This window comes from Pseudomonas sp. 9.1(2019) (assembly GCF_009910445.1).
GTDB classification, from domain to species: domain Bacteria; phylum Pseudomonadota; class Gammaproteobacteria; order Pseudomonadales; family Pseudomonadaceae; genus Aquipseudomonas; species Aquipseudomonas paraversuta.
In genome coordinates, this window is record NZ_VBWF01000001.1 from 115,343 (window position 1) to 173,013 (window position 57,671).

Here is a 57,671-nt window from a genome sequence, read left to right on the forward strand (position 1 = left end):
CGGGTCGAGACCTTGACCACCGGTGCCATGGCCAGACCATAAGGGGTGCCGCGCCCCGTGGTGAACACGTGCAGGTTCATCCCCGCGGCCAGTTGCAAGGTGCCGCAGACAAAATCGCTGGCCGGCGTTGCACAGAAAATCAGCCCTTTGCCCGTGAAACGCTCACCAGGGCCGAGCACAGCATTGATCGCGCTGCTGCCGGACTTGACGATGGAACCCAGGGATTTTTCGACGATGTTCGACAGCCCGCCTTTCTTGTTGCCCGGTGTGGTATTGGCGCTGCGATCCGCTTCGCCTTTGGCCAGATAGCGGTCGTACCAGTCCATTTCCCGCACCAGTTCCTGGGCGACGCTGCGGCTTTCGGCACGGGAGGTCAGCAGGTAGATGGCATCGCGCACTTCAGTGACTTCAGAAAACATCACCGTCGCTCCGGCCCTGAGCAGCAAGTCCGAGGCATAGCCCAGCGCCGGGTTGGCGGTGATCCCGGAAAACGCATCGCTGCCACCACACTGCATGCCCAGAATCAGCTCGGACGCGGGCACGGTTTCACGGCGGCGCAGATCGAGTTTCTTCAGACGGGTCTCTGCCAGCGCCATGATCTGTTCGACCATTTCGCCGAAGCCGTGGCTGGAATCCTGCAAGCGGTACAACCACGGTTCGCTGAGGTCCACCGAACTGTCGTTGTCGTGCATCACCTGGCCGGCCTGAAGTTTTTCACAGCCCAGACTGATGACCAGCGCTTCGCCGCCCAGGTTGGGGTTGCGTGCCAGATTACGCACCGTGCGGATCGGGATGTAGGCATCGGTGGCGCTGATGGCCACGCCGCAGCCGTAGCTGTGGGTTAACGCGACCACATCATCGACATGGGGGTATCGGGGCAACAGTTCATCACGGATACGCTTGACCGCGTGGTTCAACACCCCGGTCACGCACTGCACAGTGGTGGTAATCCCCAGAATGTTACGCGTGCCGACGGTGCCGTCGGCATTGCGATAACCCTCGAAGGTGAAGCCTTCAAGAGGCGCCTGGGCCACCGGCACCTCGGTGGCCAGCGGCAGGCTGTCCAGGGGTGGAGCAGTGGGCATGCGCAGTTGGTCTTCATTGACCCAGCTGCCGCGGGCGATGGCCTGCAAGGCGTAGCCGATGGTCTGGCCGTATCGAATGACTGCGCCGCCCCGGGCAATGTCCACCAGCGTGACCTTGTGGCTCTGCGGCACAAAATCCAGGGTCACCAGGCCATCGGCAAGCTCGGTCCCGGCCGGTACGCCCTGGTCGTTGACCACCACCGCGACGTTGTCCAGTGCATGCAGACGGATAGTGCGCGGCGAGTCGGAGTGTTCAATCAAAGTCATGGCGCCGCCCTTCAAGGATGTGCTGAAACAAGTTTGGTCAGTTGTGGCCCGCTTACCGGTGGCTCTTTGAGCACCACCCGTTTGATCGGGCCAACGATAACCAGATAGCTGAACACCGCCACCAGCGCATTGCAGCCGACAAACACCAGTGCCCACTTGAACGAGCCAGTGGTGCTGATGATGTAGCCGATGACGATCGGCGTGGTGATCGAGGCAATGTTGCCGAACATGTTGAACAGACCGCCACTCAGACCGGCGATTTGTTTCGGCGAGGTGTCAGACACCACCGCCCAACCCAGAGCGCCAACGCCTTTGCCGAAGAAGGCCAGAGCCATGAAGCCCACCACCATCCATTCAATATCGACATAGTTGCAGGCCACGATGCTGGTGGACAGCAACAGGCCGCCAATGATCGGGGCCTTGCGGGCGAAGGTCAGGGAGTGGCCTTTACGCAGCAGGTAATCGGAAATCACACCGCCCAGCACACCCCCGATAAAGCCGCAGATCGCCGGAAGCGAGGCAATGAAGCCGGCTTTGAGAATGGTCATGCCGCGCTCCTGGACCAGATACACCGGGAACCAGGTCAGGAAGAAATAGGTAATGCCGTTGATGCAGTACTGGCCCAGGTACACGCCGAGCATCATGCGGTTGGTCAACAACTGGCGGATGTAATCCCACTTCGGACCGTCGACTTTTTTACCTGTGCCCTTGTCCTGATCCATGTCCACCAGCCCGCCGTTGTCGGCGATATGCCTGAACTCGGCCTCGTTGATCATTGGATGCTGGCGCGGGCTGTGGATAACTTTGAGCCAGATCAGCGAGAACACAATGCCGATGCCGCCCATCACGATAAACACGTGCTGCCAGCCGAAGGTGTAAACGATCCAGCCCATCAGCGGAGCAAAAATCACCGTGGCGAAGTACTGCGCCGAATTGAAGATCGCAGACGCGGTGCCGCGTTCGGCGGTGGGAAACCACGCGGCGACAATACGGGCATTACCGGGAAAGGAAGGCGCTTCCGCCAGGCCCACCAGAAAACGCAGCATAAACAGCGCCACCACGGCGGTGGAGATGCCGAATTCCCCGACATAGCCTTGCAGCACGGTGAACAGCGACCAGGTGAAGATGCTCAGGGCATAGACTTTTTTCGAGCCGAAACGGTCGAGCAGCCAGCCGCCGGGGATTTGTCCGGCCACGTAGGCCCAGCCAAAGGCAGAAAAAATGAAACCCAGGGTAACGGCGTCGATACCGAGGTCTTTTTGCAGGCTTGAACCTGCGATAGCGATGGTGGCGCGGTCGGCATAATTGATCGTGGTCACCACAAACAGCATGAGCAGAATCAAATAACGGACATGCGTCGGCTTGGTCGCTGGCATGTAGATGTACTCCCACTGATTATTTTTATGCGCGGGTAACTATTTTTCATCCTGCAGGCGCGAGCTTTTAAACCCGGACAGCTCGCTCCTACAGGGTGGATCGGTGTGTCTACAACGCAAAAGGCCGCTGATTTCTCAGCGGCCTTGATTATGGGTTACTGCGGACCTTGCTTGTCGATCAAGGCGGCCAGTGCTTCGTATTCTTCCGGCAACAAATCGGTCAGTGGCGTACGCACCGGACCTGCGGTGTAACCGGAAATGGTGGCGCCGGCCTTGACGATGCTCACTGCGTAACCGGCCTTGCGGTTACGGATATCCAGGTACGGCAAGAAGAAGTCATCAATGATCTTGCCCACGGTGGTGTGATCTTCACGGGCGATGGCGTGGTAGAAATCCATCGCGGTCTTGGGAATGAAGTTGAACACTGCCGAGGAGTAAACCGGCACGCCCAGCGCCTTGTAGGCGGCGGCATAGACTTCTGCGGTTGGCAGGCCACCGAGGTAGCTGAAGCGATCGCCCAGACGGCGGCGGATCGAAACCATCAACTCGATATCACCCAGGCCATCTTTGTAACCGATCAGGTTCGGGCAGCGCTCGGCCAGACGCTCCAGCAGCGGCGCGGTCAGGCGGCAGACGTTACGGTTATAAACGATCACCCCGATCTTGACCGACTTGCACACGGCTTCAACGTGGGCGGCAACCCCGTCCTGGCTGGCTTCAGTCAGGTAGTGCGGCAGCAGCAGCAAACCTTTGGCCCCCAGACGTTCAGCTTCTTGTGCGTATTCGATGGCCTGACGGGTCGAGCCGCCGACACCGGCGAGAATCGGCACGCTGTTGGCACAGGTATCGACTGCGGTTTTGATCACTTGCGAATATTCGCTGGCCGCCAGGGAGAAGAACTCACCGGTGCCGCCTGCGGCGAACAAAGCAGAAGCGCCATACGGGGCCAGCCATTCCAGACGCTTGATGTAGCCCTCACGGTGGAAATCACCCTGGGCATTGAAATCGGTAATCGGGAAAGACAGCAGACCGGAAGAGAGGATGGACTTCAGTTCTTGTGGATTCATTATTCGAACACCCTGGGAGCTTGTAGTAATGATAAAAACGGCAGCGCTTTCGCCGTGTCGTACGTCATCGTACAACTATAAATATAATCGTCAATCCAAATTCTTCAAATTGCCTGCACAGGGGTTCCGTTGCCGAGCCACAAACCAGAGCAAAGGCCCGTGGCACAAGGGTTTCTGAAGGTTGGCGGATGGATGAAAATTAATTCAAGGACGGATGCAGGTTGTACGAGAAGACGCCACAACCGCAACCGTAGTCGCTGACGAGGCACCAGGCTGCGAGCTTTTCGAGGGAAGCCCTGCTTCCAGGCTACGACTGCTTCGCAGCCGATCGCAGCCCCGAGCCTCGTCAGCGACTAGGGGTTCGCGGGGGTTCGATCAACCCCTTGCTTCGGCTTCTTCGTGGGCATGGCGCAGTCGTTCGCGACTGTTGGTCAGGTGCAGGCGCATGGCGGCTCGGGCGGCGTCCGAGTCCTGGCGGGCAATGGCGGTGTAGATTTCTTCGTGCTCCCGGCTCAGGCGATGCATGTACTGCTGCTGGTCATCATGGGCCAGGTGCGCAGAGTTGAGCCGGGTACGGGGAATGATGCTGGTACCCAGGTGGGTCATGATATCGGTGAAGTAGCGGTTGCCCGTCGACAACGCAATCTGTAGATGAAACTGGAAATCCGAAGCCACCGCATCACCGTCACGGGCGGTATTTTCGTTCAACGCATCCAGTGCCGCCCGCATCGCGGCCAGTTGCTCGTCGCTGCGCCGCTGGGCGGCCAGCCCGGCAGACTCGACTTCGAGGCTGATACGCAGTTCAAGAATCGCCAACACATCACGCAAAGTGACCACGGTGGCCGGGTCGATGCGAAAACCGCTCGGGCTCGGTGTGTCCAGCACAAAAGTGCCGATGCCATGCCGGGTCTCGACCTGGCCTGCTGCCTGCAAACGAGAAATCGCCTCACGTACCACCGTGCGGCTGACCCCGTGCACTTCCATGATCGCGGACTCGGTGGGTAGTTTGTCACCTCGTTTGAGCAAGCCGTCACGAATCTGTTCGGACAGCACCGTCACCAACTCCTGCGCGAGGCTGCGGCGTTTGCGCGGAAGGCGGGGGACGTCGTTTGGGTTTTCCATGGTGAAAATCTTTCTCGGATTCAAGGGCATCGGGGCAAAACATCCACGCATGATAGCTCAAGCGGGTTGTACGATCACATGCTGAGCTTGCCGACACCCTTGCAACCCCGGTTTAGAAGGTTTTGCTGGCGCTGGCCAGCAGGGTCGCACCACACACATCGTCATAACCGGTGTAGCTCTGGCACTCGGCTTTCGACAGGCTGGTGTCGATGTAACTCAAGCCCCAGCTGACGCCGACAAAGTCGCGAGTAAGCTTGATTTCCCAATCGGTGTAGTCCGCCCGCCCCTTGCCGCTGTCGCTGAAAAAAACCTTGTCCTTGTAGTCCACATATTCATAACGCAGCTCTAAACCGAACTCTGCAGGCAACAGCGTGCGGTAGCCGACAAAAAACGTCGACAAGTCCTCGTCTTTTTTACCTTCATGAAATTCGCCGTTCTCGTCCTCGTATTCCGGCCCCTGCATGTTGGTGACATATTTGCCCCCCAGTAATACACCGTACACATCCAGCACGGTCTGCACGTCGCTCTGGTTGTAGCCGCTTTCACGGGGATATTCATAACGGGTGTAGAAAGTATCCAGGCTGATGTTGTCGTTGATTTGCCAGGCATATCCGGCGTAGTACTCGATTTCCTGGCGCGCTTTTGAGCCATAGCCGAAATTGACATTGGAGGTCCAGATACCGGCGTACAAACCACTGGCGTGGCTGAGTGTGACGGCCAGTTGCGCGGCAGGATCGCCCTTGGTTTGTGAAAGCCCGTTGGCCCGGTAATCACTGACCAGCGTGGGGGTGATCAGCAGGGAAAACTGGTCATTGAGTTCCACCGCCTGGGCGCTGAGCAATGGCGACAGGGCGAGACCGGCAAGCATGAAGACTGAGGCTGCGTTCATAGGGTTTCTCTTGTTTTTATAGAGCTGCATGGAAACTCACCCACGGCTGCGCCGGACGCCACGGGGTCGTGGCGCCAGAGGCAGGGTTTTTCAATCAGGCTTCGGGGGCGTTTACCGGCTTACCGGCGAAGTAGGTTTTCAGCACTTTGGTATCGTACAACTCGTGGTCGCCGACGTTGAACACATCACGATCGAGGATGATCAGGTCAGCCTGCTTGCCCGGTGCCAGGGAACCGATCTGTTCAGCCAGCCCCAGGGTTTTGGCTGCGTTGATGGTGTAGGCGTAAAACATGGTCTGGCGATCGACTCGTTCTTTGGCATTGAGCACGCCCATGGGGCCATCGCGAGTAACGGCCTGGCCGATGGCGTTCCACGGGTTAGGGCTCGATACCGGCCAGTCACTGGCACCCGAAATCATCGCACCCGCGTCCTGCAGGGATTTGGCCGGGTACTGATAGCCATAAGCGAAGGCACTGATATAAGGCTTGACCAGGTCAATGGTGTAGCTCTCCTCGATGGCCCACAGCAGTTGCATCGAGGCAATCACACCGAGCTGGGCAAAGCGTGGAAACTCTTTGGGATTGACCAGTTGCAGGTGGCTGATGCTATGGGCCACCGGGGTCGGATTGAGCTTGCGCGCATACTCAAAGCCGTTGAGTGACTCACGTACCGCGCGGTCACCGACTGCGTGCATGTGCACGATCCAGCCGCGCTTTTCTGCCGCGACCACCAGCTCACCGAAGTGCGCCGGGTCGATCAACAGCTCGCCATTTTTGTTGCTGTTTTTATACGGCACGATCACCGCTGCGGTTTGCCCCGGGTACTCCAGAATGCCGTCGGCAAACACCTTGATCCCGGGGAATGTGAGGTTGGGCACGCCTTCGAACTGCTTCATGACCCGGGCCAGCACTTCAAGATCGGCAGGCTTGCTTTGGGAGTTGGTGAGCATCAGCGCCGCGACGTGGGCGGTGAGCTCGCCATTTTCTGCAAGCTGGCGATAAAGCGGCAGCACCCCCAGGGTTTGCTCGGTAGCCGTGAAATCAAACAGCGCGTCATCGGGGCCAGCGTTGGAGGCCGCGTCCATCCAGGCCGTCACCCCGTATTGATTATTGACCTTTACCGCTTCGCGGGCAGCTTTGAGCATGACCTCAGGACTTGCCGGAGGAATCTGGCCCCGGACCTGGTCCCAGCGCGACTCGGCAAAAAAACCGGTTGGAGTGAAGTCTGCTTCGTGGCCCACATAGCCCTGCTCGTTGGCTGGCAGGCTTTTGACCAGGGCGGCATCAATTTTCGCACGCTTGAGCATCGCGTTATTGGCCCAGCCGGTGTGCCCGTCGATGCCGCTCAATACCAGCGGCTGATCGGCCCAACGGCCCTGATTGAAAATTTTCCCCAGCTCCCGCGCCTGCTCCCAATAAGCAGAACTGACCCCGGCAATATTGATCACGTCGCCCGACCGCGCGGTGCCCGCCTTGTCCTGCTCGATGATCCATTGCTCAAGTTCGGGCAGCGGTTTTTCTTCGTCGAGCAAATTCGCCCCCAGACTGTTCAGACCGGCGCTCACCGGATGACTGTGGGTATCAATCATCCCGGGCATCAGCACCTTGCCTGCCAGGTCGACACGCTGGGTGCCGCTGTCGGCCAGTGCCTGGATTTCGGCATCACTGCCCACCTTGCTGATTTTGCCGTTTTCCACCGCCACGGCGCTGACCAAGGGCTGACCCGGCACGCCGGTGAATACCTTGCCATTGATGAACACCAGGTCGGCAGCGGCCAGAGCTGGCAAAGACGGCAACGCGAACAGCGCGGCCAGCACACAGGGGGTAAATCGCTTCATGTGAAGGTCCTTTGAGGATTTTCTTGTTGTTGTCAGACACACCCTTCGGGAGCTGGCAACCAGCTCCCGAAGGGTGATTAATGCCCTGCTATTTCCTTGAGCCGGTACCACAACATGCCCAGCGCCAGCAGCGGTGAACGCAGGTGCTTGCCCCCCGGGAATGTCATGTGTGGCACGCGACTGAACAGTTCGAAACCATTGCTCTGTTCAAGGCTGATCGCTTGCGCGACCAGGCGCGCCGCCATATGCGTGGTGTTGATCCCGTGCCCGGCATACGCCTGGGCATAAAACACGTTGGGATGGGCCTGCAACCGGCCGATCTGCGGCAGCCGGTTGGCACCGATGCCGATCATGCCGCTCCACTGGAAGTCGATGCGCTTGCCCGCCAGCTGCGGGAAGACCTCCAGCATTTTCGGGCGCATGTAACCGGCGATGTCCTGCAAGGTGCGCCCCGAGTAATGGCACGCGCCCCCGAACAACAGTCGTCGGTCAGCCGACAACCGATAGTAATCAAGCCCTACCCGCTGATCGCACAAAGCGCGATTGTCCGGAATCAGCGCACTGGCCAGCTCCTCGCTCAAGGGTTCGGTGGCGATGACATAGCTGGCGGCGGCCAGCACCTTGCCACTTAGTGCCGGCTCCAGCTCGCCCAGATGGGCATTGCCGGCGAGTACCAGGGTTTTGGCCCTGACCACGCCGCTGGCGGTATGGACCCGGATCTGCGGGCCATATTCGATACGGGTGGCGGCACTGTTCTGGTACAACCTGACGCCCAGTTGCTGAGCTACCCGGGCTTCGCCCAGTGCCAGATTGAGCGGATGCAAGTGCCCCGAGCCTTCATCAGTCAGCCCGCCGAGGTAGCGATCGGAACCCACCACCCGGTGCATGTCAGCGCGCCCGATCAGCTCGACCTTGTGCCTGTAGCCCAGCCTGTGCAGCGACTCTTGCTCGGCGATCAGGTTTTCAACATGGCGCGGGGTATTGGCCAGCTCGCAGAACCCCCAGCGCAAGTCGCAGTCGATGGCATGTTTTTCGATGCGCTGACGCACCAGATCCACTGCGTCCAGGCCCAAATGTTCCAGCACTCTGACGCCTTCACGGCCGATGGTTTTTTCGTGCGCATCCAGATCGTGACCCACCCCGCGAATCAACTGCCCGCCGTTACGGCCACTGGCACCCCAGGCGACTTGATGCGCCTCGAGCACGATCACCGAATGGCCGCGCTCCGCCAGTTCAATCGCGGTATTCAACCCGGTAAAACCCGCGCCGATGATGCACACGTCCGCCTGGGCCTGCCCCTCAAGTACCGGGCAAGTGAGCTGCTGATTGCGGGTGGCGCTGTAATAGGTATGCGGTAAAGACAGCATGGACGTCATAAAGAATTTGCCTGCTCAGTGACCGGGCACCCCTGGGTGCCCGGCACAGGATTAACGACCGGACTTGAACTTGTTCCACGAGCGCGTCATCCAGCGCATAAGGTCAGGTGGCAGCTCCGATGACACATAGAGCTTGGCCTGCACCGACTCGGGCGGGTAGATCGACGGGTTGTGGGTAATTTCATCACTCATCAGGGCCGTGGCCTGGGTGTTGGCATTGGCATACCCCACGTACTCGCTGATTTTGGCAATCACCTCGGGTTGCAGCAGGTAATTGATAAACGCGTGGGCCTGCTTGGGGTTCTTGGCATCGGCCGGGATGGTCAGCATGTCGAACCACAGGTTGCCCCCCTCTTTGGGCACCACGTAGGCAATGTTCACCCCGTTGCCCGCCTCTTGCGCACGATGGATGGCCTGGTACACGTCGCCGGAATAACCGAAGGCGATACAAATGTCACCGTTGGCCAGGTCGGTCACGTATTTGGAGGAATGGAAGTAGCTGATGTAAGGCCGCAGTGGCTGCAGTTTTTTCTCGGCGACCTTGTAGTCCTCAGGCTTCAGGCTGCGGGCGTCGAGCCCCAGATAGTTGAGCATCGACGGCATCACTTCGTCGGCGGAGTCCATAAAGGCAACACCGCAGCTTTTGAGTTTCTTCAGGTTTTCAGGCTCGAACAGCACGCTCCAGGAGTCTATTTTGTCGATGCCAAGCACCTGCTTGACCTTGTCGACGTTGTAGCCAATGCCATTGGTGCCCCACAGATAAGGCACCGCGTACTCATTGCCCGGGTCGTTGGCTTCCAGGCGCGCCAGCAACACCGGGTCAAGATTCTTCCAGTTGGGAATCTGGGACTTGTCGAGTTTCTGGAACACCCCGGCCTTGATCTGACGCCCCAGGAAGTGGTTGCTCGGCACGACCACGTCGTAGCCGGTGCGCCCGGCCAGCAACTTGCCTTCCAGGGTTTCGTTGGAGTCAAACACGTCATAAACCGGCTTGATCCCGGTCTGATGCTCAAAGTTCACCAACGTGTCTTCGGCAATGTAGTCCGTCCAGTTATAGATATTGACCACGTCTTGCGCCGACGCCTGGCCAGCAAGGCCGCAAAGTGCCGCGAGCGTCAGTTTCAGGGCGATACGTTTCATCCACATGTCCTTTCTCTGAGTACATTTTGCAATGCTTTGGCCGCAGGTACGGCCTACACGCTGAACAGCAGGAACTCGCGTTCCCAGGAACTGATGACCTGTTTGTAGTTCTCGTGCTCGACGCGCTTGACCGCGACAAAGCCCTTGGTGAAACGCTCACCCAGATATTTTTTCGCCATGTCCGACTGCTCCATGCATTCCAGCGCAGCTTCCAGGGTCAGCGGCAGGCGCAGGTTGCGCCGTTCATAGCCGCGGCCGACCACTGGCGCGCTCGGTTCGATACCCTCGACCATACCGGCATAACCGCAGAGCAGACTGGCGGCCAGGGCCAGATAGGGGTTGGCATCGGCACCGGCCAGGCGGTTTTCCACCCGGCGGTTCTGCGGATCGGAGTCCGGCACGCGCAGGCCGACGGTACGGTTTTCTTCGCCCCATTCCACGTTCACCGGGGCCGAGGTATCGGGCAGGAAGCGGCGGAACGAGTTCACGTTGGGGGCGAACAGCGGCAGGGTTTCAGGGATGTATTTTTGCAGGCCGCCAATGTGATGCATGAACAGCTCGCTCATGCTGCCATCGGGATTGGAGAACACCGAAACTCCGGTCTCCAGATCGACCACGCTCTGGTGGACATGCATGGCGCTGCCCGGTTCACCGGTCATCGGCTTGGCCATGAAGGTGGCGCTGACGTCATGTTTGAGCGCCGCTTCGCGCATGGTTCTTTTGAAAATAATGATCTGGTCGGCCAGGGACAGCGCGCCACCGTGACGGAAGTTGATTTCCATCTGGGCAGTGCCTTCCTCGTGAATCAGGGTGTCCAGATCCAGCCCCTGGGCTTCGCTCCAGTCATACATGTCTTCAAACAGCGGATCGAATTCGTTGGTGGCCTCGATTGAATATGACTGGCGCCCGGTCTCCTGGCGCCCCGAACGGCCGACCGGGGGTTTCAACGGATAGTCCGGGTCAGGGCTGCGCTGGGTCAGGTAGAACTCCATTTCCGGCGCCACGATCGGCTTCCAGCCACGGGCGGTATAGAGGCTCAGGACTTTTTTCAGCAGGTTGCGCGGCGACAGCTCGATGGCGTTGCCCTGCTTGTCATAGGTGTCGTGAATCACCTGGGCGGTGGGCTCGGAGGCCCAAGGCACGATAAACACGGCGTCCTGATCCGGACGGCAATGCATGTCGATATCTGCGGCATCCAGCAACTCGTAGTAAATATCGTCTTCGACGTAATCCCCGGTAACGGTCTGCAACAGAACGCTCTCCGGCAGGCGCATGCCCTGCTCGTTGAGGAACTTGTTGGTCGGCGATATTTTGCCCCGTGCGATGCCGCTTAAATCAGAGATGAGGCACTCAACTTCGGTGATTTTGTTTTCTTTTAGCCAATGGCTGAGTCGATCCAGATTGCCTTTCATAACGCCTCTTACAGGAATTTGACTGGGCGCCACATGACGACCCGGTTCCATGCTGCAAGGCGATAGTGCAATCGTGGGCAGGAGGGCTTCTATCCGATTTGCGCTTTTATTAACGCCCCATTTTGGGGCGTCAGAGGAACTCAGGCGGCGTCAGCGAGGGCGCAGCAAGGTCTGGCTGGGCAGTTCGCCAAACAGGCTGCGGTAGGTCTGGGAGAAACGCCCCAGGTGCCAGAATGACCAGCGCATGGCGATTTCCGCCACCCGGGTATCGCCGGGGGTGCAGCGCAGCAAATCCCGGCGGGCGAAATTCAACCGCCGCAAGCGCTGCCACTGGCTCGGCGAAACCCCGGCGAAAGAAGTGAAGCTGTGCTGCAACTGGCGAACGGAAACGCCGACCCCCTTGGCCAGGTGCAATACATCCAGGTGTTCCTGGGGGCTGGCCATGACCAGATCAAATACCCGCTGTATCAGCCGCCGGTCATGGGCAAGGTGTTTCTGGCTGGTGCGGTCCGGCGCCTGGCTGGGGCAGTCGAGGATATACAGGCAATCGTCGACCAGTTGCTGCGCCAGGCTTTCCTCGATCAGGGGCGAGTGCTGGGTGGCCAGCTGCTGCAATGTACGGCTCAACCAGCGGCCAAAAACCTGGCTTTGCTGAGACACCAACTGCGTCAGGAACAGGCCGTCCATGTGGCTCAGGTTATCGAGCCGGCTTAAATAGCGGGGGCCGATCACGACTCCGACTTCCTGATAGTTCTCGGGGGTGATCCAGGTGTTTTGCGTGTCTTCATTGAGCAGATACAGGGAGCCGTTACGCGTATCGAAACTGAAGACCAGTGAGTCTGCCGGCGCTTGAAAATGCTGCTCGATGCGCGTGTTCATGCGTTCTTCATAGGCTTCAATGCCATTGAGCTGCATGTGCACCACTGCACCGTGGAAACAGCCCGCGGACATTTGCTGGTAATGCTCATGCCAGCCCGCGATGACTAATTGCTGATCCACATCCGCCGTGTCATGGGATTGAATCTGCATACGGCTGCCCTTCCTTGTGCCCGGGTCCAAGCCAACGGGACACTGCCAGTAATAATTATTATTGGCGCACCTTAGCCTAATGCCCACCAGTAAAGAAACACCCAAAAGGGTCATGGGCGGGTCTGGCTTGCCCGGGATTGCCTGTACGGGGCCAAGAGTAAAACCGCGTCGCCTGCATCGCTGGCAAGCCAGCTCCCACAGAGGGGCTTGTGAAGCTGAAAGCTTTTTGTGGGAGCTGGCTTGCCAGCGATTAGCTGTGTGGGCATGCCTTCTCCCACTGGGACTTGTGAAACTGAAAGCTTCCTGTGGGAGCTGGCTTGCCAGCGATTGGCTGTGTGGGCAAGCCTTCTCCCACTGAGACTTGTGAAACTGAAAGCTTCTTGTGGGAGCTGGCTTGCCAGCGATTGGCTGTGTGGGCATGCCTTCTCCCACAGGGGACTTGTGAAGCTGAAAGCTTTTTGTAGGAGCTGGCTTGCCAGGGATTGGCTGTGTGGGCATGCCTTCTCCCACAGGGGGCTTGTGAGGCTGAAAGCATCTTGTGGGAGCTGGCTTGCCAGCGATTGGCTGTGTGGGCATGCCTTCTCCCACAGGGGACTTGTGAAGCTGAAAGCTTCTTGTGGGAGCTGGCTTGCCAGGGATTGGCTGTGTGGGCATGCCTTCTCCCACAGGGACTTGTGAAGCTGAAAGCTTCTTGTGGGAGCTGGCTTGCCAGCGATTGGCTGTGTGGGCATGCCTTCTCCCACAGGGGACTTGTGAAGCTGAAAGCTTCTTGTGGGAGCTGGCTTGCCAGGGATTGGCTGTGTGGACATGCCTTCTCCCACAGGGACTTGTGAAACTGAAAGCTTCTTGTGGGAGCTGGCTTGCCAGCGATTGGCTGTGTGGGCATGCCTTCTCCCACAGGGACTTGTGAAACTGAAAGCTTCTTGTGGGAGCTGGCTTGCCAGCGATTGGCTGTGCGGGCAAGCCTTCTCCCACAGGGGGCTTGTGAAGCTGAAAGCTTTTTGTGGGAGCTGGCTTGCCAGGGATTGGCTGTGTGGGCATGCCTTCTCCCACAGGGGGCTTGTGAAGCTGAAAGCTTTTTGTGGGAGCTGGCTTGCCAGCGATTGGCTCGCCGGCATTGCGGTCACGCTTTTGGGCCTTTGACCGGCCAGGCCATGAACGGCTTGATTTCCTTGAGTACAAACATGCTCTGCATCTCTTTGATCCCTGTCAGGCGCCGGATCACCGACATGGCAAAGTCGGCAAAGGTGTCCAGGTCCCGCGAGACCACTTGCAACAGAAAGTCCGCGTCGCCACCAATGCTGTAGCAAGCCACCACGTCTTCGAGGGCCATGACTTCCTGCTCGAACTTGCGGGCTTCGACTTCGCTGTGACGATCAATGGTGACCCGCACAAACACCAGCACCCCCAGCCCGATCTTGCGGCGGTCCAGTACCGCGCGATAACCCTGAATCACTTTGTGCTCTTCAAGCTGGCGCACCCGGCGCCAGCAAGGCGAGGCCGACATGCCAATGCCATCGGCCAGGGTCTGGTTGGTCGTGCGCCCATCCTGCTGCAAGGCCGCGAGAATTCTGGCGTCGATTGCGCTTAAAGCCTGCTCGGTCATAAATACCTTCCCATGGTTTGTTCAGGGTAAATCTGACCCAAAATCCAGCAGCCGACAACTTGAATAGACCAATTTATCCTGGGTCCGGGAGATATGCTTATTTGCACAAACTCTCTCCCAAGGATGCCTTCGAATCATGCTGGAATTTTCTCAGGTACTCACGTACACCGCCGCCCTCGCTGTTGCCGCCGCTATCCCCGGGCCCGGTATGGCGGCACTGGTGGCCCGCAGCGTGAGCGGCGGTGCCTTGCCCGGCTTCAGTTTGCTGCTTGGCTTGATTCTGGGGGATTTGATTTATTTATCGTTCGCAGTATTTGGCCTGAGCCTGGTCGCCCAACACTTCGATACCTTGTTTGTACTGGTACGAATATGTGCTGCGCTGTATCTGGCCTATCTGGCCTGGCAGTTCTGGAGGGCGCAACCCCAGCCCGTCAACGTGGGCAAGCCGCTGAACAGACAAGAGCTGTTCAGCGCCTGGCTCTCAGGCCTGACCATCACCCTGGGCAACCCGAAAACCATTGCCTTCTATCTGGCGCTACTGCCGCTGGTGATCAACCTGGAGTCGGTGTCCCTGCAAGTCTGGGGCGTCATGCTGGTGCCGCTGACCATTGCTGTTTTATTTATGGTCGGCGGCCTGTTTGTGCTGGGCGCGGTGCGCATCCGCCATGTGCTCGCCAGCCCCCGGGCCCAACGGGGGCTGTTCAGGGGGGCGGCGATCATCATGCTCGGCGCCGCAGCGGCCATGCTGGTTCAGGCCGCCTGACGCCGGGCGCGCACCGCTTCGCTCAGGCCATCTGCGGGGCAGACAAGTCCGGTTGGGGATCACTGGTTGCCGGGCCATCCGGCACCCAGAACAGGAACGGATCTTTGGCCGGACGATGGTCGTAAGGGCGCACTGCACCCTCCCCGCCGGCGCGCTTGAATCCATACACCTGACGCCGCTCGACATGAATGCTCGGGGCCGCACCTTCACCACTGCACGGTTCGATATTCATGGCCTTCAAGGTGCTTAGCAGGTCGTCAATAATCAGCTGCCGATTGAGGGTGAAGGCCGATGCAAAACAGCGCCAGAAACGCCACCCGGCACGTTCCAGAATGCGCTGGCGGCGCATGTCGCTGTCCCAGCGGTCGGGGCCGTGGAAGCGGTCGCCGTCACACTCGATTGCCAGGCGACTGTCGTTGTCGCCTTCGACCACCATGTCTATGCGGTAAGCGCCCACGCCGACCTGCGGAATCACCCGGTAGCCGCGCCGGGTCAGTTCATCGTACATGTCACGTTCAAAACCGGACTCGCACAACTCGCGCAAATCGCTGACCTGTTCGGCATCCTGAGTAAAGGGGGTTTCGAAGTGCTCAATCAGACCACGGCGCAAAGTATCGACCGCGCTGAGGTCGGTGAGCTCGACACTGCGCACCAGGTACATGCGGTCCCGCGCCCGGGACGCCGCCACGTTGAAGCGCTGGGCAATCGAGTCGCGGCTGTTGGCAAAGCAGTCGCCGGGGGAAGCGACCAGCGAAAGGAACATCACGTCGCGCTCCTTGCCCTGGAAAGTACGTGCATCGCCACAGCTGATCTGGAACCGGGTGATGACTTCTTCGCCCAGTTCCCGGGTCAGGATTTGCATGATGGTTTGCGCTTGCTCGGCCCCCAGTAGCGAGACCACGCCGATGCTGCGCCCGGCGATCTGCGGCAGTGCGATCAAACGGCGGATCTCCTCGACAATCACATTGGCTTCACCGAGGTTCAACTTGCCCTTTTTCACCCCGTCCATGACCAGCAGATCAATGAGCGGCGGGTCCAGACGCTCGGTCATCAGCGGCAGGCGCAGAGGTTTGAGTTCGTGGTTATAGAACTCGCGCTTGGAGTACTCGATGATCGGCGCCACGCAGCGAAAGTGCTCGCGCAACATGGTGCCGCTCTTGGCAAACACCACTTTGAACAGGTCGTACAATGAGCGCTCGGGTGACATCAACGGTCGGTAGAGCCCGACTTGATTGCCCAGAAAGCGCGTCATCATGTTCTGCACCCGCTCCTCTTCCATGCCGATACCGTCAGGGGAAACCTGCTTGTCGTCGCCCACCACCAGCACTTTCCTGGCCCGCAACAAGGCCGGTAGCGCGCTCAGGTCGGATTGCGAAGCTTCGTCGATAATCACCAGGTCGAACGCGCCGTACTGCGCTGGCAGGCTCTCGCAGATCCGGTAGTGCGGCATGATCCAGCAAGGAATCGCCGAAATGGCCACATCGGCAGCCAGTCGCGCATCCTGTCGATAACGTCCGGCCCGGACGCCGGTGCCCTTGCCAATTTTGCGAATTGCCGTGCGGTACAGCTCCAGCGCGGCCCGGACACTCGGGGTAGCGTTTTCTGACAGTCGCAGCCAGGTCCGCTTGACCACCGCATCCTGATACAGGCGCGACAGGCTCAGCTCCAGCTCTGCGCGCAATTTAAACAGCCGCTTGAGATCTTCGCGCCCGTCGATGCTGTCCAGGTAACTGGCCAGCCGGCTCAGGCGCCATATCTCCAGGCAGTTGTCCGGGAGCAAGGCATCCACCGGCCCGGTGCACGGCTCTTCTCGTAACCGGGCCGCCCAGATCAGGCCACCGCTTTGGGCAATAACCGTGGTCACCTGCTGCACCGTATCGAGGGCGTCCGTGAGCGCCAGGACGCCGCGCAACTGATCCATCAATTCCGACCACTGCACCTGTATCTCAGCCACCTGTACGTCCGGCTGGCCAAGGCTCAGGTCCAGGAACCCTTGCAAGCGTTCGCTCACGGCACCGCCACAACCGGCCAGTGCCTTGTTAAAGGTTTCCTTGATTACCCAGGTGGCTGCCAGCCGCTGGCGCATCAGGTGATGACGCAAAATGCTTTCACCCTGGCCCAGTACCGCCTCGTCAGTGCGCAGGTTGTTCACCTGTGGCCACTCCGGGAGCAGCTGGCGCAGTTCGGTCTGAGCACGGGTCTCCCAACGTTCGGCGCGCACAATATCGTCAAACTGCTCAATCGCCCGGGCAGCCGCCGGCAGTTGCTCGGCATCGGCCTCGAACAGCGGAAGCGGCATTTCGGCGGCCAGCGCATTCCAGCGCAGCAGCAAGGTGCGACTGTGCTGCTGAAAGTGCACGAACCCTTGCACATGGGCCCAGTCCTGATCGCTTTGCGGCTTGCTGCCGAGCACCACAATGGTGTCCAGCAACTGCCTTTGGCTGCCCTTGCCGATCAGGCCGGACAACCCGAACGGACGGCGCCCCTGGGCCAGCTTATCGATGGCGGCCAGTACCTCGGGCTGCGTGTGCAGCTCGAACGGCAGGCTCACCGGCCGTGCCACAAATGCTTTGCGCCCCGCGAGGGTGTCCTCGATTTCGACCTTCAGGTTGTCGAAAAGCGCCAGCACATCATTGTTGGCGTTGCGCATCAACCAGGCCTGCATGGTTGGCACCCAGCCCTGTTGCGCAGCCGTGATAGTGATGCGCAAGGCCTGCAAGTGGCAGATGTGTTCGAGCAAGGCCTGCGCCTGCTCCAGGGTCGGCCCACTGCTGTCCAGCAGTCGCGGCACTTCGCCGATGCTTTCCTTGTGTTGCAGCTGGCTTTCCTGCGCCAGATCCTGATGGACCTGAATCAATGTCTGCGCATCCGGGAAATCGGCCAGTTGCGGCACCTTGTGCCCCAGATAAGACAGCCCGTCCTTGAGCTCAAGCCGCGCCTCGCGCACGGCGATGATGTCTTGCAGGGTGAACAGCGCACGATGTTCTGCGCCAATGCCGAGCCGGTCAGCAAAGCTGTTTATTTGGTCCTGGGCAGCGGCCACCTGTAACGCGGCGTGGGTGGGGCTCAGCCGTTCACCGTCGATTTCCAGCTCTGAAAGATTACACTCGGCCCACTGGGTGATCTCACGATCAACGGCGGATATCTGACCGTGGAGCGTGTTGATTTCATCATCAATCTGGCCGATTTCGCGCTTGTACAGCGCGCGGTCAATTCGTTGCACCTCAGCCGAAATCTTCTGGATCGCGAACTCGAACTGCTTCATGCCGTCCGCTTCGCTGCTCAGCAAGCTGATCGCCAGCGGGCGAATGTCTTCGGGGAGTTTCTCCTGCAACACCGCCAGCGCCGGATCCTTCATGGACGTCACCAGTACCCGCTTGCCATTGGCCAGGTAATGACTGATGACGTTGGCGATGGTGTGGGTCTTGCCGGTGCCGGGCGGCCCTTGCACCACAACCCCGTCGTGCACCTCCAGCAACTGGATGATTTGCACTTGCTCGTCGTTGTAAGGCTTGGGGAAGTACAGCTCGTGCACTTTTGACGCGCCAGCGTCCGCACCCTGGGTGCCGCTGACATAGGACAAGCCGCGAAACGGCGGCAGAACCACATCCTCAAGCACGTTTGAAGGCTCGGTCAAAATCGCCTGCAATGCCGGCGGCAAATGCTCCAGGTCCTCGATCCCGGCGTCAAAGCGGCCCAGGTCCTCAATAAACATATTGCTGTCGCGGGCGCGGGCAAACAGGGTCCAGGTATCAGTGACGCACAAGTGCTCGGCAGCCTTGGGCACAGAGCGGTCCCCGGCGGCAATCGTCACCGGCAGGAACTGCCCCTGGGCATCGAGCAATGACGATGCCGAACGGATCACCGGGTCGTAGCTGGAAGGATTGAACGGGCTGATTCCCGCCTGATCCTTCTTGAAGAAATCCTTGGCCAGCTTGTCCAGGGCACCGACACCGGCGATATCCGCGGCCACATAGGCGTCCACTTCCAGACGCGGCTCGGCGACCCGCGGGCGCACTTCGAGGGCCATGCTGTCCGGGTTGATATCGATCTCGACCAGTTGACTGATCAGCGGATAGTGGATGACGCCGATCTCGGGATGCTCCCACGTCGAAACGCCCATACCCCACACCAGTTCCAGCTGTGCGTCTCCCAGGTTGCCCTGCATCTGTTGCACCAGCAAAAACAGCTCGGCGTAGAGCTCGATACTTTTGCGCCGCTGCTTTTCCTCTTGCGCCCACAGTCGCCAGGCAGTCTGGCTGTAGGACTTGAGCTGAGCCTTGATTTCACCGGCATCCAGGCAGTCTTCCAGATTGACCCATTCATCCTCGGCGGACTCTTCACTGCCGGGGGGGGCGGTGAGCGATGCCGGTTCATTCAGGACGCCACTGGCGCGCAACGCCTCGCGTGCTACCCGCTGCTTGAGCCCGGGCTCGATTTGCGGCGTGCCCTTGAGCTCGATCCACAGCCCCAGCAACGGGCTGAGCGGCACAGGTGGCCGGGTCTCGTGCAAACGCTCGAGCCGAAGCCAGATTTCATCTTCATCGCCCACGTGAACATCCAGGCTGACACCCGGTACTGAGCGCAGTTTTTCTTCGCTGGCACTGAATGTGTTGTGCTGGCTGACGGTTAATGCGGGGCGCTTTTGCATGAGCGCGGTCTGTTTGACGAACTCAATCAGACTGGCGAGACGTGCACGTACTGTATCCATGTCGGGGCTGAACCACTTCGATAAGAGGGCGCGGTAGTGACTGAAAAAACCTGAAGGCGCCGAAAAAGGTGAAAAACTTACAAGTGCCAACACGATACAGAGGTTCAGGTTGTATTCAGATACATCATTTTGTAAAAACCGGCAGGAGCGAGCTTTGTTAACCCGCTCGCTCCTGCAGGATCAGGCAGGCATAAAAAAGGCCCTCCCCGTTACCGGGGAGGGCCTTTTGTGTAACGCCGGGCTTAGCCCAGGTTAACCCCAAAGTTCGATGCCAACGGTGCCAGACCGCCTGCAAAGCCCTGGCCGATTGCCTTGAACTTCCACTCTTCGCCATTGCGATACAGCTCGCCGAAGACCATGGCGGTCTCGGTGGATGCGTCTTCGCTCAGGTCAAAACGTGCCAGCTCTTTGTTATCCGCTTTGTTCAGTACGCGGATGTAAGCGTTCGACACCTGGCCGAAGTTCTGCTTGCGGCCATCAGCGTCGTGGATGGTCACGGCGAAAGCCAGTTTCTTGGCTTCTTGTGCCAGACCAGCCAGGTTGACGTTGATTTGCTCATCGTCGCCTTCGCCAGCGCCCGAACGGTTGTCGCCCTGGTGCACGACGTTGCCGTCCGGTGAGGTTTTATTGTTGTAGAACACAAAGCTGCCGTCGTTCAGCACTTTGCCGCTCTCGCCAACAATAAATACCGAGGCGTCCAGGTCGAACTCGGTGCCGTCGGTGACACGTGGATCCCAACCCAGGCCAACAATTACTTCTGTCAGGCCAGGTGCTTCTTTGGTCAGGGAGACGTTGCCGCCCTTGCTCAGACTTACTGCCATGTTCGTGAACCCTTATATAGAAAGATGGATGGGTCGATTAAAACTTCAGACCGAAGCTTTCAGCCAATGGCTTGAGGCCACCGTTGAAGCCCTGGCCTACAGCGCGGAATTTCCATTCGGCGCCATTGCGATACAGCTCGGCAAAGATCATTGCGGTTTCGGTGCTGGCATCTTCCGCGAGGTCATAGCGAACAACTTCGTTGTTGTTGTCCTGGTTGACCAGACGGATGAAGGCATTGCGCACCTGACCGAAGTTCTGCTTGCGGGCGTCAGCTTCGTGGATGGTCACAGTGATCGCGATCTTGTCGATCTCGGCAGGGACTTTGGACAGGTCGATCTTGATCGCCTCGTCGTCGCCGTCGCCTTCACCGGTACGGTTATCGCCGGTGTGCTCAACCGAGCCGTCGGTGCTTTTGAGCTGGTTGTAAAAAATGAAATCGGAGTCAGCGCGTACTTTGCCGTCAGCCTTGAGCAAGAAAGCGCTCGCATCCAGGTCGAAGTCTTGACCATCGGTGGAACGAGCGTCCCAGCCCAGGCCCACGAGGACTTTAGTCATCCCCGGAGCTTCTTTGGACAGGGACAGGTTGCCGCCTTTGGAAAGGGAAAGTGCCATGTGTAATTCTCCTTAGTAATGTGCGATCAAGCGTTCGTGTCGTTTTTAACGTCGGACTGCTCTTCTTTACCGGGAAACATGATGCTGGCCACAACACCGATGGCCAGTACCACCAACACCACGATCAGGCTGGTGTTTGGATCAATTTCATAACCATGGCCAAACAGGTGATCGGTTGCGTTCAAGGCCAGCTTGCCGGCGATAAAGAACAACAGCGCGATAACCGATTTCTCCAGGTGAACCAGGTAGCGCTTCAGCGCTTCGAGGACAAAGTACATGGTCCGCAGGCCAAGAATGGCGAACATCATGGCCGAGTACACGATCAACGGTTCACGGCTCACTGCGATCACTGCAGGTACGGAGTCGAAGGCGAACAAAATGTCCGAAACCTCGACCACTACCACACACAGAAACAGCGGTGTCGCGAACAAGGTGCCTTTGGCAGCCAAGGTCATTCCCTTGTTCTGCGGCTTCGTGATCTCTTTTTCAAGCTCTTTGCGCGAAACAAAGAAATTATGTCCGTGCAGCTTCGGCCAGACCGGGAACAGTTTTTGCGCAAAGCGGTAGGCCATGTGCTTGGAGTAATCCTCCTCCTCATCCTCTTCCTTGCTGCGCAGCATCATGATTGCGGTCCAGGCCACAACCACCGCGAACAGCACTTCGACCCAGGGACCGAACGCCAGCAGGCCGGTACCGATTGCCACAAAGATCAGGCGGAAGACGATGGCACCGATGATGCCCCAGTACAGAACGCGGTGACGCAGCGCGTCAGGCACCTTGAACCAGGCAAAGATGGCCATGAACACGAACAGGTTGTCGACGCTGAGCACTTTTTCCAGCGCATAACCGGTAACGAACAGACTGGCCACGCTCGGACCGTGGGCGTAGTACAGGTAACCCGCGAACGCGAGCGAGATCAGCACCCAGAACACCGACCAGACGGCGGCGTTGGTCAGCGTGACCGGTTTATCGCTTTTGTGGGTAAACAGGTCGACTGCCAGAGCAATGACCGCTAGCGCCACAAATACAGCGATGGTAGTTGGCGGAAAGCCAATTGCCGTGTTTTCCATGATGTCCTCAGAGATCAAAATCGCCAGGGTTCAACCCCAGCTCATTGCAGATAGTGCGGCAAGCAGCCCGCTCACTTTCATCGAAGTTGCCGTCGGCGCTACCGATTGCGCAGCAAACACGCACCAGCAGACGGGCAGCATCTTCTTTTTTTCGTAACTGACCGATCGACTTCAGGGCTTCTGCGCGACCGATCTGCTGATCGAATTCAAACTTGTCGCAGACCTCGTTGAAGGACTTGATCACGTCTTTAACGTCAAAGGCCTTCAATTCGTTTGAGTTCTGGATGAACCCGACCATCTTCTGCTTTTCGTCGCTGCTGATGTTGCCATCAGCTGCCGCCACCAGTGCGCATCCGGAAACCACGGCTTCCATGAACTCACGGTTTTTAAATTTGCTGACTTCCGCCGAAAGCTTGTCACGGGCGGCGGTTGCGTTGGTTTTCAGCCATTCAAGCATTGGGGTCACCTTGTCAGAAATTGAGTGAATGCCGCCAGCCTCGGCTGGCGGCCAATTACATAACGCTCATTTGGAGCCGGCAGCCCAGCGCATGCCCCAGCCAAATGCTTTGTCCATGTCCGAGTGCCCTTTGAAGAACTCGACCCTGCGGTTGACCTTGACGCTGCCACCGACGTTTTCGAGCAAGGCAATGGCGCACATGCCTTTGGTGCCGCCCTCTTCACTCAGACGCACTTCAATTGGGGGCTCGCCCGGAATATACAAGGTAATCACGCCATCGGTGGCCTGCCAGTTCGGGGCGCCTTCGTAGATGAATGCGTACACCAGTACGCGACGCATCTTGCGCCACTCCTTGCCGTTGATGCGCAGCCACTCGCCGTCGCTCACGGAGCCGGTGCGGTCGTCACCCATCAATTGAATGAACGGCTCGTCACGGAAATCGCCAAACGCGTTGCCCAGGGCCTGAACGGCACCCTTGCGGCCGTTTTCCATTTCGTACAGGCAGCCGACATCAAGGTCGATACCGCCCGACTTGCCGCGCAGCGAGGCAAAGAAACCACCGCCGCCGCTCGGCGTGGCGCGGTTCCAGTTGAGGTTGATTTTGATCTCGCCAAAATCACCGTCCTTTTTGTCCAGGCTGATCGAGGGACGCTGCTTGTCGAGGGTGATTTTCGACAGGTTGACCTTCGATGCCGGGGCTGGTGCAGCCGCCGGAGCAACAACTGGCGCAGGCGCTGCTGGCGGTGCTGCCGGGGTCGGTGCAGGTGCAGGTGCCGCAATATCAACCCCGAAGTGCTGGGCCAAAGGCGCCAGACCACCGGCAAAACCCTGGGCCACGCAACGGAACTTCCACGCGCCCTGGCGGCGGTAAAACTCGCCGAGGATCAATGCGGTTTCCTGCATGCCCACGGTCGGAATCGGCGCTTCAATACCGCCGCTCACAGACACATTGAGCTGCGGGAACGCGTCGAATCTGGCCTTGTTCTCATAAATGGTCGCGGTCAGTGCGACTTTATCGATAGCCGCGTCTATGGCGTCCAGATTGAGGCTGAACACGCTGCGACCGGGCGCAGATTCCGCCAGCTTTACCGCGCCATTGTTGACGCTTTGCTGGCCGAAGAAACACATGTCGTTGTCACCGCGAACCTTGCCCGACTCATTGAGCAGGAAGGCCGACACGTCCAGATCAGCCCCCGGCACAGGGCTGTAGCTGATGGTGACACTGAGGGTGCCGGTGGTCACCGCAGTGTTGGCGCCGGGAGTCAGAGTACTCATGGGCGCACCGCCTTGGCGGCCTCGCTGCTCAGGTCCTGTGCCGTACGGCCATTGGCAACGGTACCCACTGCGGTCAGGTCCCAACCCGCCGCAGTACGGCTCAGGTAGGCCATTACTACACCGGTGTGGCGGCCCTTGTCGGACAGGTTGAAGCGCGCCAGTTCCTTACCGCTCAGTTCATCGACGATACGGCAGTAGGCATTCTCTACCGCTTCAAAGTTTTGCCCGGTAAACGAGTTAACGGTAAACACCAGGTGTTTCACGCTGGCGGGCAGTTGCTCAAGATTGACCTGTATCGACTCATCGTCTCCATCGCCTTCACCCGTACGGTTGTCGCCGGAGTGAACGATGGAGCCGTCAGTGGATTTGAGCTGGCGGAACCACACCAGATCCTGGGGTTGGCCGGCACTGTCGAGCAGGATGCATGAAGCGTCCAGATCGATGGCGGTATCACTGTTGAGCAATTTGGCAAAAAAACCGCTCGGCTTGACCGGGTCCCATCCCAGGCCCATGCGAATTTTCTTAAGACCGGTTCCGGCTTCTTTCTCGAGAGAAATGGTTTGGTTCTTGGATAGCGAAATGGCCATGAAGCGTCTCCTTGTCTGCACTGAAGCACGATAGGTTGGTGCTGATTATTGACGTGCTTTGCTTACGCCTTGCTTACAACTCTTCGCGCAAGCACACATCAAGTGGCCGCTTGCGGCGCCACAGCGCGTGAAATTCGCGCCAATGTGGCTCCTCGGCGGCTCCGAGCATTTGTTCATCACCCCGGGTGTCACCCCAGGCGCGCAATGTGTAGCGGTCCAGAGGCCCATACTTGGCCTCTAACCGGATGACTTTTTGTTCACAGCGACAGTTGGTACCGTCGATCTCTCCCGTCAGTACGCCGTCGACTGATGCCAGCCGGGTACCGATCAGGCCGATACCAAGCTTTTTGGCGAAAGGCGTGAGCACCAGTTCGGGGGACGCCGAGCAAATGGTGACCGTGGCGCCCTGCTCCAGCTGGTTGGCGACAGATGTTAAGCCCAAAGGGCGCATTAGGCGCTGCCACGAAACGTCACAAAATGCTTCTGCACGTTCCTTGACCCAGGCTTCTTTGGCACCTGTCAGATAGACCGTGATCAGCTTTTCCTTCAAATCATTACGCGATATCTGACCCAGCAGGTAACAAACTGTTGATGGAATCATCCGCATCAAGCGCATGGCGAACAGCCGGTTGCCAAAAGCAAAGCGCAAAAACGGCACAAAGGTATCGTGATAGGTCAGCGTGCCATCGAAATCAAATGCTGACAGAACCTGCTTGCCTTTAACTGGTGTATTCAAAACGTCGTTCAACCCACTAATTCAGCCAATCGCAGGCTGCCTCCAAAAGTGTCCGACGAGCCGCCGGTTTCAGGGCGAACCCCCTGCCAGTGCGCTCGCTCAATAATTGTTTGCGCCCATTTGTAATGGGTCGCAGGCTCGCACATGGCGTCGTTGAACTTGAACACCGCAGGCGCCGCCTCACTCAGTATGTGGCGTGCGCTATTGAGATCTTCAAGGCTGACTTGCAACGCCCTGTGGATAACTGCAATTTGCGACGGATGGATAGCGGTTTTACCCACCAGCCCGTGGGCCATGTCCAGCGCCAGTTCCTGCTCCAGCAACTGCGGGCTATTGAGCTGTTCAAACACCGGGGCCGTAAGGGCGAAACCGGCAGAGCCCATCACGCCGCACAGCATCGGAATAACATAGCTCATGGGCGTGCTGTACAGGGTCATCGCCGGGCTGCGACGCAAGCCCAGGCAACCCATCAAATCGTTGCCGCCGATGCGCAAGGCGATAATCCGCCCCGGCAGTTGCTCGAGCATCGCACTGCGCAATTCAACCATGGCCCCCGGGTCATACACCTCGGGAGTTTCCAGGGTCGGCATCAGCATCAATTCGTTGCGGGTCACCGCCTGCTGCCACTCGCGGATATTGCCAAGACGCAGTTTGGGCACCACAAAACCGTCGACGTGACGCATCAACGACCACTCATTAAGCACCGCTGCCATTGCCGCATCCCGGGGCCGAACAAACAGGATCGGCCCGCCGGACGGTCGACCGCCGCGCGCCTCGATGCCCAGCAACAGATTTTTCAGGTTGCTGAGCCCCTGCTGCACGTCCGTCTCGGCCACTGCGTCTTCAAGGCACACCACCAGCGAACGCAGGCCCTGGATTTTCTCGCCCATGACCACGTCCATAATGTCGGGACGGGTGGCCGGCATATAAAGAGTGGCGCCCAAGGCAAAGGCGGAATGCTTGATCATCAGCGAACACTCCTGATTACAGTCACGGCGCGATACGGCCCCAACTCTTCACCGACTTCTTCGACCTCGATATTCGCCTGCCGGGTAAGGTGCAGCAGCAATTGAACATCCTGATCGTCGCGGTTGCGCACCAGCACGTGGTCCGGCACCCGGCGCATGACTGCGCGCGTGGCCTCGGCGATGCCCGGTTTGACGCGGTTCGGGTTGCTCACTGCAAACCGTGTCGAGATACGTTCGACCGCAGCCACGGCTGAGCGTTGCAATATTTGCGCCTGCTCCGCAGTCCAGGGTTGGGCGGCTGCCTGGGGCGCCAATTGCGCACGCTCGGCTTCGATACTGCGGATAAAGTCTTGTGTCACGTCGTGCCCGGCCAGATGCGAATACACCACGCAACCATGCAGGCCGGGGTCTTGCGGCCAGATCGAACGGGAAACAAGGCCCGACACTGTCGCCCCCAGGATGCCCGAAGGAATCAGCCAGTCTTCTGCCGAAGCCGCCAGCCAGGCCCTTCCGCAGGGGTCGGCCAGCACCACCAGGCGCGGGTCGGCCGGGAAACGCGAATCGCCGGCCAGGCTGTCGCGGATCTGCCCGCTGATTGCACCTTTGCCGGTCCAGCCATCCACAAACACGATGTTCTCGGCGCCGTGGGTCTTGATGATAGCTTCGAGTGCGACGTTGTCGATTCCACGATCACGAATAATGCTGATCCCGTAATGCCGGGCGTCACGGCCCGATTCGACCAGCGCACGACGCAACAACACACCCAGCGGCAACCCGGCACGCACGAACGACACCAGCGCAATGGTCGGGCCGTTGTAACGCTGGTCCAGGGCCCGGGCCAGCGCCTGTACATCTGCGGCCATGCGCGCGCCGTTCTGCGCCAGCGCCAGGCGGTACAGGCTTTTATGGGTGTCGGACGGCGGATGCTCCTGGCTGATCATCTCCGAGTAGTGACGCTGACGGGTCTGGATCAGGCGCTCTTTTTCCTGCACATCGGTGACTTCAATCTGCATGGTGCGCAGCAAAAAATGCACATCATCGGTGGCATAACTGCCACTGCCGACGGTTTGCAGGCCTTCGAAAGCATTACTCATGGCTGACGCTCGCCAGCACATGACTGGCCAGCTGACCACGCTTGGGCGTCCCCCACCAATCGCACTCGGTCATGAAGCCCATGTCCGAGACACTGTCGCCAAAGCCCAGCAACGGTCGTTTACCGTTGATCGCCTGATCGCGACGTACCCATTCGCGCACTGCGGCGCGCTTTTGCAGGGCCACCGGCAGGAACGCCAGGTTGTTGCCGTTGCCGTGCACGTACAACCCGTCCAGCAAACCGCGCGCCTTGACCACGGCCAGCACGGTGAGCAGTGCATCGTCAGTTTCGTTGTTGTGCTTGGTGACCACGTAATTGGCCAGGCCTTGCTCCTCAACCACCCAGCCACGCAGGGAGAAACCCAGCTCGGCGCCAATGGCCAGGGTTTGCTCACTCAACTGATGCAGGCGGGTTTGCTCCAGCGCCAGCTCAGTACCCATGTGCGCATGCCAGACCGGGTCCAGCGAACCGTCAGGATTGAGGATCACCCCGCCATGGGCGCACACCGCGCCATGCACAAAAGGCAGTTGCACCCGTTGATAGGCCTCGATGCTGCGGGCGGTCACCGGGACCACATCGGCGGTGGCCAGCAGCCATTCGACGAAGCTTTTCTGCGTCGCGCTCATAAAGCCGTTGGGCTGACCGTCCACATCCAGGGTCGCCGGGAAGCGTGGCTCATCCCCCATTTTGCGGGCGGTCTGAAACAGGGTGTCGTCCAGATCAACGAACACCAGTGGACGATTAACGCTCATCAACGATCACCTGTGCATTCAATGCGCTGACCAGCGCCGGATCCACCGCCGCTGCCGGAGTTTCAGTACAGATCAGCACCCGGTCGAACTGGCCGGGAGCGACGTTGTACAAGAAGTTGGGAATACCCAGACCGTAGTTGTCGCAGAACGACAGTGCATGATCGATGGCATGCCCCAGCGCAATCGGCGAACGGCTGGTGGAGCTGAAGTGCACATCGGCACCGGCTCGCTCAAGGCGCTCGGCCAGCAGGAACGGGCGCCATACATACTCGCTGGTACCAATGACCAACACCCGCTCCCCTGGCAAAACCTGCAAGCCGGGCGCCAGGGTATCGAGGTGTTCACGCACCCCCATACGGGCCCAGTCGCGATTCGGGTCCAGGGGCCAGTCGCCCCGGGCCACACTGCCGACTTCAGGCATGTCGGGCAGTTCTGCGGCGGGGTCTTCGGTGAAGGTGTAGCGACCGTCGAGCAACGACACGCTGCTGACGTGATCGCCCATGGCCTTGCGCACCGCGTCCCCGGACCAGTCGGTCAGGGTTGCCGTGACTATCCGTTGAATGGAATCCAGCCCGGCTTCGGCAAGCGCCTTGCTCAGGTTGATGAAGGTATTGCCGGTCGAGGCTTCGTCGTCCACCAGAACCAGCGAACGGGCAGTCAGCATCATCTCCCGGGTCCTGGCATCTTGCGGCAGGTGCAGCAAATGCGAGCTGGCGTGGCTGTGTTCTTCTTCAAAACGGGTGAACAGTTCGCCGCCGGTGGGGTGGCGACTGCTGCACAGGTACAGGCTGTCATCACGGGTCCGGCTCAGGGCGCGATGCACACCTGCACCCAGGCCCACGGCGGTTTCTGCCATGCCGATCACCAGCACCGGGCCAGGCAGGTCGGCAGGGATTTTCGCCGCCAGCGCGTTAAAACTTGCGGCCATCAGCGACGGACGAGCCGGGATATGCCGGCCGAGTACACGGGAAACAAACAAAAAAGCGCGCTTGGGATTGCGGCGCTCGGCAAAACTGAAAAGTGCCTGGGGATCAAAGGTCGATGCATTGACCTCAACATCCAGTCGACCGCGCTTAAGGTTTGCGTGCAAAGCCTTGGATCCGGTCATGGGGTTACCGCTGTTCATCAATGTTTTACTACCTGGAAAGACTTAAAAAGTGAGGGACGATCTGGGAGCCCGGGTTTTAGGACAAGTTAAAAATGGTTACCAAAGATGGCCAAAATCAATTCTGCCGATCCAAAAGCGCTTCGCCGCAAACCGGAACCACGACAGTGATCGCCTTTACCTGAACATTCTCGCGCCAGACACTGGCCGGCGCGGGCATTCCCAGGCGACGGGCGGCGAAAATACCGGGCAGGTTAACCCCCGCTTCCCGGGTATAGCCGATACCACCGGAGTAACGCAGATTGATCTCCAGCAGATGCGGATTGCCTTCGGCATCATCGCGGGTTTGCACGTTGACGATGCCGTCGCAGCAAAAATGCCGCGCGGCCCTGAGTGCCAGTTCGACGGCGGCACCGTCGCATTCGAATGACTGCATCAGCCCCTGTTTGCGCCGCCCGACATATGCCACCGCGTTGCCCGCTTCGCACACCATGTCCACCGACACCTCGCTACCGGGCATGTACGGCATGACCAGCAACGGTTTGGGCTCAATGGACTGGCCGTAGGCCCGGGCAAATACCTCGGCATTCACCTCATGGGCATCGGCATTGGCAAAGCTGCGAAACGGATCGACATCATCCCCCAGGCGCCAGAAGCCCTGACCATAAATACCGCGGGTCGGTTTCACACACACCTGCCCTTCACGGGACAGCCGCGCGTAGGCCTCTTGCAGCTCGGCCTGGTTGTGCACGGTCACCGCCGGAATGCAGGCAAGCCCTGCGGCCAGCGCCTGACGGGTGAATACCGACTTGTCGTCGACCCGCTCAAAGGTGTTCAGGTCCAGGGCGCCCGTGACCAGTTGCAAGCCTGCGGCCTCGAATTGGCCACGATGGGCTTCATAGACCTGCCCCACACGCCCGGCCAGCACCAGCTTGATCTGATGGCTCAAGGCCTGCTCAATGACCCAGGCAATACGCTCTTGATTGTCCAGCGGCTCGCGCCAGGCGACATCCGCCAGTCCGGTTATTTCAGGGCGATTTTGACGGTGCGAGGCGAAAATCCGAACTGTATCGGGCAGCGCCGCGCGCGCGCCGGCAATCACATCGCGCTGGCTGGATTGCCCTTCAAGAAACCAGATCATGAACATCCTTTGCTGCAGAGGGAGGAGACACACGTTGAGCGCGGGAGTCTAGCGGATGGGGCCGGCAGATGCCCCAGTGATTGACCGGTGTGCCTGCCGGAGCTGGCAGGCCGGCGCCCGGATGAGTACCTCCCGCAGCCCGCACACCCTTTGCAGCCCGGAGGTCTCAGGTTTCACATTTTGTTAAGAATTGCCCTCCTATACTCCAGCGCACCATTACTTCCGACTCTGCCCTGGTAGCCAAATGCGCCTGACCCGCCCTGCTCTGCTGTTATTGCTGCTCGGTTGTCTGCTGTTCTTTTTTGCCCTGGGCAACCACCAACTGCAAGGCTCGACCGAGTCCCGGGTAGCGGGCATCGCCATGCAGATGCACCTGAGCAACGATTGGGTGACGCCGTCCCTGCTCAACCAGCCCTTCCTCGAAAAACCGCCGCTAAGCCTGTGGCTGGATACGGGCGCCATTCGCCTGTTCGGGGGTGAACTGTTCGCCGTGCGCCTGGCATCAGCCTTCGCCGGATTATTTTGCGTCATGTTGCTATACGCCATGCTGCGCAAACTTGGACGCCCCACGGCACTGGCCTGGACGGCTGCCGCCATGCTGGCGACCATGGGCAGTTTTTGGGGCAATACCCGTCAAGTGGGGGAAGATGCCCTGCTGACATTGGGCGTGAGCATGGCGCTGCTGGCGTTTTTTCACGCCAGCCGCCAGCCGGGCTTTGCACGGGGCAGCTGGCTGCTGTTTGCTGCCGGGATCGCCATTGCAACCCTGAGCAAAGGAGTATTGGGGCTGGCGCTGCCAGGGGTGGTGATCTTTACATTTCTGCTGTGCGAAAGCCTGATAGAGAAGCGCTTTGTCCTGCGAGACTGGCTACGGCCGGCACTGTTGACCCTGCTGGGACTGATTCCGCTGATGATCTGGTTGTGGGTGCTGTATCAGCGCGGCGGGCTCCAGGCTGTGGGCGAAGTGCTGTGGACCAACAGCGTCGGACGTTTCAGCGGCTCCTTTGTTGATGCCGGGCATTACGAACCGTTTTACTACTACCTGAGGAAGCTGCCCGAAGCCTTCCTGCCGTGGAACCTGCTGACCTATCTGGGGCTCTGGCACTTTCGCCGGCAACTGCGAAGCAACCCGTATCTGCTGTTCTTCTGTGTCTGGCTACTGGCGCAGTTTCTGCTGCTGAACCTGGCCTCAAGCAAACGTGCGGTGTACCTCATGTCACTGACCCCGGCCGCTGCTGTCATTGCCGCCGAATATGCCCGGGTGGTGCTGGACTGGCTGTACAAGAAAAGCCGGACCTCGACCCTGGCCAGATTCCTGAGCGAGCATCATCGTGCCCTGGCGGGAGTGGTTTTAGCCTGCATCGTGGCCAGCTACCTGCTGGCGGCGCTGTGGGCGCCACGGGCCGACAAGGAGGAGTCATTCCAACCGGTAGCGGCCCATGCACTCAACCTGCAAGCCGCCGGCAAACACATCGCGTTGATGCAACCGGACGAACGCCTGGGCGCATTGGTGTTCTACAGCCAGCAACTGCAGCAGACGCTGGACTCCACAGCCGAACTGCAGGCCTTTCTCCGCGCCTCGCCCGATAACGTCGCCATCGTCGAACAACCGGTTATACCCGGGTTAGCCTTGAACATAGTGGACAAGGTCAGCGTCGGACGTCACCACTATTACTTCATCAGCCTGGCAACGCCCGGGCCCCGGACTTGATCCCGGGCAATACAAAGCCGGTTAGCGTGGCCGATTACCCTGCATTGACTACGCTCCCTGTGCTGGACGATTCCCAGCCAAGGAGCCTGTCATGACCATCAACATCACCAGCAAGACCCTGAGCGACTATGACGCTCATCTGGCGTTCAATACGGCCACCGCGTTTCTGCGCAAGTCCGATCTTGCCAACTATTTGATTGATCAGCTTGAACAGCAAGACGTAAAACTCAGCATTGACGTCAGCAGCGACCCGGCGCTGGCGCAAAAGGATGCTTCAAACAACGGGGTGATTTTATGGAACCTGCACACCGCGACCTCGCCAAGCCCGCAACTGGCCGACGTGGCGGCCCTGCTCAGTCGTATCCCGGCCGGGCAGAAGCAATACATCACCAGTCAGTGGGTGCTGATGCATTTACTCGCACTTGCCTGCCATCAATTAAACGATCAGCTGAATTTTCGCGATGCGGATGCGACGTGGCCATGGCTGGACGAAAAAGTCCTGAGCGCCGGCGATATCGAAAATGTTGTGGCCCGTGAACTCAGCGACCTGCCGTTGCCCGAAGAGCAAAACTGGAACCGCCTGCTTAATCGGGCTTGAGCTGCACACAGGCCTGGAGAGGTTGTCAGTCAGGGCAAACCCTGTGCAAGCATGGCTTGCCCGCGTTAGCACCGGCTTGTCTGCACTGCAGACAAGCCGGCACCTGCAGTGGAATTGGCTCAGAATTGCGAGGCTTCGAACACGTGATGCTCTGGTGCTGCCTCCGGCAGGATGGCCGACCAGTCGTTGGTCTCGACATACCCCAGCATCTGCGGGTCATGGGTGCCATCGTCCTGGATGAACAATGAAGCCCCGTAGCCGAACGTTGTATCCGTTGGCACATGCATGTCCGCTTCCAGCGCGTCCATGCATTCGCTGTGGGTCACCAGCACCAGGTTGCGCCCCGGCACCTTGTGCTTGAGGGCATCACGCAACATCGTGCCGCGGCAGTTGAATAACCAGTCCTGCGCCGGCACCGGGCGAATGAACATGGCATCGGCGGTTTGCCGCGCCCGGGTCAACTCACTGCTGTAAATATCGACGTTCTTCAGCCCCAACTGCCTGAAATTGGCGCCCAGCCCCTGAACCACCTCTTCGCCATGCACCGTGATCCCGTCAGGCAGGCCCAGGCATGGGGTCGACGAGCGATCGCAGCGCTCGCCATGGCGCACCAGTGCAATCACATCACCTCTGGCCCAGCTCTGGGTCAGGGTCAGTACCTGTCCGGCATGTTTTGACTGCGCCAGATTGGGCGCCGGCACTGGCGCCAGAAGGTTCCACGTGACCGCACCGGTGAGCAGGCTTGCGGCGACTATCACCAATGCATTTCTGTAACGCGCCAGCACACCGCGCAGCATGGCACGTGTGGCTCCAGCCAGACGAAGACTCAAAATCACGGAAGAAATACCCTCTATGGCAGTCAGTGGACGACACTGGCCGTTACCCTAAAACGCGAATATGACAATGGGTCGATGCGCGCCTCTTTTTGTAAGAGCAAAGATTGCACACGACGGATATCGGTTAGCTGAACCAGATTCTAAAAATCCCCACGTCAGGGACAGGTGAAACGAATGTGAAAAAAAACGTAAAGCCGCCCCTTGCCCACATGCTTGCAAGGGCTTTTCGCCGAATATTCATTGTTATCAAGAAAACATTTCAGCTCTGAGAACTGCCGCCGATACACCCCAACACAAGCATTCTGCTGGGCCAATAACTAAAACCCTCCAGCGAAATTCGATCCTGCGTGCACCGTTCCTGGAGAACTTTATGAACAGCTGGCTGAGCAACATCAGCGTCAACCTGAAACTGACCCTTGGCTTTGGCCTGGTACTGCTCCTCACTTGCGTAATGGCGATCTTTGACTGGCTCAGCCTGGACAAAATGGTTGATCGCAGTAACTGGATGAGCGATATCACCCGGCTCAATACCGCGTTTACCAACCTGCGGGTGACACGCTTGCAGTACATGCTGACTGACGGCGACGAGACCGCCGCGCAAGCAGTGCAAGGCAGTATCGATGCCTTTCAGGAACAGCAGAAAAAGTTGATCGACACCTTCAAGAGCCAGGAAAACCTCGTACTGCTCAAGGAGCAGCAAGCCATCATCGGCGACTACGAGCGCGCACTGGTGACCATGCGCAAGGCATATGTCGAGTCTGCCGAAGCGCGGGCCGCCATGGACCGCAATGCCAAACTGGCCCAGGACGCCATCGCCACGCTGCTGGCCAGCACCCTGCAACTGCCTGCCGCTGAAGAGTCCCGTTTCGCGATGTACCAGACCGTGTCTGAAGTCCGCGAACAATTCCTGCTCTCGCGTTATCAGGTCCGTGCCTATATTGCTGCGCCAACGCCGGCGACCGAAAAGGCCGCCAGCCAGCAACTGGAAAAGACCGTCGACAGTCTTGAAAAGCTCAATCCTTATTTCGCGACGAGCGCCGCAGAGACCCTGCGTACCCTGACCCGGACCATGGAGCAGTACCAACAGGCGCTGCAGGTGTACAGCAGCACCGACAACACCATCATCGACGTGCGCAAGAAGATGACCGAGTACGGCGCCAGCGTTCTGAGCCGCAGCGATGAGCTGTACAAACTCCAGTTGCAGCGACGCGACATCGAAAGTGCCACCGCCAACAGCATGCAAGCGATCACCACCCTGCTGGTGCTGCTGTTCGGCATCGCTGCTGCGGTGATCATCACCCGCCAGATTACCCGCCCGTTGCGTGAAACCCTGGATGTGGTCGAGCGCATTGCCAGTGGCGACCTGAGCCACAACCTGCAGGTGACCCGTCGCGATGAACTGGGTGTGTTGCAGCAAGGTATTGCGCGCATGGGCACCACCCTGCGCGACCTGATCGGCGGTATTCGCGACGGGGTTACGCAAATCGCCAGCGCCGCCGAAGAGCTGTCAGCGGTCACCGAGCAAACCAGTGCCGGGGTCAACAGCCAGAAGATCGAGACCGATCAGGTGGCCACTGCCATGCATGAAATGACGGCGACCGTGCAGGAAGTTGCACGCAATGCCGAGCAGGCTTCGCAAGCCGCCGCAGCCGCCGACGGCGAAGCCCGTGAGGGCGACAAGGTGGTCAATGAAGCCATTGACCAGATCGAGCGTCTGGCAGTTGAAGTCGGTCGCTCGACCGAAGCCATGGCCGTGTTGCAACAGGAAAGCGACAAGATCGGCAGCGTCATGGACGTGATCAAGGCCGTCGCCGAGCAAACCAATTTGCTGGCCCTTAACGCCGCCATCGAAGCCGCCCGTGCCGGTGACGCCGGACGCGGTTTTGCCGTGGTGGCCGACGAAGTGCGTGGCCTGGCCCAGCGTACGCAAAAATCCACCGAAGAGATCCAGACCCTGGTTGCAGCCTTGCAAAGCGGTACCCAGCACGTGGCCAACGTGATGAACAACAGTCGCTCCCTGACTGACAGCAGCGTGACCCTGACCCGCCAGGCGGGCACCTCGCTGCAGGGCATTACCCGTACCGTGTCGAACATTCAGTCAATGAACCAGCAGATTGCCGCCGCCGCCGAACAGCAAAGTGCAGTGGCTGAAGAGATCAGCCGCAGCATCGTCAATGTGCGCGACGTTTCCGAGCAAACCGCAGCCGCCAGCGACGAGACGGCCAAGTCCAGCGTTGAACTGGCGCGTCTGGGCAATCAGCTACAAGAGATGGTGAGCCACTTTAAAGTCTGACCCTCACTGCAGGAGCGAGCCTGCTCGCTCCTGCACCGGGACCATTGAGCCTCCTCTCTATCGGGGCAGAAACACACCGGCGCGGTTACCGTTGGCCACGCCGTTTTCATAACTCAACACCCCGTTGACCCACACCCCGTCAATCCCTTGTGCCGCTTGTTGCGGGGAGTTGAAGTCGGCGACATCACGTACTTTCGCGGCATCGAACAGCACCAGATCCGCCCAGTTGCCTTCGCGTATTTCTCCCCGCCCCTCAAGACCAAAACGAGCCGCCGACAACCCGCTCATTTTGTGCACCGCGGTGTGCAGCGGGAACAACCCCAGGTCACGACTGAAATGCCCCAGCACCCGTGGAAAAGCCCCCCACAAGCGTGGATGCGGAAACGGGTCGTCAGGCAGGCCGTCGGAGCCGATCATTGACAGCGGGTGCGCCAGAATCCTGCGAACGTCGCTTTCATCCATCCCGTAATACACCGCGCCCGCCGGTTGCAGGCGCTGCGCTGCATCCATCAGCGATACGCCCCAAAGCCCTGCTATGTCCTGCAAGTCACGCCCGCCCATTTCAGGATGCGGGGTCGACCAGGTAATGGTGATCCGGAACGCGTCAGTCACTTGCTTGAGGTCCAGAGTCGAAGAACTGGCGGCGTAGGGATAACAGTCGCACCCCACAGGATGGGTTTTCGCTGCCTGCTCCAGAGCTGCCAGCAAGTGCGGACTGCGCCCCCAGTTACCCGCCCCGGCACATTTGAGATGGGAAATAATCACCGGCACCCGGGCCTGGCGACCGATCAAAAACGCTTCATCCATGGCCTCCAGCACCGGCTCGAATTCGCTGCGCAAATGCGTGGTGTAGAGCGCGCCGAACGCGGTCAGTTCTGCGGCCAGCTGCAGCACCTCGTCGGTCTCGGCATTAAACGCACTGGCATACGCCAGCCCTGTGGATAACCCCAGCGCCCCCGCTTCCAGGCTTTCCCGCAGCTGCTGACGCATGCCGCGAATTTCGCCGGGGGTGGCGGTGCGCTGCAGATCGTCCATGTGATTGCTGCGCAACGCCGTATGACCGATCAGCGCACCAACGTTCAACGCGGGACCGGCCGCCGCAACGGCGGCGCGGTAGTCGCTGAAACGCGGGTAGGCAAACGCGGCCTTGTTGCCCAGCAGGTTCATCGGGTCCGGTGGCTCATCGCGCAAGGTCACCGGCGACGCGCTGATCCCGCAGTTGCCGACAATCACTGTGGTCACGCCCTGACTGAGTTTGGGCAGCATCTGCGGCTGGCGGATCACCACCGTGTCGTCGTGGGTGTGCACGTCAATAAAACCCGGCGCCAGCACCCGGCCCACCGCGTCTATTTCCCAGGTGCCGCGCACATCACCGAGGTTGCCAATACGCTCGATACGCCCTGCGCGTACCGCCACGTCAGCGCTATAGGCCGGCGCGTTGCTGCCATCTATAACCCGGGCATTGCGGATCACTGTGTCGTAGTTCATTTCAATCCCCCAATGGCAGGCAATCATCACCGCCGCGATAGTCATCCAGTGCCAGTTTGATCCGGCGCAAGCGCTCCTGGTTGGCTTCAGGCATCGACAGCGCCAGCTCGGTGGCAAGCACGTCAATGGCCAGCAGCATCCCGTAGCGGGCCGCCGTTGGTTTGTAGATAAAGCTGGTTTCCACCCCTTGCAGCGCCAGCACCACATCGGCCAGTTGCGCCAGCGGCGTAGCGGGCCGGGTGATGGCAATCACTTTGGCGCCATAGTTATGCGCCAGCTTTACCACCTCGATCAGCTCGGGGGTCAGGCCGGTCAGCGAGCACACAATAACGGCATGCTCCGGTCCCAGGGTCGCCGCCGTGACCCGCATCATCACGACGTCGCGACAGGCCGCGACCGGGTACCCCAGGCGCACCAGACGCACCTGCAATTCATCGCTGTAGACACTGGAACAGCCGCCCATCCCGAACGCATGAATCATCTTCGCTTCGCCCAGCAGCTTGACCGCATCGGCGAAATGCACGCCATTGAAGCCGGCCAGATGCTCGTGCAGCGTCGATTCAATATCACTCACAATCTGACGGAAAAAAGCCGACTGCTCAGGCATGCTGCCGGTATCGAGAAAACGACTGCCCACCCCGCTGGCCTGGGCCAGTTGCAGGCGCAAGTCACGCAAATCACGGCAGCCGACACTGCGCGCAAAGCGCGACAGCGTGGCGCTGCTGACCTCGGCCCGCAGCGCCAGCTCATCGAGGCTGGCACTGGCGGCAAAACCGGTATCGCTGAGTATCAACCGGGCAATGCGGGCCTCGGCAGCGCTGAAGGTGTCCTGGCGAACCCGGATTTGATACAGGATGTCCATTTAAATCAGCTCTGAAAGGATCAGGGTAAAACCGAACGCCACGACTGAAATCAAGGTTTCCAGCACGGTCCAGGTTTTGAAGGTTTGGGCGACAGTCATATTGAAGTATTCCTTCACCAGCCAGAAGCCGCCGTCGTTGACGTGGGAAAAAATCACCGAGCCCGCGCCCGTGGCCAGCACCAGTAATTCCGGGTGCGGATACCCCAGGCCCAGCGCCACTGGCGCCACAATCCCCGAAGCCGTGGTCATGGCGACGGTGGCCGAGCCCGTGGCGATGCGCATCAAGGCCGCAAATACCCAGCCCATGAACAGCGGTGACAGCTGAAAGTCCTGGGCCAGACCGACAATTTCGGTGGTCACCCCCGAGTCGATCAGAATCCGGTTCAGGCCGCCCCCGGCCCCCACCAGCAGTGTGATGCTGGCCGTAGGCGCGAGACATTCGTTGGTGAATTTGAGGATAGATTCACGGTTGAAGCCCTGGGCCAGCCCCAGGGTCCAGAAGCTGACAACCGTCGCAATCAGCAAAGCCATTACCGAGTTGCCGATAAATTGCAGAAACTGATTAAACCCGCTGCCGGGGGTAGAGATCAGGTCGGCCCAGCCGCCTATCAGCATCAGCACGACCGGCAACAGAATCGTCGCCAGAGTGATGCTGCAACTGGGTAACCGGGCCCGCGGTTCACGATTGATGAACTGCTGTTCCAGCGGGTTGATATCGGGCAACTGAATACGCGGCACGATGAATTTGGCAAAAACCGGACCGGCGATGATCGCAGTGGGGATGCCGATCAGAATCGCGTACATCAGAGTTTGCCCGACCGACGCCTGGTAGGCCTGTACTGCCAGCATCGCTGCCGGGTGCGGTGGCACCAGTGCATGCACCACCGACAGCCCGGCCACCATCGGCAAGCCCACCATCAGTACCGACACCCCGACCCGCCGGGCAACGGTAAAGGCGATCGGCACCAGCAGTACAAAACCGACCTCGAAAAACAGCGGCAAGCCAACCAGGAAGGCGATACAGACCATGGCCCAATGCGCGTTGCGCTCACCGAAGCGATCGATCATCGTCCGTGCTACCTGCTCCGCGCCCCCCGACTCGGCCATCATCTTGCCAAGCATGGTGCCCAATGCCACCACCAGCGCAATATGCCCCAGGGTTTTACCGACACCGCCCTCGTACGCCCCGATCACACTGCCCGCAGGCATGCCCGCCATCAGGCCCAGACCGATGGCCACCAGGGTAATGACGATAAACGGATTGATCTTGTAGCGCGCAATCAAAACGATCAGCGCAATGATGGCAATGGCCGCATATAACAGCAGCCCATAGCCCGAAGATGGCGTCATGCGATGTTCCCCCGGCAATATTTTTTGAGTTCTTCTGAAACTTAAAAAGCATTACCGGGGTGAATTAACAATCTTTGTGAAAGTAATTTTCGCGCAACGATATGTGTTGTCGCGATCAGGCATGGACGACAGGCCGAAATGAAAATCACGGGGGTGTATTTTCATCGATCGGGGCTAGGGCTGGGGCTGTAGGAGCGGCTTGCTCGCGAGCTGTCTGAAAAGCTCGCGAGCAAGCTCGCTCCTACAAATAGGCGGGGGGTTACTCGTGGTGGACGCGGGCGCGCTTGAGCAGTTTTTTGCTGCGCTCGGACAAATGCAGGACCCGCAGGTGTTTGCCCGCTTTTGTGTAACGCTCGCGCAGGGTGTCCAGCGCGGCAATGGCCGAGTAGTCGACAAAGCTCAGATGGCTGCAATCCAGGGTCACTCTGGCCGGGTCGCCAGCAGGATCGAACTGTTTGAGAAAGGCCGCCGTCGAGGCAAAAAACAAGGTGCCGTGGACCCGGTAAAGCTTGCTGCCATCAGTTTCCAGATAGGTGTCGGCGTACAGCTGGCGCGCCTGCTGCCAGGCGAAATTGAGGGCCGCGATGATGACCCCGCACAACACCGCAACGGCCAGATCGGTGAACACGGTGATCACCGTTACCGCGACAATCACCAGAACATCGTTCAACGGCACCTTGTTCAGCACCCGCAATGAGGCCCAGGCAAAGGTTTGTTGCGCGACCACAAACATCACGCCCACCAGCGCCGCCAATGGAATGCGCTCGATAAACGGCGACAGAAACAATACGAACAGCAAGATCATGATCCCGGCCGTTACCCCGGACAGGCGACCGCGTCCGCCAGAGCTGAGGTTGACCACGGTCTGGCCGATCATGGCGCAGCCACCCATGCCGCCAAACACGCCCGATACCATGTTCGCGGCGCCCAGCGCCACGCACTCGCGGTCCGGATAACCACGGCTTTCGGTGATTTCATCGGTCAGGTTCAGGGTCAGCAGGGTTTCCAGCAGGCCCACCAGCGCCATGACGATGGCGTAGGGCGCAATGATGCCCAGGCTTTCCAGGTTCCACGGGATATCGGGCAGGCTGAACGTCGGCAAGCCGCCGGCAATATGCGCCATGTCACCCAGGGTGCGGGTCGGCAAACCCAGCAGATAAACCGCCAGCCCGACCCCGAGGATTGCCACCAGGGCCGGCGGCGCGGCCCGGGTCACCCGGGGCAGTAAATAAACGATGGCCATGGTCAGCGCCACCAGCCCGATCATCAGGTACAACGGCGCGCCGCTCAGCCAGGTTGCGCCATCCTTGAAATGATCCAGCTGGGCCATGGCAATGATGATCGCCAGGCCGTTGACGAAGCCAAGCATCACCGGGTGCGGCACCATGCGCACCAGCTTGCCGAGCCTGAGCAGCCCGAACGCCAGCATGATCAGACCGCCCAGCAGCACAGTGGCCAGCAGGTATTGCACGCCGTGTTGCACCACCAGCGCGACAATCACCACGGCCATGGAGCCGGCAGCACCGGAGACCATGCCCGGCCGGCCGCCGAAGAGCGCGGTAAGGGTGCAAATGATGAACGCGCCATACAGCCCCATCAACGGATTGAGGTGGGCTACCAGCGCGAAAGCGATGCACTCGGGCAGCAGGGCAAACGACGTCGTGAGTCCGGCCAGGGCATCAGCGCGCAGACGTGTGAGTTTCATGGCGTACCTAAAATTCGGGGCGGGAAAAGCGGAGGGGGTATCGAAAAAAGAATGGTAACAAATTGCGAAGATGCGGGATAACCGTAGGAGCGAGCTTGCTCGCGAGCTTTTCAGCGCAGAGCTCGCGAGCAAGCTCGCTCCTACAGGTTTTTCAGGGTGTTCTTACTTCACAACCTTGCCAACCCCGCGACCACGGGGGTCAGAGGCGGTTTCCAGCTGGGTGCCGTTAACCCGGATCGCCTGTATATCACCCATGTTCCAGCCCTGATCCTCCAGGGTGTAGCCCATGGCTTTGAGCTCGTCGGCAACTTTGCCGGTGAGCGGCGCGTAGGCGTCGTAGTAGATCGTGTCTTTAGGCAGCAACTGGTGATGTACCCGCTGGGCGGCCACGGCTTTTTCCAGCGGCAGGTTGTAGTCGTAGATATTGTTCAGCACCTGGAAGATCGAGGTGAAGATCCGCGAACCGCCCGGCGTACCGAGCACCAGGGTGACCTGACCATCACGGGTCACCAGGCTCGGGCTCATCGACGACAACATGCGCTTGCCCGGCTCGATGGCGTTGGCATTGCCCCCCACCACACCAAAGGCGTTGGCCACGCCCGGCTTGGAGCTGAAGTCGTCCATTTCATCGTTGAGCAGGAAGCCCGCGCCTTTGACCACGACGCCACTGCCGTAATCCCAATTCAGGGTGTAGGTGTTGCTGACGGCGTTGCCGTCTTTATCGACAATGGAGAAGTGCGTGGTCTGATGCGGCTCAAGTCCGGGCTTGATATTGGCCGTCGGCGAAATCGCTTTCGGGTTCACTTCTTTTGCCCGCTTGGCGATGTAGGCCGGGTCGGTCAACTCGGCCACCGGCATCTTGCCGAAGTCCGGATCACCGAGGTAATCGGCACGGTCGGCAAACACGCGCTTTTCAATTTCGGACAACAGGTGGATGTAAGGTGCCGAGTTCAGTTCGACACCTTTGAAGTCCGCGGCGCGGTCTTCCTTGATGCCGATCAGTTGCGCCAGTGCGATACCGCCAGAACTTGGCAGCGGTGCTGTGTACAAGCTGTTGCCGCGGAAATCGACCCGCATCGGCTCACGCCAGTTGACCTTATAGTCATTCAGATCTTCTTTGGTGATCAGGCCCTTGTCCTGCTGCATCTGGGCAATCAGCAGGTCGGCGGTCTGGCCGTGGTAAAACTCTTTGGCGCCCTGGTCGGCAATACGTTCCAGGGTGGCGGCCAGTTCAGGCTGCTTGAAGGTTTCGCCAGGTTTCATGCTGCCGAAATAGTCGCTGAAATTGGTGGTGCCCTTGAACAGCGCCAACGCATCTTCGCGGTACTGGTATTGCTGATCGGCCACCTTGAAGCCGTTTTTCGCGTAGCCCACGGCGGGGGTCAACAACTCGCTCCATGGCAATTTGCCAAAGCGCTGATGGACTTCCCACAGGCCCATCACCGTACCCGGCACGCCAGCGGCGCGCGAGCCGACCAGGCTCAGGTTCTCGATGATTTCGCCTTTGTCATTGAGGTACATATCGCGGCTGGCAGCCTTGGGCGCCGTTTCGCGATAATCGAGGAAGTAGGGTTTGCCATCGATAAACAGGGTCATGAAACCACCGCCACCAATGTTACCGGCTTCGGGGTAAGTCACGGCCAGGGTGAAGGCGGTTGCGACTGCGGCATCGACTGCGTTGCCGCCTTTTTTGAGAATTTGCGCCGCGACTTCAGCGCCGTACTGATCCGGGGCGGCGACTGCCCCGCCTTCCAGCGTAACGGCATAGGCTGAACAGCTGGCTGCGATGGCAGCCGTCAAGGCCAGGGTTTTGAACCATACAACACGCATTGGAACTTCCTTTTATTTTTGTATAACGATGCCGAACATTGTCTGATTTCAGAAACGTTTACAAACAACAAAAGTAAAAATGCGGGCCTGTGCACAAACCGAAAAGCTATCCAAGAACAGCAGGAGCGAGCTTGGGCGCAAAAGAGCTCGCTCCTGCGGGGGGCAGAGATCAGGGGTTACAGCATTTGGTTTTTGATCCACTCCACCACGCTGCTGCGTTGCGGCGTCCAGCCCAGCAGTTCGCGGGCGTTTTTGCCGCGTACCCGGCTGTTGGAACCCAGGCCGTAGTTGGCCATTTCATAGCCCCATTCAGCTTCAGCATCGGCCAGCGGCCAGTCGTGGGCTTCACCCAGCCCCAGCACCCGGGCGATGGCGTTGCTCATGTCGGCAAACGCCGCTTCGCCACTTTCAACAAAGTAGAAAGTCCCGGCCGGGGTGTTTTCCAGTGCCAGCAGGTACAGGGCCACGACGTCGTCGATATGCACGTTGGACCAGATGTTTTGCCCGCTGCCGACATGACGCACGACTCCGCTCTTGCGGGCCTGTTTGAGCAGGCGCGGCAGTTGCACGCTGTCGCGTTTTACCCCCAGGCTGTGGCCGTAAATCAGGGTGTTGCAGATGACCGCTGAACGTACATTGTCGTTGGCCGCCGCCAGTACCAGATTGTCGATGGCAACCCGCGCCGCCTTGTCGACGCTCGGCTCGGGCAACTGACCTTCGTAGTAGACAACGTCGCTGGCCTTGCCACCCGAGGCGTCGCCAACAATGCTCGAACCGCTGGTGTGCAAAAACACTTTGCCGCTGCCGCGCAGGGCCTTGAGCAAGGCTTCGACGGCGCCCCGATGGTCGCTGCTGGCCGCATTGATCACCGCATCCGCCTGGCTGGCCTGCTTGGTGAGCAGGTCGCTGTCATCCAGGGCGCCCAGTACCGGGGTGATGCCAAGGGCGAGCATTTCCTGTTGCTGATCCGTGTTGCGCACCAGACCCGTGACCTGATGCCCGGCCTTGACCAAAGCGCTGGCAATTGAACCGCCGATAAATCCTGCTGCGCCGGTAACGAAAACCTTCATGGAGTGACTCCCGCGTGAAATAAGTGATGCCGCCAGTATCGAAGAGTGAGGGCAGTGGAAAAACCCGCCGCGGGCCAATTCAGTCTTGCGTACAGATCACTAATGCGCGGGGATTTACCCTTTGAAGTACGGCACCGCATAGCTGGCGAGCTTGTCCTGGATGAAGTCCAGAAAGCACTGAATGCGTAGCGCCAGCTGCGAGTTGCGGTAGTACACCGCGTGGATCGGCTGGCGGTAGCCGCTGTTGAATTCGCCCAGCAGCACTTGCAGGCGCCCGGTCTTGACGTCTTCATGGGTCATGAAATGCGACAGGCAGGCGATGCCCTGCCCTTGCAGCGCCAGATGGCGGACCGTCTCGCCACTGGAAGCACTGATGTGCGGCTCGATGGCCCAGCGATCGCCTTGTGCATAACGCAACGGCCATTGGTTCAAACCGTCATTTTGGGTAAAACCGATCAGGGTGTGACTGGCCAGATCGGCGACGCTGCCGGGGGCGCCGTGGCGGGCGATGTAGTCGGGGCTGGCGAGGATGCTCAAGGGGCTGCAGCCCAATGAGCGGGCGTGCAAGGTGGAATCGGCCAGGGTACCGATGCGGATCGCGATGTCAGTGCTTTGCTCCAGCAAGTCGATGATCAGATCATTACTGTTGAGCTCCAGCTGGATCTCGGGGTAGAGCTCACGGAACTCGCTGATATACGGCACGATGGCATGCAGCATGAACGGCGAGGCGGCATTGATCCGCAGACGCCCGGAAGGCGTGCGCTGGTGGGAAATCAAACGGTCTTCAAGCTCATCCATTTGCTCCAGGATCAGCTTGGCCCGCTCGAAGAAAAACTTGCCCTCCTCGGTCAGGTCCATGCGCCGCGTGGTGCGGTTGATCAAGGTGGTTTCGAGCTTGGCCTCCAGCCGTGACAAGGTACGGCTGACCGCCGAAGGGGTTTGTCCGGCCTGTTCGGCAGCCGCGGAAATGGAGCCGCACTCAATCACTGAAACAAAGATTTGCAGCTCATCGGATCTGGCTTTCACACGTGCCCCTCATTGGTAACTGCCTGCAGCGTAGTCGCTGACTCGCGAAGCGAGGCTGCGATCAGGGTAGCAATTTCACACTGATCGCAGTCCCGCGGTGCGCAATCAAACGGCTCGCAGCCGCGCTCCGCGAGTCAGCGACTACCGCAATTGCAGGCGTTAGATGGCGAACACTTGTTTCAGGTGTTGCTCGTAACGGGCGGCATCGTCCTGGGGTTGTGGACGTTTCATCACGTCGACACACAGGAAGGTCGGCAAGGCGCTCATGCCAAGGAACTCATTGGCCTTGTGGAACGGGAAGTACACCGCGTCCACGCCTTTGCCTTCGAAGAAGTCGGCCGGATCATCAAAGGCTTGCTGCGGTGCGTTCCAGGTCAGCGACAGCATGTACTTTTTGCCGTGAATCAAACCACCGCTGCCATAGCGCTGCGAAGCGTCGGAACGGGTACGGCCGTCACTGGCGTAGAGTTTGCCGTGACCTTCGGTGAAGACTTCGTCGATGTACTTTTTAACGATCCAGGGGGCGCCCATCCACCAGCCCGGCATTTGATAAATGATCACGTCGGCCCACAGGAATTTCTCGACTTCCTCGGCCACGTCATAGCCTTCATCGATGTGGGTGACTTTGACTTCGAAGCCCTGGCGATCGAAAAAAGCCAGCGCAGTGTCGTGCATGGTCAGGTTGTAGCGACCATCGGAGTGGGCAAATTTTTTGGCACCGTTAAGCAAGAGTATTTTTTTCATCATCAGCCTCATTCGGGATTAACCCTCAGCGCTGTTGAGCGGCCTTCGGGTGTTAAAGATTTAATACCTGGCAGGGTATCGATCACTGCCCTCGGGAAAAACCCGCATCGGAGCAAATCACCTTTGCTTATCAATCACGAATAGCTGCCATATTGTTGCCAAAACCTTTAACTAGCGACTAGCAGATGCATACCCAATAGCGCCATACCGATAAAAAATACGGATTTGAATAATGCGCCGCTGATGCGCTGACGCAGCCATTGACCCAGCCACATGCCGAGCATGGCGGGCAGCAGCGCCAGCAATGACCCATTGAGCTCGCCGCCACCCAGACTACCGCGCCAGTAAAGCCCGGCAGCCAGGGCCAAGGTGGAGACGCTGAAGGACAATCCCAAGGCCTGTACCAGCTGATTTTTGCTTAAGCCCAGGGCCTGCAGATACGGCACGGCAGGGATTACAAACACACCGGTGGCCGAGGTAATGATCCCGGTGATCAACCCGCAGGTTGGCCCCAGCCAGTTCTCCATCCGTGGCGCGACCCGCAGCACGGGCAGAAACAGCCCGCTCAAGGCATACAGCAACAAGGCCATGCCCAAAGCCCGTACCACCCAGCTGCCGCCATCACTGCTGAGCCACAGCATGCCAAGGCCGGTGCCCAGCAAAATCCCCAGTTGCATCGGCCACAGCCGCTTTATCAGCCCGCGTAGCCGGCCGCCCGCAGCCAGTTGCCAGGTATTGGTGACGATGGACGGGATGATCAGCAATGCCGCTGCCTGTGCCGGGGCAATAGCCAGACCCAACAAGCCCATGGCTACCGTCGGCAAGCCGAGGCCAATCACCCCCTTGACCGTTCCGGCCACCAGAAAAGTCAGCAGCACCAGCAGTGACAGGGACCAGCCAAGGTTTTGGTAGAACTCGAAGAGTGTTTTCATGGCCCTATGCTGGGCCACGGTGCCGAGGTTGGAAATGCGTCATATACTGAGCCAGCCTCTTGCATGACAAGAGGCTGATTTATCAATGCAGCGCGCCAGCAAGACCGGGGGCTGTATCGCGGCCAGGCCCGCTGCCACAAGGCAGGTGACATGGAGGCTTATGCACTTCGATCTGGTGGATTTACGGCTGTATCTCAATTGCCTGCAGACCGGCAGCATCACCGCGGGCGCCGGTCTCAGCCATTTGTCGCTGGCCGCCGCCAGTGCGCGCATCAGGGCGATGGAAGCGGCGCTGGGGGTGGCATTCTTGCAACGCAGCCGGCGGGGCATCAGCCCGACACCTGCGGGCCAGGCGCTGGCGCAACATGCCCGGCTGCTGCTGCGACAGATGGAACGCATGAATCACGATCTGGCCGAATACGCCCAGGGCTTTAAAGGCCAGGTACGGTTGCTGTGCAATACCGCAGCCCTTACCGAATATCTGCCCGAGTTGCTGGCCGATTTTGTACGCCAGCATCCCCATATCAGCGTCGACCAGCACGAATTGACCAGCCTGCGTATCACCCATGCCCTGCGCCAGGACGCCGCCGATATCGGGATAGTTTCCAATGCAGTCGATACCCGGGATCTGCAAACCCGGCCCTTTCGCGATGATCCGCTGGTGCTGGTGCTACCCCAGGAGCATCCACTCTCCAGTCTGCCGCAGCTCAGGTTCAGCGACACCTTGAGCCATGACTATGTTGGACTGTCAGCCAGCAGTGCACTGGCCGTGTATCTGGAAGAGCAGGCGCTGCACAGCGGTTGCCGCATGCAGGTGCGCATCCGGGCCGAGGGCTTTGATGGGGTCTTGCGCATGGTCGCCCGGGGCGCCGGGCTGGGCATAGTGCCCAAGGCCACCATCGAACGCTGGCAGGCACCGCGCACCTTCAAGGCAGTGCCCCTGAATGAGCCCTGGGCAGACCGCAAACTGCTGCTGTGCGCCCGCTCCTTCGAACAATTACCGGCCTGTGCGCAAACCCTGCTTGGGGCGCTATCGACCCCGGATAACCGATAAGAAACTTCCTAGAGTGCTGTTCGCCTGTATGCCTGAATTTTTACCAAGAGTAATATCCGGGGCTTGCTGACCCAACGCGGCGCCTGTCGTCCCGTTGATTTCATCATCATTGAGAATAACCACCCACAAGGCACCCGATGGCTGACGCTAACTCCCCCCCGGTCACACTCAAACGCGGTTTGAAAAATCGTCATATCCAGCTGATTGCCCTGGGCGGCGCTATCGGTACCGGGCTGTTTCTGGGCTCGGCGGGCGTGCTCAAGTCCGCAGGGCCGTCGATGATTCTCGGTTATGCGATTGCCGGCTTTATCGCGTTTCTGATCATGCGCCAGCTCGGCGAGATGATCGTCGAAGAACCCGTGGCCGGCTCGTTCAGCCACTTTGCCCATAAGTACTGGGGCGGCTATGCGGGCTTTCTGTCGGGCTGGAACTATTGGGTGCTGTACGTGCTGGTGGGCATGGCCGAACTGACTGCGGTCGGCAAATACATCCAGTTCTGGTGGCCCGAGGTTCCGACCTGGGTCAGTGCCGTGGTGTTCTTTGTGCTGGTCAACCTGATCAATACCCTGAACGTGAAGGTCTTCGGCGAGATGGAGTTCTGGTTCGCGATCATCAAGGTGGTGGCGATTGTCGGCATGATAGTGCTGGGTTGCTATCTGCTGATCAGCGGCACCGGCGGCTCCCAAGCCTCATTCAGTAACCTGTGGAGCCATGGCGGATTCTTCCCCAATGGCGGCACCGGTTTGCTGATGGCCATGGCCTTTATCATGTTCTCCTTCGGTGGCCTGGAGCTGGTGGGTATCACCGCCGCCGAAGCCAGCGAACCGAAAAAAGTGATCCCCAAAGCCATCAACCAGGTGGTGTACCGGATTCTGATTTTCTACGTCGGCGCCCTGACTGTTCTGTTGGCGCTGTACCCCTGGGACCAGTTGCTGGTGACCCTTGGCGCCGGCGGGGATGCATACGGCAGCAGCCCGTTCGTGCAGATTTTTGCCTTGATCGGCAGCAATACCGCCGCCCAGATCCTCAACTTTGTGGTGCTGACGGCCGCCCTGTCGGTCTATAACAGCGGCGTTTACTGCAACAGCCGCATGCTCTTCGGTCTGGCCGAACAGGGCGATGCACCCAAGGCGCTGATGAAGCTGACCAAAAATGGTGTGCCATTGCGGGCACTGGGGGTGTCGGCGCTGGTGACCTTGCTGTGTGTAGTGGTCAACTACCTGGCGCCGCACAAGGCACTGGAGTTGCTGTTCGCGCTGGTGGTGGCTTCGTTGATGATCAACTGGGCGCTGATCAGCCTGACCCATATCAAGTTCCGCAAGGCCATGGCGGTACAGGGCGTGAAGCCTTCGTTCAAAGCGTTCTGGTTCCCGTTCAGCAACATCCTGTGCCTGGTGTTCATGGCCACCATCGTCTCGGTGATCTGGATGATCCCCGATGTACGTGCGTCGGTGTATGCGATCCCGGTGTGGCTGCTGATCCTTTACGGGTTCTATCAAGTACGCCTGCGTACGGGCAAAGCATTGGCAAACCCGCGCTGATCCTTGCCTGACACAACAAAGCCCCGGTCCTTGTATCAAGGATCGGGGCTTTTTCGTATCCGCAGGCTGCGTATTCGGGTCACTGGGGGTCGGAACCAGACATCTGCCGGAAACTGCCGCCGGTTAGGCTGAAATCCGTGCCTTGATCCATCTACCGGAGTCCTTATGTCTGCGCCAATTACCGTACTTCGCGACACCCACCCCCTGCCCGTGCTTGATGCCTGCAAATGGGAAAAGCTCGAAGGCGATCCGCACACCGTGAACCTCAATGCCTACACCAGCGATGATGGCAGCAAAATCATGGGCACCTGGATTTGCACGCCCGGCAAGTGGTACGTGGAATACGTGAAGTGGGAGTACTGCGATTTCCGCGAGGGCTACTGCATCATCACCCCCGAGGGCAAACAACCGATTCATCTGCGGGCCGGGGATATCTTTATCGTGGAGCCGGGGATGAAGGGCACATGGGAAGTGGTTGAAACAGTGCGCAAGTATTTTGTCTTTGCCTGATTGGCACCACGCAAAAAACCGGGAGTCCGCCCGACGCGGACTCCCGTAAATGCCCTATTCGGGCTTGCGATAGCTATTGATGATGGCCGAGAAGTCCTTACCGCCCTCTCCGCGCAAACTCATTGCCTGGTACAACTGTTGCGCCACTGCGCCCATGACCACGGGCTGATGCGCCTGACGTGCAGCTTCGGTGGCCAGCCCCAGATCCTTGAGCATCAGCTCGGCACCAAAACCGCCGGTGTAGCCGCGCGAAGCGGGTGCCGTTGGCACAATGCCCGGCCACGGGTTGTAGATTTCGGAACTCCAGCAGCGTCCGGTGGAACTGTTGATCACCCCGGCCAGCACTTCGCTGTCGATACCCAATGCCGCGCCCAGAGCCATGGCTTCACTGACCCCGACCATGGAGATACCCAGCAGCAGGTTGTTGCAGATTTTAGCCACCTGGCCGGTGCCCACATCCCCACAATGGACTATGTTGCGGCCCATTTGCGAAAGGACCGGGTGCAGCGTATCGAACAGGGCCTGGCTGGCACCGACCATAAAGGTCAGGGTGCCTGCCTGCGCCCCGCCGGTGCCGCCGGACACCGGGGCATCGGCCATTTGCACGCCTTGTCTGGCCGCCGCGCCCGCTACATCGCGAGCGGTCTGCGGGTCAATGGTGCTGCAATCCACCGCAGGGACACCTTCGCCGATGCCGGCCAGCACCCCGTCTTCACCCAGCCATACGCTGCGCACATGGGCGGCAGCCGGCAGCATGGTGATCACCAGTTCAGTACCTTTGGCCGCCTCACGGGGCGAAGCGCTGACATGGCCGCCCAGGGCCGCCAGTTCAGCCAGAATGTCCTTGTTCAGATCAAAAAGGTTCAACGAGTGCCCGGCCTTGAGCAGGTTGCGCGCCATCGGTGCGCCCATGTTGCCCAAGCCGATAAATGCAATATTCATGGTCTGTGCCCTCAACGAAGATTGATGGTGGTGTTGACGCCATCATTCACGCTGTCATCGTCGAACCAGCGACTGGTGACGGTCTTGGTCTGAGTATAGAACTGCACCACTTGCTTGCCGTACGGCCCCAGATCGCCCAGCTTGGAACCACGGGAACCGGTGAAGCTGAAGAACGGGACCGGCACCGGAATCGGGATGTTGATGCCGACCTGGCCCACGTCGATTTCGTTCTGGAATTTACGCGCCGCCGCACCGCTTTGGGTGAACAGGCCGGTGCCATTGCCGAAAGGGTTGGCGTTGACCAGCGCAATGGCCTGGTCAAGGGTATCGACTTCAATCACCACCAGGACCGGGCCGAAGATTTCCTGGGTGTAGATCTGCATGTCGGTGGTGACACCCGAGAACAGGGTTGGCCCCACAAAGTTGCCGTGCTCGAAGCCCGGGACCTTGATATCGCGGCCATCCAGCTCCAGTACCGCGCCTTCCTTGATCCCGCTTTCAATCAGCCCCAGCACGCGCTCTTTCGCACGCTTGGAAATCACCGGGCCGACATCGGTACCCGCCTCGCTGCCGGCATTGACCTTGAGCTTTTGTGCCAGCGCCTTGAGGTCCGGCAACCATTGTTTGGCCGCGCCCACCAGCACCACCACCGAGGTGGCCATGCAGCGTTGCCCGGCAGCACCGAAACCGGCACCGACCAGAGCATTCAGGGTTTGCTGGCGATTGGCATCGGGCAGTACCACGGCGTGGTTTTTGGCGCCCATCATCGATTGCACGCGCTTGCCGTGGCGGCCTGCCAGGTCATACACGTGGGTGCCCACGGCGGTTGAGCCGACGAACGATACAGCCTTGATATCGGCGTGGGTGCACAGGGCATCCACCACGTCCTTGCCGCCATGGACCACGTTGAGCACGCCTGGTGGAACCCCGGCTTCAAGAGCCAGCTCCACCAGCATCAGGGTCGACAGCGGGTCTTGTTCTGACGGTTTGAGGACGAAGGTGTTGCCGCAGGCGATGGCCATCGGGAACATCCACAGCGGAATCATTGCCGGGAAGTTGAAAGGCGTGATGCCTGCACAAACGCCGATAGGTTGACGCAAGGTGTAGGTATCCACCCCGCTCGCAACGTTTTCTGCGAACTCACCCATCTGCAGGGTACCGATAGAGCACGCGTGCTCCACGACTTCCAGGCCGCGAAAAATATCGCCCTCGGCGTCGGCAATGGTTTTGCCCTGCTCGGCACTGAGCACCGTGGCGATACGCTTGGAGTGTTCACGAATCAGCACCTGCAACTTGAGCATGATGCGCATCCGCGCGCCGATCGGCGTCAGCTTCCAGGTCTGGAAGGCGCGTTGCGCTGCGGCGATAGCGGCGTTGACTTCATCGGGGGTAGCGAAAGGGACTTTGGCCAGTACTTGCTGAGTCGCCGGGTTGACGATGTCGTGCCACTCGGTGGTCTGGGACTCGACCCACTCGCCATCGATCAGCAGTCGGGCATTTTGGTACGGGGTAGTAGAAACGTTCATGGAAGTCTCCGAAATTATTGTTATGTCCGGTCACGCCAATCTGTAGAAGCGAGCTTGCTCGCAAGCAAGCTCGCTTCTACAGATTAAGTCGTGCACCGGTGCGCCCGGATTGGTCGCAGGACTGTTTTTGGAGTATAGGTGTGCGTTCTTCTAATAAGAACGCACATAAAAGCCGGTCTAACATGCAAAAAAACATCACATCGTTAAGCGCACTGAACTGGGACGACCTGAAGTTTTTTCTCGAGGTGGCCCGCACCCGCAAGGCCAGCAGCGCCGCCAAGCGCCTGGCGGTGGACTACACCACCGTGTCACGGCGTATCAGTTCGCTGGAAGCCGCGCTGGGTACCTTGCTGTTCGAAAAATCCCGTACCAATGGCTTCACCCTGACCCCTGAAGGCCAGCGTCTGCTGGGCTATGCCGAGTCAATCGAGAGCACGCTGCACATGGCCTGCGAGCAGGTTTCGGGCTCGGGCGTGGCGCTGTCGGGGCATGTGCGAATGGGCTGCACCGAGGGCTTCGGAAGTTTTTTTATCACCCCGCAGCTGAGCCACTTCGTGGATGCCTACCCGGCCATTTCCGTGGACATCTTGCCGTTACCGCACTTCATCAGCCTGTCCAAGCGCGAAGCCGACATCGTGATTGCCCTGGAGCGCCCGGAACACGGGCCGTATGTGTGCTGCAAGCTGTGTGACTACCAGTTGCAGTTATTTGCTACCCAGGAATACCTGGACCAGCACCCGCCGATTCGCCGGGCGGCCGACCTGGTGGATCACCCGTTTATCAGTTACGTCGACGATCTGGCGTTCAGTTCCGAGTTGCTGTACCTGGCCAATGTGCTGCCCGGCGCCAGCGCCAACCTGCGCAGCACCAGCGTGATCGCGCAGTTCGTGGCGGCGCAGCAGGGCCGCTCGTTGGCAATCCTGCCGTGCTTTCTGGCGGCACAGGACCCGCGTTTGCTGCCGGTACTGCCGGACGAGATCAACCTCACACGCCAGTTCTGGATGTACTGCCGGGAGGATTTGAGGAAGCTCAAGCGGATCACCCTGTTGTGGGATTACATCCGCGAAGTGACGGAGCTGAATGCACCGTTGTTGCTGGGGGAAAGTCGCGAGATGCGTTTCGCCGATTAACAGTCCTTAACGCGCAGCCGACACAGGAGAGCCGCACCTGCGTACTGCGCTGCGCGCCGCCGGCCTTAAGAAATTTAGGACAAATCCCATAGGCGCCAATTTTCACCACTCTTACTCTGCGGCTCCGGGCACCGACTGTCAGCCCCCGACCTCCGATTAGCCGAGGTGCCATGGCTTCCATGCCCTCATCCATCAAGAGTGTTCCCTCCCATGTGCATTTCCTGCGAACCGTCACCTGCACCCACCATCAATCATCGCCGTAATTTCCTCCGCCTGGCGGGGGGCGCTGCCGGCGCTTTGATGCTGGCCGGCGCGCTGCCCGCGCAACTGGCCCAAGCCGCCAGCGACGGCCCGGTCCCCAAACCGCAAAACCGGCTTGACCCGCAACAGGCTTTGACGCGGTTGATGGCAGGCAATGCCCGTTACGCCCAGGGCGTGACCCGGCGCCATGACTTCCTGACCGAGCGTGAGGCCCTGGTCAACGGGCAAAACCCCTATGCCGCCGTGCTGGGTTGCGCCGACTCGAGAATCGCCCCGGAGTATGCATTCGATACCGCGCGCGGCGACCTGTTTGCGGTGCGGGTGGCGGGTAATTTCGTGACGTCCGACGGCCTGGCAAGCCTGGAATATGCCGTGGCCGTACTGGAAACACCTTTGATCATGGTGCTGGGCCACGACAGTTGTGGTGCGGTCTCGGCCGGGGTCAAGGCGCAGAAAGACGGCGCGAAGTTTCCCGGGCAGATTCAGGGGCTGGCGGATGCGATCAAGCCCTCGGTGGCCAAGGTGTTAACCCGGCCCGGAAACCTGCTGGACAACGCCATCGCGCAAAACGTCAAAGACACAGTGGCCCGCCTCAAAAGTGAATCAAGCCTGTTGTCGGATGCGCTGGCCAAGGGAAAGCTGAACATCGTGGGTGGCATCTATAAACTCGACAGTGGCAAAGTCGAGTTGATCGCCTAGAACCCTGAACATGTGCCCGGGCTGCAGCCTTTGCGTGCTTTACGCAGGGGACCGGCGCCCGGGACATGCACCCCGCTGTTAAAAGCCCTGCTTGCTGCTGATGAACAATCCGCTCCCCGTCCCTCAGCATCCGAGGAAAAACCGCCATGAAACTCAGGACGATGCCCGCCCTTTTGTTACTGGGTGTACTGTCTGGCGCAGCTGGTGCCGCGGACATGATTGCCTTTTGGGACAAGCCTGAACGTGGAGGAAACAGTTTCAATCGACTGCCTCCCGATCAAGCCTATTTCGATGCTCTGCAGGACTATGGCGCGAGCTGGGTGCGCCTGTCCTATGACAAGTGGCAGCCGGCAGAACGGGACTACCTGATTGGCAATGCAGACCAGTACCAAGGACTGGTTGCCAAGGATCTGCAACAGCTGAAAACCACCCTGGACCGGGCACATGCCGCAGGGCTCAAAGTGGTGATCACGCCCCTTTCGCTGCCGGGTATGCGCTGGGCGCAAAACAATGGCGACCGCTTCGATGACCGCTTGTGGCAAGACAAGCGATTCTGGACCCAAAGTGCTGCCTTTTGGCGTGATCTCGCCGCAGTGCTCAAAGAGCACCCCGCGGTTGCCGCTTACAACTTGATCAACGAGCCGGCACCGGAAAAACAGGCGGGGCTGGCCGAGCACGCCGATGCTGCAAAGATGCGGGACTGGTACGAAAAACAGGTCGGCAGCGCACGGGATTTACCCGGGTTTTACCAAACCCTCATCAGCGCCATCCGCGAAGTTGATTCACTCACACCGATCATGGTGGACGCCGGCTGGTACGGTGCGGCCGATGCATTCTCATACTGGCCAGCCCCGTTGGCCGACAGCCGCGTGCTGTACAGCTTTCACATGTACGAGCCCTATGCGGCAACCAGTGCCCCCAATTTGCAACGGGCCAGACCCTATACCTACCCGGGCCTGGTGCCATTTGCTGCGGGCATGCAGAAGTGGGACCCGAACCGGGTTCGCAGCTATCTTCAGCTGCCCCTCGACTGGGCCGCACAGCACGCCATACCGGCCAACCGGATGGTCGCGGGAGAGTTCGGATGCATGCGTAAACTGCCCGGTTGTCAGCAGTATCTGGAGGATGTGCTCAGCGCACTGGAAGCAGCCAGGGTGCACTGGGCGTTTTACAGCTTTCGCGAGGACAGCTGGGACGGTATGGATTACGAGCTGGGAAGCGCCAACGTTCCCTGGGCTTACTGGAAAGCGGCTGAGGACGGGCAGCCGGACCCGGTCAAACGATCTGCCACAGCTGAATTCGAACCCATCAGCAAGCGGCTGAAGAAGAGTGAATAAAAGCCCCGGCCCCTCCTGACACTCGCACACTGATTTGATAGCGATGCCAGGAGAGGCCGTAGCCATAACGCGGGCCTTTATTCGGCAATCACCACAATCGCCACCCGCCGATTTTCAGTACGTCCGGAGCGGGTGCTGTTGGACGCTACCGGCACCCGGCTACCCAGCCCGCGGACCTCAACATTTTCAGGCTGCATGCCGACTTTGGTCAGCACTTTGACCACGCTGTTGGCACGCCGTACGGACAGCTGCTCGTTGTAAGCGTTGCTACCGGACGAGTCGGTATGGCCGTCAACCCGTACGCGCTGGATGTCGGCGGCAAGCAATGCTTTACCGATGCGTTCCACGATTTCCTGGCTCTGGGGGTTGAGCACTTCCAGGTCGCTGCCGAACAGCACTTTGCCTGACAAGCCAAATGCCCAGCCTTCATCGGTCAGTTCAAACCCCTGTTGCTTGAGTACGGCAATCTGCGCCGGCGTCAGCCCTTTGGGCGGGGCGGTCTGACAGCCGGTCAATGACAACATGGCCAACAACAAGACAGCACTAAAAAATTGCAGGTAACGCTGGGTCAATACACGCATGGGGGGACAAGCTCCTGATTATCACTGGGCTGCGGGGTACTCCAACTCCGCAACCTGTTGCCCGCCTCGGGCGAGGCGTTTGGCCTGGTACATCGCCGAATCCGCTGCACAGAGCAGCGTATCCGGGGTTGCACCATGTTCGGGGTAAACGGCGATTCCAATACTGAGCGACGTCACGACATGGCTGTCATCCGGTAACCGGATCGGCTCAAGCATGCTGGCGATGATTTTGTCTGCAATACGCTGGGCATCTTCGATGCGGTGCAGCGGGGTCAGGGATATGGCGAATTCGTCGCCGCCCAGACGCGCCACCACATCGTTTTCGCGCAACTGGGCGCGGATCCGCGTTGCCACGGCGACCAGCACCGCGTCTCCTGCGGCATGGCCATGGGTATCGTTGATGTCTTTAAAGCGGTCGCTGTCGAGAAACAGCACGGCAACCTTATCTCCAGGCTTGTTCAGCGTGCGCAAGGTCAGCGCCAGCCGCGCGGCAAAATAGGCTCGGTTGGGCAGATTGGTCAGCGAGTCGTGGCTGGCCTGGTGCGCCAGACTCTGATTTTCATTTTGCAAGTGGCTTTGCCATGACTCCAGCTCATCAAGCAAGGCATTGAAGTCGTTGCCCAGGCTGTCCAGCTCGGCGATATGGGCAGGCGGCACGCGACGGTCAAACGCCCGATCGATGCGCGCGGCGTGGGCAACTTCGGCCAACTGCTGCAAGGGGCCGGTGATGCCGCCAAGCAGACGCCGCGACAGGTACAACGCGCTCCAGGCACTGAGCGCCGTACACAGAAGCACGCCAAGCAAGCCGCTGAGTAAAAAGCGCAACATGTTGGCGCCGTGCCCGCTGACCACCACCACCCCGACTTCCCGCCCCTGATGCTCAATCGGGACCTTGATCGGCTGTTGCAGCAAACTGTCGGCCAGCAGCATTTCGACCTTCGACAGCAAGCCGGTTTCCGGGCGCCGCCAATGGGCGAGCAATTCACCATTGGCGGTGTAGACCTCAGCCTCGGCGACGGCTTCGGTGGAAGCGATCATGTCCAGCGCTTCGGTTGCCGCCACCTGATCATCAAACACCACGGCAGCTTCCACGGTGTAGTTGATGGAGCGGGCAATCAAGTGCAGGTTGTGGTCCGCATAAACCTTGAGCGCCAGCACGCCCAGCAGGGTCATGGACGCGCTGGCCAGGATCACTGCTACCAGCGCAACTCCCAGATGCCCGCGCCGCAGCACAGAGCGCAGGCTGCGCCGCTGTTCAGGAGCTTTGAACAGGCTCATGGTTGAACCGCCCGACGCCGTGACAGTTGCAACACGCTGGGGTGAATACGCACACCGCTGCGGGCAACA

The 57,671-nt window shown here is 59.5% G+C and carries 49 protein-coding genes and 1 pseudogene (2 of these 50 running past the window's edge); 11 read left to right on the forward strand and 39 right to left on the reverse strand.

Features of this window, described 5'->3' with window-relative positions; genetic code table 11:
- From garD to FEZ21_RS00535, 11 genes are all read right to left on the reverse strand, one after another.
- Positions 1-1,352: the 5' portion of a galactarate dehydratase gene (gene garD, locus FEZ21_RS00485; protein WP_010656944.1), read on the reverse strand. The gene continues 202 nt to the left of window position 1, outside the view; 1,352 of the gene's 1,554 nt are visible here — the first part of the coding sequence; the start codon lies at positions 1,350-1,352; its stop codon lies beyond the left edge, outside the window.
- A gap of 11 nt (positions 1,353-1,363) precedes the next feature.
- Positions 1,364-2,728 carry an MFS transporter gene (locus FEZ21_RS00490; RefSeq protein WP_003439453.1) on the reverse strand — a complete coding sequence of 455 codons (1,365 nt, stop codon included), beginning with the start codon at positions 2,726-2,728 and terminating at the stop codon, positions 1,364-1,366.
- Positions 2,729-2,883: 155 nt separating this feature from the next.
- Positions 2,884-3,795 (reverse strand): 5-dehydro-4-deoxyglucarate dehydratase, encoded by a 912-nt coding sequence (gene kdgD / locus FEZ21_RS00495; protein ID WP_003439451.1) that lies wholly within the window; start codon positions 3,793-3,795, stop codon positions 2,884-2,886.
- A 375-nt stretch (positions 3,796-4,170) separates the two neighbouring features.
- Positions 4,171-4,917, reverse strand: coding sequence for a FadR/GntR family transcriptional regulator (locus FEZ21_RS00500; RefSeq protein ID WP_160626221.1), 747 nt, complete (start codon positions 4,915-4,917; stop codon positions 4,171-4,173).
- 112 nt (positions 4,918-5,029) lie between these two features.
- Complete coding sequence (locus tag FEZ21_RS00505; protein ID WP_127196835.1) at positions 5,030-5,806, reverse strand: TorF family putative porin; 777 nt, start codon at positions 5,804-5,806, stop codon at positions 5,030-5,032.
- Between the two features lie 94 nt (positions 5,807-5,900).
- Positions 5,901-7,643 (reverse strand): amidohydrolase, encoded by a 1,743-nt coding sequence (locus tag FEZ21_RS00510; RefSeq protein ID WP_160626224.1) that lies wholly within the window; start codon positions 7,641-7,643, stop codon positions 5,901-5,903.
- A gap of 77 nt (positions 7,644-7,720) precedes the next feature.
- Positions 7,721-9,019, reverse strand: a complete 1,299-nt coding sequence (locus FEZ21_RS00515; protein ID WP_160626226.1) for an FAD-binding oxidoreductase — start codon at positions 9,017-9,019, stop codon at positions 7,721-7,723.
- Between the two features lie 51 nt (positions 9,020-9,070).
- Positions 9,071-10,159: a polyamine ABC transporter substrate-binding protein gene (locus FEZ21_RS00520; RefSeq protein WP_003439441.1), complete on the reverse strand. Its 1,089-nt coding sequence runs from the start codon at positions 10,157-10,159 to the stop codon at positions 9,071-9,073.
- A 53-nt stretch (positions 10,160-10,212) separates the two neighbouring features.
- The gene (locus FEZ21_RS00525) at positions 10,213-11,571 is read right to left on the reverse strand and encodes a glutamine synthetase family protein (protein ID WP_010656940.1); all 1,359 of its coding nucleotides are present in this window, start codon (positions 11,569-11,571) and stop codon (positions 10,213-10,215) included.
- A gap of 150 nt (positions 11,572-11,721) precedes the next feature.
- Complete coding sequence (locus FEZ21_RS00530; protein WP_003439437.1) at positions 11,722-12,600, reverse strand: helix-turn-helix domain-containing protein; 879 nt, start codon at positions 12,598-12,600, stop codon at positions 11,722-11,724.
- Between the two features lie 1,123 nt (positions 12,601-13,723).
- Positions 13,724-14,206, reverse strand: a complete 483-nt coding sequence (locus tag FEZ21_RS00535) for an Lrp/AsnC family transcriptional regulator (protein ID WP_127196839.1) — start codon at positions 14,204-14,206, stop codon at positions 13,724-13,726.
- 136 nt (positions 14,207-14,342) lie between these two features.
- Here FEZ21_RS00535 and FEZ21_RS00540 point away from each other — a divergent pair, with 136 nt between their 5' ends.
- On the forward strand, positions 14,343-14,969 hold the full coding sequence (locus FEZ21_RS00540) for a LysE family translocator (RefSeq protein ID WP_010657262.1): 627 nt from the start codon (positions 14,343-14,345) through the stop codon (positions 14,967-14,969).
- 22 nt (positions 14,970-14,991) lie between these two features.
- On the opposite strand, the gene FEZ21_RS00545 is transcribed toward FEZ21_RS00540, so the two are convergent.
- From FEZ21_RS00545 to FEZ21_RS00605, 13 genes are all read right to left on the reverse strand, one after another.
- The gene (locus tag FEZ21_RS00545; protein ID WP_160626228.1) at positions 14,992-19,680 is read right to left on the reverse strand and encodes an AAA domain-containing protein; all 4,689 of its coding nucleotides are present in this window, start codon (positions 19,678-19,680) and stop codon (positions 14,992-14,994) included.
- Between the two features lie 242 nt (positions 19,681-19,922).
- A complete protein-coding gene (locus FEZ21_RS00550) occupies positions 19,923-20,501 on the reverse strand; it encodes a TerD family protein (RefSeq protein ID WP_003439429.1) in 579 nt (192 codons plus the stop codon).
- A gap of 37 nt (positions 20,502-20,538) precedes the next feature.
- A complete protein-coding gene (locus tag FEZ21_RS00555) occupies positions 20,539-21,114 on the reverse strand; it encodes a TerD family protein (RefSeq protein ID WP_003439428.1) in 576 nt (191 codons plus the stop codon).
- Positions 21,115-21,140: 26 nt separating this feature from the next.
- On the reverse strand, positions 21,141-22,184 hold the full coding sequence (locus tag FEZ21_RS00560; protein ID WP_003439426.1) for a TerC/Alx family metal homeostasis membrane protein: 1,044 nt from the start codon (positions 22,182-22,184) through the stop codon (positions 21,141-21,143).
- A 7-nt stretch (positions 22,185-22,191) separates the two neighbouring features.
- Positions 22,192-22,641, reverse strand: a complete 450-nt coding sequence (locus FEZ21_RS00565) for a tellurite resistance TerB family protein (protein ID WP_003439424.1) — start codon at positions 22,639-22,641, stop codon at positions 22,192-22,194.
- 66 nt (positions 22,642-22,707) lie between these two features.
- Positions 22,708-23,916 carry a TerD family protein gene (locus FEZ21_RS00570; RefSeq protein ID WP_127196842.1) on the reverse strand — a complete coding sequence of 403 codons (1,209 nt, stop codon included), beginning with the start codon at positions 23,914-23,916 and terminating at the stop codon, positions 22,708-22,710.
- Complete coding sequence (locus FEZ21_RS00575) at positions 23,913-24,503, reverse strand: TerD family protein (RefSeq protein WP_003439420.1); 591 nt, start codon at positions 24,501-24,503, stop codon at positions 23,913-23,915. The genes FEZ21_RS00570 and FEZ21_RS00575 overlap by 4 nt, the downstream gene beginning before the upstream one ends.
- A 73-nt stretch (positions 24,504-24,576) precedes the next feature.
- Entirely contained in the window at positions 24,577-25,251 is a 675-nt protein-coding gene (locus FEZ21_RS00580) for an HAD-IB family hydrolase (protein WP_003439418.1), read from the reverse strand.
- A complete protein-coding gene (locus tag FEZ21_RS00585) occupies positions 25,248-26,207 on the reverse strand; it encodes an HpcH/HpaI aldolase/citrate lyase family protein (protein ID WP_003439417.1) in 960 nt (319 codons plus the stop codon). Before FEZ21_RS00585 ends, FEZ21_RS00580 begins: the two co-directional genes overlap by 4 nt.
- Positions 26,207-27,301, reverse strand: a complete 1,095-nt coding sequence (locus FEZ21_RS00590) for a cysteine protease StiP domain-containing protein (RefSeq protein ID WP_003439415.1) — start codon at positions 27,299-27,301, stop codon at positions 26,207-26,209. The genes FEZ21_RS00585 and FEZ21_RS00590 overlap by 1 nt, the downstream gene beginning before the upstream one ends.
- Complete coding sequence (locus tag FEZ21_RS00595) at positions 27,294-28,052, reverse strand: hypothetical protein (RefSeq protein WP_003439414.1); 759 nt, start codon at positions 28,050-28,052, stop codon at positions 27,294-27,296. Before FEZ21_RS00595 ends, FEZ21_RS00590 begins: the two co-directional genes overlap by 8 nt.
- Positions 28,042-29,178: a phosphoribosyltransferase domain-containing protein gene (locus tag FEZ21_RS00600; protein WP_010657268.1), complete on the reverse strand. Its 1,137-nt coding sequence runs from the start codon at positions 29,176-29,178 to the stop codon at positions 28,042-28,044. The genes FEZ21_RS00595 and FEZ21_RS00600 overlap by 11 nt, the downstream gene beginning before the upstream one ends.
- A gap of 97 nt (positions 29,179-29,275) precedes the next feature.
- Positions 29,276-30,298, reverse strand: a complete 1,023-nt coding sequence (locus FEZ21_RS00605; RefSeq protein WP_160626230.1) for an ATP-grasp domain-containing protein — start codon at positions 30,296-30,298, stop codon at positions 29,276-29,278.
- Positions 30,299-30,542: 244 nt separating this feature from the next.
- Here FEZ21_RS00605 and FEZ21_RS00610 point away from each other — a divergent pair, with 244 nt between their 5' ends.
- Together FEZ21_RS00610 and FEZ21_RS00615 are read left to right on the forward strand one after the other, a co-directional pair.
- Positions 30,543-32,009 carry a glycosyltransferase family 39 protein gene (locus tag FEZ21_RS00610; protein ID WP_160626242.1) on the forward strand — a complete coding sequence of 489 codons (1,467 nt, stop codon included), beginning with the start codon at positions 30,543-30,545 and terminating at the stop codon, positions 32,007-32,009.
- 91 nt (positions 32,010-32,100) lie between these two features.
- Positions 32,101-32,607, forward strand: a complete 507-nt coding sequence (locus tag FEZ21_RS00615; protein ID WP_003439405.1) for a hypothetical protein — start codon at positions 32,101-32,103, stop codon at positions 32,605-32,607.
- A gap of 119 nt (positions 32,608-32,726) precedes the next feature.
- Here the strand turns inward: FEZ21_RS00615 and FEZ21_RS00620 are convergent, their stop codons facing one another.
- Complete coding sequence (locus FEZ21_RS00620; RefSeq protein WP_003439403.1) at positions 32,727-33,404, reverse strand: histidine phosphatase family protein; 678 nt, start codon at positions 33,402-33,404, stop codon at positions 32,727-32,729.
- A gap of 544 nt (positions 33,405-33,948) precedes the next feature.
- Here FEZ21_RS00620 and FEZ21_RS22820 point away from each other — a divergent pair.
- Together FEZ21_RS22820 and FEZ21_RS22825 are read left to right on the forward strand one after the other, a co-directional pair.
- Positions 33,949-34,881, forward strand: a pseudogene (locus FEZ21_RS22820) (methyl-accepting chemotaxis protein); the annotation flags it as partial.
- 141 nt (positions 34,882-35,022) lie between these two features.
- Positions 35,023-35,736 carry a methyl-accepting chemotaxis protein gene (locus FEZ21_RS22825; protein ID WP_369826392.1) on the forward strand — a complete coding sequence of 238 codons (714 nt, stop codon included), beginning with the start codon at positions 35,023-35,025 and terminating at the stop codon, positions 35,734-35,736.
- A gap of 57 nt (positions 35,737-35,793) precedes the next feature.
- Here the strand turns inward: FEZ21_RS22825 and FEZ21_RS00630 are convergent, their stop codons facing one another.
- The 9 genes from FEZ21_RS00630 to FEZ21_RS00670 all read right to left on the reverse strand — a co-directional run bounded on the left by FEZ21_RS00630 (position 35,794) and on the right by FEZ21_RS00670 (position 46,743).
- Positions 35,794-37,224, reverse strand: coding sequence for an amidohydrolase family protein (locus tag FEZ21_RS00630; RefSeq protein WP_127196848.1), 1,431 nt, complete (start codon positions 37,222-37,224; stop codon positions 35,794-35,796).
- A gap of 1 nt (position 37,225) precedes the next feature.
- Positions 37,226-38,086 (reverse strand): MurR/RpiR family transcriptional regulator, encoded by an 861-nt coding sequence (locus FEZ21_RS00635; RefSeq protein ID WP_003439399.1) that lies wholly within the window; start codon positions 38,084-38,086, stop codon positions 37,226-37,228.
- The gene (locus FEZ21_RS00640; RefSeq protein WP_003439398.1) at positions 38,087-39,436 is read right to left on the reverse strand and encodes a gluconate:H+ symporter; all 1,350 of its coding nucleotides are present in this window, start codon (positions 39,434-39,436) and stop codon (positions 38,087-38,089) included.
- 259 nt (positions 39,437-39,695) lie between these two features.
- Complete coding sequence (locus tag FEZ21_RS00645) at positions 39,696-41,141, reverse strand: SulP family inorganic anion transporter (RefSeq protein WP_003439397.1); 1,446 nt, start codon at positions 41,139-41,141, stop codon at positions 39,696-39,698.
- A gap of 162 nt (positions 41,142-41,303) precedes the next feature.
- Complete coding sequence (gene ggt, locus FEZ21_RS00650) at positions 41,304-42,971, reverse strand: gamma-glutamyltransferase (protein WP_003439396.1); 1,668 nt, start codon at positions 42,969-42,971, stop codon at positions 41,304-41,306.
- A 176-nt stretch (positions 42,972-43,147) separates the two neighbouring features.
- Positions 43,148-44,041, reverse strand: coding sequence for an NAD-dependent epimerase/dehydratase family protein (locus FEZ21_RS00655; RefSeq protein WP_160626244.1), 894 nt, complete (start codon positions 44,039-44,041; stop codon positions 43,148-43,150).
- Between the two features lie 114 nt (positions 44,042-44,155).
- Entirely contained in the window at positions 44,156-45,067 is a 912-nt protein-coding gene (locus FEZ21_RS00660) for a LysR family transcriptional regulator (RefSeq protein WP_003439394.1), read from the reverse strand.
- Positions 45,068-45,226: 159 nt separating this feature from the next.
- A complete protein-coding gene (locus tag FEZ21_RS00665; RefSeq protein ID WP_003439393.1) occupies positions 45,227-45,811 on the reverse strand; it encodes an NAD(P)H-dependent oxidoreductase in 585 nt (194 codons plus the stop codon).
- A gap of 167 nt (positions 45,812-45,978) precedes the next feature.
- On the reverse strand, positions 45,979-46,743 hold the full coding sequence (locus tag FEZ21_RS00670; protein WP_160626246.1) for a sulfite exporter TauE/SafE family protein: 765 nt from the start codon (positions 46,741-46,743) through the stop codon (positions 45,979-45,981).
- Between the two features lie 160 nt (positions 46,744-46,903).
- Here FEZ21_RS00670 and FEZ21_RS00675 point away from each other — a divergent pair, with 160 nt between their 5' ends.
- From FEZ21_RS00675 to FEZ21_RS00685, 3 genes are all read left to right on the forward strand, one after another.
- Entirely contained in the window at positions 46,904-47,797 is an 894-nt protein-coding gene (locus FEZ21_RS00675; RefSeq protein ID WP_160626247.1) for a LysR substrate-binding domain-containing protein, read from the forward strand.
- Between the two features lie 137 nt (positions 47,798-47,934).
- The gene (locus FEZ21_RS00680; RefSeq protein WP_003439390.1) at positions 47,935-49,338 is read left to right on the forward strand and encodes an amino acid permease; all 1,404 of its coding nucleotides are present in this window, start codon (positions 47,935-47,937) and stop codon (positions 49,336-49,338) included.
- A gap of 165 nt (positions 49,339-49,503) precedes the next feature.
- The gene (locus FEZ21_RS00685; RefSeq protein ID WP_003439389.1) at positions 49,504-49,848 is read left to right on the forward strand and encodes a cupin domain-containing protein; all 345 of its coding nucleotides are present in this window, start codon (positions 49,504-49,506) and stop codon (positions 49,846-49,848) included.
- 54 nt (positions 49,849-49,902) lie between these two features.
- Here the strand turns inward: FEZ21_RS00685 and mmsB are convergent, their stop codons facing one another.
- Both mmsB and FEZ21_RS00695 read right to left on the reverse strand, forming a co-directional pair.
- The gene (gene mmsB, locus FEZ21_RS00690) at positions 49,903-50,790 is read right to left on the reverse strand and encodes a 3-hydroxyisobutyrate dehydrogenase (RefSeq protein WP_010657277.1); all 888 of its coding nucleotides are present in this window, start codon (positions 50,788-50,790) and stop codon (positions 49,903-49,905) included.
- Positions 50,791-50,801: 11 nt separating this feature from the next.
- On the reverse strand, positions 50,802-52,316 hold the full coding sequence (locus FEZ21_RS00695; RefSeq protein WP_160626251.1) for a CoA-acylating methylmalonate-semialdehyde dehydrogenase: 1,515 nt from the start codon (positions 52,314-52,316) through the stop codon (positions 50,802-50,804).
- A 182-nt stretch (positions 52,317-52,498) separates the two neighbouring features.
- Here FEZ21_RS00695 and FEZ21_RS00700 point away from each other — a divergent pair, with 182 nt between their 5' ends.
- The 3 genes from FEZ21_RS00700 to FEZ21_RS00710 all read left to right on the forward strand — a co-directional run bounded on the left by FEZ21_RS00700 (position 52,499) and on the right by FEZ21_RS00710 (position 55,743).
- Positions 52,499-53,446: a LysR family transcriptional regulator gene (locus FEZ21_RS00700; RefSeq protein WP_003439384.1), complete on the forward strand. Its 948-nt coding sequence runs from the start codon at positions 52,499-52,501 to the stop codon at positions 53,444-53,446.
- Between the two features lie 210 nt (positions 53,447-53,656).
- Positions 53,657-54,406, forward strand: coding sequence for a carbonic anhydrase (locus FEZ21_RS00705; RefSeq protein ID WP_003439381.1), 750 nt, complete (start codon positions 53,657-53,659; stop codon positions 54,404-54,406).
- A gap of 146 nt (positions 54,407-54,552) precedes the next feature.
- Positions 54,553-55,743 (forward strand): glycoside hydrolase family 5 protein, encoded by a 1,191-nt coding sequence (locus FEZ21_RS00710; RefSeq protein WP_160626252.1) that lies wholly within the window; start codon positions 54,553-54,555, stop codon positions 55,741-55,743.
- A 77-nt stretch (positions 55,744-55,820) separates the two neighbouring features.
- Here FEZ21_RS00710 and FEZ21_RS00715 read toward each other — a convergent pair whose 3' ends face one another.
- The 3 genes in view from FEZ21_RS00715 to FEZ21_RS00725 are tightly spaced (at most 21 nt apart) and all read right to left on the reverse strand, a layout consistent with a single transcriptional unit that may run on beyond the window.
- Positions 55,821-56,324, reverse strand: a complete 504-nt coding sequence (locus FEZ21_RS00715; RefSeq protein WP_003439378.1) for an OmpA family protein — start codon at positions 56,322-56,324, stop codon at positions 55,821-55,823.
- Positions 56,325-56,345: 21 nt separating this feature from the next.
- Entirely contained in the window at positions 56,346-57,602 is a 1,257-nt protein-coding gene (locus FEZ21_RS00720; RefSeq protein WP_003439376.1) for a diguanylate cyclase domain-containing protein, read from the reverse strand.
- Positions 57,599-57,671: the 3' end of a YfiR family protein gene (locus FEZ21_RS00725; RefSeq protein ID WP_003439374.1), read on the reverse strand. Its footprint extends 503 nt past the window's final position; only the last 73 of its 576 coding nucleotides appear in the window; the start codon falls outside the window, past its right edge; the stop codon is at positions 57,599-57,601. Before FEZ21_RS00725 ends, FEZ21_RS00720 begins: the two co-directional genes overlap by 4 nt.

Excerpts from the sequence above, each read along its gene's own strand:
- FEZ21_RS00645 (WP_003439397.1), bottom strand. The coding sequence starts at position 41,141 with ATGAAACTCACACGTCTGCGCGCTGATGCCCTGGCCGGACTCACGACG.
- FEZ21_RS00635 (WP_003439399.1), bottom strand. The coding sequence starts at position 38,086 with ATGGACATCCTGTATCAAATCCGGGTTCGCCAGGACACCTTCAGCGCT.
- FEZ21_RS00540 (WP_010657262.1), top strand. The coding sequence starts at position 14,343 with ATGCTGGAATTTTCTCAGGTACTCACGTACACCGCCGCCCTCGCTGTT.
- FEZ21_RS00550 (WP_003439429.1), bottom strand. The coding sequence starts at position 20,501 with ATGGCAGTAAGTCTGAGCAAGGGCGGCAACGTCTCCCTGACCAAAGAA.
- FEZ21_RS00605 (WP_160626230.1), bottom strand. The coding sequence starts at position 30,298 with ATGATCTGGTTTCTTGAAGGGCAATCCAGCCAGCGCGATGTGATTGCC.
- FEZ21_RS00595 (WP_003439414.1), bottom strand. The coding sequence starts at position 28,052 with ATGAGCGTTAATCGTCCACTGGTGTTCGTTGATCTGGACGACACCCTG.
- FEZ21_RS00545 (WP_160626228.1), bottom strand. The coding sequence starts at position 19,680 with ATGGATACAGTACGTGCACGTCTCGCCAGTCTGATTGAGTTCGTCAAA.
- FEZ21_RS00570 (WP_127196842.1), bottom strand. The coding sequence starts at position 23,916 with ATGAGTACTCTGACTCCCGGCGCCAACACTGCGGTGACCACCGGCACC.
- FEZ21_RS00565 (WP_003439424.1), bottom strand. The coding sequence starts at position 22,641 with ATGCTTGAATGGCTGAAAACCAACGCAACCGCCGCCCGTGACAAGCTT.
- FEZ21_RS00705 (WP_003439381.1), top strand. The coding sequence starts at position 53,657 with ATGTGCATTTCCTGCGAACCGTCACCTGCACCCACCATCAATCATCGC.
- FEZ21_RS00710 (WP_160626252.1), top strand. The coding sequence starts at position 54,553 with ATGAAACTCAGGACGATGCCCGCCCTTTTGTTACTGGGTGTACTGTCT.
- kdgD (WP_003439451.1), bottom strand. The coding sequence starts at position 3,795 with ATGAATCCACAAGAACTGAAGTCCATCCTCTCTTCCGGTCTGCTGTCT.
- FEZ21_RS00585 (WP_003439417.1), bottom strand. The coding sequence starts at position 26,207 with ATGATCAAGCATTCCGCCTTTGCCTTGGGCGCCACTCTTTATATGCCG.
- FEZ21_RS00535 (WP_127196839.1), bottom strand. The coding sequence starts at position 14,206 with ATGACCGAGCAGGCTTTAAGCGCAATCGACGCCAGAATTCTCGCGGCC.
- FEZ21_RS00655 (WP_160626244.1), bottom strand. The coding sequence starts at position 44,041 with ATGAAGGTTTTCGTTACCGGCGCAGCAGGATTTATCGGCGGTTCAATT.
- FEZ21_RS00530 (WP_003439437.1), bottom strand. The coding sequence starts at position 12,600 with ATGCAGATTCAATCCCATGACACGGCGGATGTGGATCAGCAATTAGTC.
- FEZ21_RS00615 (WP_003439405.1), top strand. The coding sequence starts at position 32,101 with ATGACCATCAACATCACCAGCAAGACCCTGAGCGACTATGACGCTCAT.
- FEZ21_RS00490 (WP_003439453.1), bottom strand. The coding sequence starts at position 2,728 with ATGCCAGCGACCAAGCCGACGCATGTCCGTTATTTGATTCTGCTCATG.
- FEZ21_RS22825 (WP_369826392.1), top strand. The coding sequence starts at position 35,023 with ATGCATGAAATGACGGCGACCGTGCAGGAAGTTGCACGCAATGCCGAG.
- FEZ21_RS00665 (WP_003439393.1), bottom strand. The coding sequence starts at position 45,811 with ATGAAAAAAATACTCTTGCTTAACGGTGCCAAAAAATTTGCCCACTCC.
- ggt (WP_003439396.1), bottom strand. The coding sequence starts at position 42,971 with ATGCGTGTTGTATGGTTCAAAACCCTGGCCTTGACGGCTGCCATCGCA.
- FEZ21_RS00575 (WP_003439420.1), bottom strand. The coding sequence starts at position 24,503 with ATGGCCATTTCGCTATCCAAGAACCAAACCATTTCTCTCGAGAAAGAA.
- FEZ21_RS00600 (WP_010657268.1), bottom strand. The coding sequence starts at position 29,178 with ATGAACAGCGGTAACCCCATGACCGGATCCAAGGCTTTGCACGCAAAC.
- FEZ21_RS00680 (WP_003439390.1), top strand. The coding sequence starts at position 47,935 with ATGGCTGACGCTAACTCCCCCCCGGTCACACTCAAACGCGGTTTGAAA.
- FEZ21_RS00670 (WP_160626246.1), bottom strand. The coding sequence starts at position 46,743 with ATGAAAACACTCTTCGAGTTCTACCAAAACCTTGGCTGGTCCCTGTCA.
- FEZ21_RS00590 (WP_003439415.1), bottom strand. The coding sequence starts at position 27,301 with ATGAGTAATGCTTTCGAAGGCCTGCAAACCGTCGGCAGTGGCAGTTAT.
- mmsB (WP_010657277.1), bottom strand. The coding sequence starts at position 50,790 with ATGAATATTGCATTTATCGGCTTGGGCAACATGGGCGCACCGATGGCG.
- FEZ21_RS00700 (WP_003439384.1), top strand. The coding sequence starts at position 52,499 with ATGCAAAAAAACATCACATCGTTAAGCGCACTGAACTGGGACGACCTG.
- FEZ21_RS00715 (WP_003439378.1), bottom strand. The coding sequence starts at position 56,324 with ATGCGTGTATTGACCCAGCGTTACCTGCAATTTTTTAGTGCTGTCTTG.
- FEZ21_RS00610 (WP_160626242.1), top strand. The coding sequence starts at position 30,543 with ATGCGCCTGACCCGCCCTGCTCTGCTGTTATTGCTGCTCGGTTGTCTG.
- FEZ21_RS00560 (WP_003439426.1), bottom strand. The coding sequence starts at position 22,184 with ATGGAAAACACGGCAATTGGCTTTCCGCCAACTACCATCGCTGTATTT.
- FEZ21_RS00505 (WP_127196835.1), bottom strand. The coding sequence starts at position 5,806 with ATGAACGCAGCCTCAGTCTTCATGCTTGCCGGTCTCGCCCTGTCGCCA.
- FEZ21_RS00675 (WP_160626247.1), top strand. The coding sequence starts at position 46,904 with ATGCACTTCGATCTGGTGGATTTACGGCTGTATCTCAATTGCCTGCAG.
- FEZ21_RS00630 (WP_127196848.1), bottom strand. The coding sequence starts at position 37,224 with ATGAACTACGACACAGTGATCCGCAATGCCCGGGTTATAGATGGCAGC.
- FEZ21_RS00685 (WP_003439389.1), top strand. The coding sequence starts at position 49,504 with ATGTCTGCGCCAATTACCGTACTTCGCGACACCCACCCCCTGCCCGTG.
- FEZ21_RS00515 (WP_160626226.1), bottom strand. The coding sequence starts at position 9,019 with ATGACGTCCATGCTGTCTTTACCGCATACCTATTACAGCGCCACCCGC.
- FEZ21_RS00640 (WP_003439398.1), bottom strand. The coding sequence starts at position 39,436 with ATGACGCCATCTTCGGGCTATGGGCTGCTGTTATATGCGGCCATTGCC.
- FEZ21_RS00500 (WP_160626221.1), bottom strand. The coding sequence starts at position 4,917 with ATGGAAAACCCAAACGACGTCCCCCGCCTTCCGCGCAAACGCCGCAGC.
- FEZ21_RS00620 (WP_003439403.1), bottom strand. The coding sequence starts at position 33,404 with ATGCTGCGCGGTGTGCTGGCGCGTTACAGAAATGCATTGGTGATAGTC.
- FEZ21_RS00720 (WP_003439376.1), bottom strand. The coding sequence starts at position 57,602 with ATGAGCCTGTTCAAAGCTCCTGAACAGCGGCGCAGCCTGCGCTCTGTG.
- FEZ21_RS00520 (WP_003439441.1), bottom strand. The coding sequence starts at position 10,159 with ATGAAACGTATCGCCCTGAAACTGACGCTCGCGGCACTTTGCGGCCTT.
- FEZ21_RS00525 (WP_010656940.1), bottom strand. The coding sequence starts at position 11,571 with ATGAAAGGCAATCTGGATCGACTCAGCCATTGGCTAAAAGAAAACAAA.
- FEZ21_RS00695 (WP_160626251.1), bottom strand. The coding sequence starts at position 52,316 with ATGAACGTTTCTACTACCCCGTACCAAAATGCCCGACTGCTGATCGAT.
- FEZ21_RS00555 (WP_003439428.1), bottom strand. The coding sequence starts at position 21,114 with ATGGCACTTTCCCTTTCCAAAGGCGGCAACCTGTCCCTGTCCAAAGAA.
- FEZ21_RS00510 (WP_160626224.1), bottom strand. The coding sequence starts at position 7,643 with ATGAAGCGATTTACCCCCTGTGTGCTGGCCGCGCTGTTCGCGTTGCCG.